The sequence below is a fragment of the Xanthomonas cassavae CFBP 4642 genome, from assembly GCF_000454545.1.
Taxonomy (GTDB): Bacteria; Pseudomonadota; Gammaproteobacteria; order Xanthomonadales; family Xanthomonadaceae; genus Xanthomonas; species Xanthomonas cassavae.
The window spans coordinates 3780478-3835048 of sequence record NZ_CM002139.1 but is presented as its reverse complement, the minus strand read 5'-3'; the positions used below and the strand labels follow the sequence as shown (position 1 = coordinate 3835048).

Sequence of the window (54571 nt, the reverse complement as noted above, 5' to 3'; positions counted from 1 at the left end):
TTGATACTCATCACGCCACCTCGTTGGCTTCAGGTGACAGCAGCATCCACCCAGCGCGGCGCAGATCCTGCGACAGGCGGCTGATGGTCAGGGCTAATCAGGTTACTTTATTCCCGTGGTCATCTGAAAAATTGAGATTGGGGCGCGCCAGAGCGGGTTGCCGCAGCACCCGCTACTACCGGTTCCCCCGCAATGTCGCTGCCCCACGCTGCCCTGGAGACGAACCTCGATCCCGTCGACTCAGCGGCCGGGAAGTGCTGGCGTGTGATGGACCAAGCCATGGTCATGCTCAAGTGCGGCAGCCAGTTGACCAACAAGCACGGTGGCCAGCAGCGCACCTTTTATATGGTGGTCACCACCGCATGAGCGCGATCGTTGCCTGCGACGAGCCTGTGCTGCCGCCTGGCTTCCGCTGGGACAGGCCTTGGCAGGGCGCGATGGGGCCACCGACAGCGCTTTTCTTCGAGGGTGAAGAGGTGGCCCGGTTGGTCCAGAAGCTCACAGGCGAGTGGTTCGTGCTGCTCGAGCGCCAACGGCCGGTGCCACCTGGCCAGCCCTTCGCGCCCTTTGTCGAGCGCGCCTGCAGCAGCTTCGATCAAGGGCGACGTTGCACCGTCATGTGGGCAGTGCGCCATGAGGCCAGGATCCGAGCTGAGGTGACAGCCCGGAGGGCGCGTTCCTACGCCATCCAGGGAGAGGTCGCTGGCCGGAAGGGCCGGGAAAATTGGCAGGACCTTTGAGCGCGCGCTAGGCCTCCGGCGCTGGCTGCCGGGAAAAATAAGCTATGCAAGCTACTGATTTTTAAGCTCAGTAATGCTAACTTTTAATCTTTTGGTCGATGGTTCGAATCCATCACGGCCCACCAATTCAATCCGCAGTGCAGCTGGCGCCGATGGCGCTTTTTTTGTGCGGTTGCAGTTTGCGCGCTGCGTTGGCGATGTCCATCTCTACCGTGCGGCCAATACGAAAACCTCCGTCCTGGGGTTGCGGGTGACCTGGACACTGGCGAGGGCTAATGCGGGCAAAGACGATCCAGCTCAGCCCTCCCGTCGAGCGCTGGACGCGAGCCGAGTGCCGAGGCCGTGACGACTTGGGCGAACCATGTCGTGGTGCCTTCTGGCTTTTTACGCGATGGCGCGTGCCGCCCATGGCATCGGCACGCCGCCTGCGTTGATCCTGCTACAGCCGGATGTCCGTCGTGCACCCCACGGTCTCGTCAAAGCCCTAGCGCTTTGCGACCGGATCGCCCGCGCGACGACGGCAAGGGCGCCATCTGTCGACCATTGCAGCGCTTGGCGTACGGGATTGGACCAATCAGCCGCGGCAGATCCACTTGCCGGTGACCTTGAAGGTCTTCGCGTTGATCGCACGCGTGTTGACCTGCCCGAGCTGCACGCTCCTGGTCTGCGGAAATGCGTCCCGGCACTGCGCGGCGCCATCGGCCCACTGGTGATTGAAGACTTCGATCCTGCTCGGGCCGCCGTTATTGAACGAGGTCATCTGCTCGGTACGGGAGACGACGTGAAGTGTCTTTGCCGAGGCTGCGGTGGCGAGCGTGGAAAACACGATGGTTCCAAACAGTAAAATGCTGCGCTGAAGGGTTTTTTCAAACGAGCAAGTCGGCGTTTTCATCAGAGTCGATCCGGGTGAGGGAAGGGTGCTGGTGTGAAATCGTCGCGAGGCTACGACGCGGATAAGACGCCGGCGTGACCGTGGGTTTGCGTCACGGATGGGTTATTGCTGCGTTCAGCGGTACTGATCGTCGTGGTGGTGTGGACGCCACAACTCTCGGCAAAAGAGCAGGTTGTGCGATGTTCTGATTGATCAGCAGGCGCGCCATTGCGACTCCATCACGTAGGCGGCCATGCAGCTCTTCACTGTTCAACACATTGCGTGTGCGTGTGCGGGGGGGGGGGGGGGGGGGGATCCGGGGGGGAGGCCNCCCCATTCCCGCCGCAGTGCCGCATGTTCCATTATCGGTGAACGCTCTTTGCAAGAGGACGAATCAGGAAGCCTGCGGACATTCAAGACGTGCCGACCTGAACCCGAGTCGCAAAAATTCTGAGAGATATGCCTTCTCAGGCAATCCTTGCGTCCGCGGCGGCATGATCGTGCGTTCACGGCTACCGCTCTATTGTCTGCACCAACTTCAGGGCTACGACGTGAATGGCTGCGCATCAGGAAGACGCCGCAAGGTCGCGGATTTACGAGGCCTTGTTACAGGCGACGCCGGACCTTTTATATGTGTTCGACACCCAGCACCGCTTCGTTTACGCCAACCAGGCACTACTGACGATGTGGGGTATGTGCTGGGACGACGCAGCCGGAAAGACGTGTCTTGAGCTGGGGTACGAGCCCTGGCACGCGGCGATGCACGACGAGGAGATCGAACGGGTGATCGCAACCGGTGAGCCGATACGCGGCGAGGTGCCGTTTCCGCATACGGTCAAGGGCCTGCGCATCTATGACTACATCTTTACGCCAGTGTTCGGACCCGATGGCGATGTCGAGGCGATTGCCGGTGCAACGCGCGATATCACCGAGCACAAGCAGCACGCGCAACATCTGCAGTTGCTGATCAACGAGCTCAACCATCGGGTCAAGAATTCGCTGGTGATGGTGCAGTCGTTGGCGCGTCAGTCGTTCAACAACGCCGACAACCTCGCCGATGCACAGGAGAAGATCGATGCGCGCCTGCTTGCGCTGTCGCGTGCGCACGACACCTTGACCCGGGAGAACTGGGTCAGCGCCGATATCCTGGAGCTGACGCGCGATGCTGCAGCGCTTTACGAGTCGCGCGACAGCCGGCGATTCATCCTGCAAGGTGAGTCCTGTCGTCTGGATCCACGACGCGCGCTGGCGCTGTCGATGGCGCTGCACGAGCTGTGCACCAATGCGCTCAAACACGGGGCACTGTCCTCGTCTGAAGGCAATGTGCAGATCGTCTGGGAGCGCTGCACGCGCGATGGCCAGGCGATGCTGGAACTCACCTGGCAGGAGCTCGGAGGCCCCACCGTGCTGCCTCCTGCACGCAAGGGGTTCGGGTCGCGGCTGCTGGAGCGCGGCTTGAAGCACGACCTCAAGGGCGAGGTGGAGCTTGCCTTCGACCCCACCGGTGTACGGTACCGGGTTTCCATCCCGTTACCGGTTCTTCCCGCCGAGGTGCAGCCGTGAGCATGCGGGTGTTGCTGGTCGAAGACGAATCCTTGGTGGCGATGCTGCTCGAGGATTGCCTGGTCGAACTGGGCTATGACATCGCCGCGACCGTTGGCGATGTCGATGCCGCGCTCAAGGTGGTGCAGCAAGGCAATCTGGATCTGGCGGTGCTGGATGTCAATCTGGGAGGCACGCTCTCGTTTCCGATCGCAGAAGCGTTGGACGCGCGCGGCGTGCCCTACCTGTTTGTCACCGGTTATGCGCAGAGCGGGATTCCGGAGAAGTTTCGCCATCGGCATGGGTTGCAGAAACCGTTTCAGTTTCGCGACCTGCAAAACGCCTTGTCGGCGCTGGAGCGCAGGGCCAGCGCCGACTGACGCTGTCGTCAGCAAGGCCGTAGTGGTAGTCCGTGCGGATGCTGCCGACGATCTGCGCCAGCTGGCTGGCGGTGGCACTGGCATCGTCGCGCATTTACGCGAACACGCCGCGGAATTCGCCGCTCATGCGCGCGGTGAGATCATCGGCAGCGTCACCTGCACAACGCGTGGCGTGCTGCACATGACACGCTGGTACGCGCGTCCGATTGCTTCTTGCCCAGGCCTGACATGTGACACGCGTAGCGTCATCGGGACCAGCGGTGGCGCTGTCAACCTGCAAGGGCAACGGCGCGCCAGTGCCGCGCCGCACAGAGCGGTGCGCGCGTCAAGCAATCTTGGCCGCGCGCACTGCATCTGGTGGCCTAGAGACCCTCGGCAGCGGAGCGCGCGTCGCGCTGTGGACGGACATCAGCCTTCCAGCGCAGCCAGCACGTCGGCGTGCAGCTGTTGTGCGCCGGATTCGCTGTTGAAACGCGCAAAGACCTCTTCGCCGGAGAGCAGGCCGACCCGCACGGAGTGGCAGTACGAGCCGAAGCTTTCGCCAGCGTTGAACGGATCGCTGATGACCGAGATATGGGTGAGGCGGACCCGGGTGGTGCCGAACTTGATGAACATCTGCGAGCTCCTGTGTGAGCGCTGAGTTTCCCACTTTGCGGTGCAGGGCAGAAGCGGGGGCGATGCAGCCGCCGCGGTGGCGCAGGGTTGGGCCACAACGTGCTGCGGATCTGGTGGCTTGGCCCTGCCGTGCAGCATGCGATGGGAGAAGCGCCGCCTCGCGCATGCGGCGAGCCAGCACGTACACTGCCAGGCCCTGATGCTGAGCTTGCCTGATGTCCGATCCCATCCGTCTCGATAAATGCGTTGCCGCGCAGTTCGGTTGTTCGCGTGGCGAGGCGCAGCAGTACATCGAGGGTGGCTGGGTCAGCGTGGACGGGGCGGTTGTCGAAGAGCCGCAGGCCCTGGCAACCGCTGCGCAGGTAACGCTGGCGCCGGATGCGGTACTGGAACCCGCCGAGCCAGCGACCTTGTTGTTGCACAAGCTGGCAGGAATGACCGCCGACGCCGCAGTGGCACTGGCCAACCTGGCAAGCCGCAGCGAGCTGGACAACGCCGAGGTACGCGTTCTCAAGCGGCATTTTCTGCGTCTCAATGCGCCGCTGCCACTGGAGGACGACGCCACCGGCCTGCTGGTGCTGAGCCAGGATGGCCGGGTACTGCGCAGGCTGAGGGCCGATGCCTGCTCGATCGAGCAGGAGTTTCTGGTGGAGGTGCGGGGCCAGGTGCACCCGTATGGCATGGCGCGCCTGGCGCAGGGCCTGGTCTATCAACGGCGCAGCCTGCCGCCGTGCAAGGTGAGCTGGCAGAACGAAGAACGGCTGCGCTTTGCGATCAAGCATGTACAGCCGGGCCAGCTCCGCTACATGTGCGGCGAAGTGGGGCTGGACGTGGTCAGCATCCGCCGGCTGCGCGTGGGCCGTGTGTCGCTGGGCAAACTGGCCATCGGCCAGTGGCGCTATCTGCCGACAGGCGAGCGCTTCTGAGATGCAGCTTGATACGTGTGCGCACAGCTTCCTCATGCAGCGCACTTGAGGTATCGGCTGCATCGACGCGGCTGTGTGCTTGGAAAGACGCGGCGTTAGCTGACGCTGCGGGTTGCTCTTTTCGAGGCTCCGCGATTCGCCACGTGAATCGTCGATCGTGAATCAAGCAAGGGCCGACGGAAGTCGACCGGTACCTATGCCGTCGACCGGTACCTACGCCGCTGCATCGCACGGTCGCGTGCAACGCGTCTTGTTGCGGGCGATCGCCCGGCCTGCTTACTTCTTGTTGCGCTTTTTCTTGGCGCGTGTCACCAGCCAGAACACCACGGCGATGATCCCGATGACCAAGATGGCGAATGCCGGTGTCAGAAACGTGTTGTCGCCCATGAAAGTCTCCTGGAAGTCATCTGCAGCGAAGCGCTGTACTGACGTTAGCCTAGCGAGCGGCCTGCTTGATCGCGTGAAATGCGCTGCGTTCTTGCATCAACGTGCTTTCGCATCGCTTGAAGGCCAGCAGCACCAGCGCGCAGCTCAGCGCTTCAATGCAGTACGAGCCGCCTGCTTTGCGGCGTTTGATGCGAATAGAGCGGATATGGTGCGTGCCGTCAGCGCCACTACGCCAATGCACGTCGCCCGATGTACGGCAACTACCGCGATGTTGCATCAAGTGACAGTCAGGCAGCGCAAGACGCATGCGGGCAAATACGCGCTTGGCCACCGCGTGACACGCTGAAGTCAGCCTGTAGAAGAGATCGATTGCATGGGCAACAGATCGACAATGGTCGCCAAACGCGGTGGCTGTCGCCGTGGATATCGCTCGCATCGCCCGGCGAACTTCGCAACATTCTGGCAACGTGCGCGTTTCGATCAGCAGGTGCGGTTGCTCTCGCACGGAAAAGAACACGTGCGGCAATCAGATAGACCCAGCCGAGCGGGTCGTCGCGTTGCGGCGGTCCGATCAACGCATCGGCCAGCCCGCACAGCACGAGGCCTCACAGGTCTGCGTCGGCAGTGTCCCGGCAGGGGCGTGCTCAGCGCCCCGCGAGTTGAGCGGCCCAACAGGCCTCGCGTCCGGTGGCTGCAGTTTAGGTGAGACGTGCATCACGTAAATCGGGGGCGCGCTGACAGGTTATCGGGATACTCCCGACAAGCGCGCCGTCCTCGACTGCGCGTGTCGCCGAGCGTAGCTGCGGGAGACTACTGAATGCTGGACGTACAGCGCAAGCCGGCGCAGTCGATCCGTACCGTGCTGCCGCTCTGGCAGGTCGCGGCGATGCGGGTAGGGCCGGCCGCCTGCGCCGTGCCGCAGTGCAAGCCGCTGCTGATGCTTTGGGCGCGTTCCATCGATGATTTGCTAGACATCGCCGGGCCTGCAGGCGCTGTCGGAGCCGCAGCGGCGGTGGGTACTGACGATGGCGCCGCCGATCAGGATGTTGCCCCAGATGCCCATGTTGGCGCGCGAGATGGAGCGGCCTGCCGCACCGCGCTGACCGGGCAGCGCGCAGGCGAGATCCAGATCGCGTGCGGACCGGCGCACCTGGGCGGTCTGGCCGGACTCCAGGGTGACGCGCCCCTTCTCGTTGCGGATGGCGCAATCGGCGCCGGTGATGGTTTGGCCGTCGGCGGTCTTGGTATCGACGCGAATCGGCTGGGTCGCGTCGTTCATCACCGTTGCGCACCCGCTCAACGCAGCCATGGCAATAGCTGCGGTCACTAACTAGTTCATGCTGTCCCCTGGCGTAAGGCACAGCGGCACCAGGCGGGCATTGCGCCGCGGCCATGGCACAGCTGTGTCGTGATCAATCCCCGTTGCCGCCACATCGCGCGACGGGGTGGCATTTCATGCCGGGAGTGTGGGCCGCCATCCAGTTGCGGTCGTGCGCGTCAGACGCCCGGCGCGGCGAGCACGCGGCGTTTCGCCATCACGCTGCGGATGGCGGTGAGCAGTTGCTCGGGAGTGTAGGGCTTTTCCAGGAAGGCCACGCCGTCGGGCAGGATTTCTTCGACGTATTCGACCGCCAGCCCGGAGGTCAGCAATACCGGCAGGTTGTACGGCGCGTGTGCGGTCTTCAAAGCAAGGTCCACGCCGGTCAACCCGCCGGGAAAGTGGATATCGGAAAACAGCACATCCACGCGCGGGTCGCTTTCGATCAATGTCAGCGCTTCTTCGACCGAACCGGCGCTGCGACAGGTAAAGCCGTAACTTTCCAGCACAAGGCAGCTGAGTTGTCGGGTGCCGTCGCCGTCTTCGACAACGAATACAACCGGCCGTTCCTTGTTCTGTGACATGAGCACGTCTCGTAAGGCAGGCCACATTCTGGGCGATGCAGCAGTGAACCCTTCGTCAATGCAGGACGCAGCCGTATGGTCACCAACCGAAGGGGCCGGGACCATAGCCGCCAGGCGCGTAGCGCGGGCCGAATACCGGGCCTTCGCCGCGACCGACGCTGATGCTGACGCCGATCTGGTGTGCCTTGCCGTCGTCGTCGTAATAGGTCTTGCAGGAATTCAGGTTGGCGGCCTGCCAGTTGCTGTTGCCGCCGCGACTGGAATAGCCCATGCCGGTCTCGACGGCGCCGTGCAGCTTGCCCTGGCATTGTTCGGCGCGCTCGGCAGCGATCGACGCCGCGCTCGGGCGTGCCAGCGCAGGCCGGGGGCCGCTCTTGTCGCCGTAGAACGTGCCCGGCGGATCGGTGCTGTATTCCGGGTCCGAACGGTACTGCACCGGTGCCTGCGGGACGCTGAGGTCCAGTGCACGGGCGGATGCCGGCTCGGCACTACCGTCGCCGTTCTGGGCGAGTGCGCCACCGGCGGCGAATAGAGTGGCCAGGAGAAGCAGGCTGCGTTTCATCGGTTCGACTCTACTCAAGTGACTGGCAGCGCGTGCCAGCTCGCCCTGTGAAACTAGCAACGGCTGATTGAATGCCCGCTGTCGATTCAGGCGAATGGTGTGCCGGCGCGTGGCGTCCGCTGGCACAGGCTGTTGCATCAGCCTTGCTTGCGCACGATGTCGATCAGCTGCGCGCCATAACGGGCCAGCTTGCCGCCACCGATGCCGCCCACGCGCGACAGCGCATCGATACTGGTGGGGCGCTGCTCGGCGATATTGCGCAGCGTGCTGTCGTGGAAGATGACGAAGGCCGGCACGTTCTGCTCCTTGGCCAGCTCCGCGCGCAATCCGCGCAAGGCGTTGAACAGCATCAGATCCTGCGGCTGTACCGGCAGGCCGGTGCGCTGGGTGCTGCGATCGCGCTCGCGGCCGGCGGACGGGTTTTCCCGTCGCATCATCACCTGGCGCTCGCCCTTGAGCACCTGGCGGCTGGCATCGGTCAGGCGCAGACCGCCGTGGCCCTCGCTGTCGACTTCCAGCAGGCTGGCGGCAACCAACTGGCGAAACACGCTGCGCCAGGTGCGCTCATCCAGATCGCGGCCGATGCCGTAGGTGCTCAGCTGGTCGTGGCCCAGCTGCTTGATGCGCTCGTTCTCGCTGCCACGCAGGATGTCGATCAGGTGGCCCACGCCGAAGCGCTGGCCGCTGCGGTACACGCAGCTGAGCGCCTTCTGCGCCGCCACGGTGGCGTCCCAGGCGGCGGCCGGGGTCAGGCAGTTGTCGCAATTGCCGCAGGGCTTGGGATAGGTCTCGCCGAAGCCGGCCAGCAGCACCTGGCGGCGGCATTGCATGGATTCGCAGTAGCCCAGCAGGTGGTCGAGCTTGGCGCGCTCCAGGCGCTTGCGCTCCTCGGCCGCCTCGCCCTGTTCGATCATCTGCTTGAGCAACACCACATCGCCAAGACCGTAGCAAAGCCAGGCCTCGGCGGCCTCGCCGTCGCGGCCGGCGCGGCCGGTCTCCTGGTAGTAGCCCTCCAGCGATTTGGGCAGGTCCACATGTGCCACGAAGCGCACGTCGGGCTTGTCGATGCCCATGCCGAAGGCAATGGTGGCGGCCATGATGATGCCGTCCTCGCGCAGGAAGCGGCGCTGGTTTTCGGCGCGCACCTCCGCCGGCAGGCCAGCGTGATAGGGCAGGGCATTGAAGCCCTGCGCGCACAGCTGCTGGGCGGTTTCTTCCACCTTGCGCCGCGACATCGCATAGACGATGCCGGCACAGCCGCGATGGCGGCCCAGGAACTCCTGCAGCTGCTTGCGCGCGTTGTCCTTCTGCACCACGGTGTAGCGGATGTTGGGGCGGTCGAAGGAGCTGACGAAGTGGCGCGCGTCCACCAGGTCCAGGCGCTCGGCGATCTCGCGCTGCGTGGGTGGGTCGGCGGTGGCGGTCAGCGCCATGCGCGGGATGTGCGGCCAGCGTTCGTGCAGCACGGTGAGCTGGCGGTATTCCGGGCGGAAGTCGTGCCCCCATTGCGAGACGCAGTGGGCCTCGTCGATGGCAAACAGGGCGATGCGGCTGCGCTCCAGCAGCGACAGGAAGCGCTGGGTCAGCAGCCGTTCCGGCGCCACGTACAGCAGGTCCAGATCGCCGGCGAGCAGGGCGCGCTCCACCCGCTGCGCGTTCTCCGCATCCAGGGTGGAATTGAGGAATTCGGCGCGCACCCCAAGCTGGCGCAGCGCCTCGACCTGATCCTGCATCAATGCGATCAGCGGCGAGACCACGATGCCGATGCCGTCGCGCAGCAGCGCCGGGACTTGGTAGCACAGCGACTTGCCGCCGCCGGTGGGCATCAGCACCAGCGCGTCGTTGCCGGCAGCGACGTGTTCGACAATGGCCTGCTGCGGGCCGCGGAAGGCATCGTAACCGAAGACGCGGCTGAGCAATTCGTGTGCGGGAGAAGACATCGACCTAGGATACCGCGCGGGTCAAGCCCTGGCTGGTCTGCAGCGTAGCGATAGTGCGCGTGGAGGCCTGAGGAATTGCCGTGAGGCAGTTGGTGGATTGGCCAGCGGTGCGTGAGATGCCGGCAGGGGCGAGTTGCACAAGGCGTCGCCCCGGGGCCCTCACCCCAACCCCTCCCCCGGCGGGAGAGGGGCTTTGATAAAGAGGCTTTGATCCCTTCTCCCACCGGGACATTGTCCTCCTTTATGGAGGAGAAGGTGGCGCGCAGCGCCGGATGAGGGTACGCGGCCACACGCAGGTACGGCAGGAGACCGAGCAGGAACCTATGGTTTCGCCTCAGCGAACCATGGGCAGCCCCGAAGGAGCGAATCCCTTGGGGTTTACTGCAGCAGCGAGCGCAGCATCCAGGCGTACTTTTCGTGGGTCTGCAGGCGCTGGGTCAGCAGGTCCACGGTCGGGTCGTCGCCGGCGTCGTCGGCGGTGCCCAGCACCTTGCGCGCGGTGCGGCAGACCGCTTCGTTGCCGCTGACCAGCTGGCGCACCATCTCGCGCCAGTCGGCGCTGTCGCTCAGACCCGGCTCTTCCGGGATCGAGGTCAGTGCGACGAATTCGCGGTACGAGCCCGGTGCGTTGTAGCCCAGGGCGCGGATGCGCTCGGCCACTTCGTCCAGCGCCGCCCACTGCTCGGTGTACTGGGTTTCGAACATGGTGTGCAGCGAGTTGAACATCGACCCGGTGACATTCCAATGGAAGTTGTGGGTCTTCAGATACAGGGTGAAGGCGTCAGCCATGTAGCGAGCCAGGCCGTCGGAGATCTGCTTGCGATCGGCGTCCTTGATCCCGATATCGATATGCGGCGCGGAGGCGGCAGCGACCGGCAGGGCATCGTTGACGACGACAGGCTTGTTGGCGTTCTTTTTCTTGGACATGGGATGGTCCTTACCGAGGGATGGATGTCTGATGGAATGGATATGGCGTCACAATGGACAGGCTAAAGGATCAAACGTCATTCAATCTTTCACACTCCTCAATCAATGAGCGCTATCGACACCGAGCTTGCCAACACCTTGCGCGAGCGCCGCCGCGCGGTCGATGGCGCGATGAGCCGCGACCGCGGCCGCTTGCTGGGCCTGTGGTCGCGCTGGCAGGGCAAGCCGGGTAATGTGCAGGCGCGCGAGGCATTCGAGCAAGCACTGGCGACATCGCAGGGGCAGCGCCAGGCGCGTGCCGAGCAGCAGCCTGCTATCACCCTGGACGAGCAGTTGCCGATCGCGCGCGAAGCCGAGCGCATCATCGCGCTGATCCGCGAGCAGCAGGTCGTGGTCATCGCCGGCGAGACCGGTTCGGGCAAGACCACCCAGCTGCCCAAGCTATGCCTGGCTGCCGGGCGCGGCGCCGCCGGCATGATCGGCTGCACCCAGCCGCGCCGGATTGCCGCGCGCGCGGTGGCCGCACGCGTGGCCGACGAACTGAAGAGCCCGCTCGGCACCACGGTGGGCTTCCAGGTGCGCTTCACCGACCGGGTGGGCGAGCAATCGCGCATCAAGTTCATGACCGACGGCATCCTGCTGGCCGAGATCGCCAGCGACCGCTGGTTGTCGGCGTACGACACCATCATCGTGGACGAGGCGCACGAACGCAGCCTCAACATCGATTTCCTGCTGGGCTATCTCAAGCAGCTGCTGAAAAAGCGCCCCGACCTGAAGTTGATCGTGACCTCGGCCACCATCGATACCGAGCGCTTCGCGCAGCATTTCGACAATGCGCCGGTGATCAGCGTGGAAGGCCGCACCTTTCCGGTGGAAGTGCGTTACCGGCCGCTCGAAGGCGAGGCAGGCGGCGATGACGACGATGGTGGCCGCGACGGCGAACGTACCGTCAACGACGCCATCGTGGCGGCGATCGACGACATCACCCGCCTCGATCCACGCGGCGATGTGCTGATGTTCCTGCCCGGCGAGCGCGAGATTCGCGATGCGCACCATGCGTTGGAGCGCCGCAAGTACCGCGATACCGAAGTGGTGCCGCTGTATGCGCGGCTCTCTGCCGCCGACCAGGACCGGGTGTTCAACCCCGGCCCGCGTCGGCGCCTGGTGCTGGCCACCAACGTGGCGGAGACCTCACTGACGGTGCCGCGCATCCGCTACGTGGTGGACCCGGGGTTTGCGCGGATCAAGCGCTACAGCCCGCGCCAGAAGCTGGACCGCCTGCATATCGAGCCGATCTCGCAGGCCAGCGCCAACCAGCGCATGGGCCGTTGCGGGCGGATTGCCGAGGGCATCTGCTACCGGCTGTATGCGGAAGCGGACTTTGCCGTGCGCCCGGCATTCACCGACCCGGAGATCCGGCGTTCGTCGCTGTCGGGCGTGATCCTGCGCATGCTGCAACTCGGGCTGGGGCGGATCGAGGACTTCCCGTTCCTGGAAGCGCCGGACGAGCGCGCGGTGGCCGATGGCTGGCAGCAATTGCTGGAGCTGGGCGCGATCGACGGCAACCGCCGCCTGACCGCGACCGGCCGGCAGATGGCGCGCCTGCCGGTGGACGTCAAGCTGGCCCGCATGCTGGTGGCCGCGCAGCAGCATGGCTGCCTGCGCGAGATGATCATCATTGCATCGTTCCTGGGCATCCAGGACCCGCGCGAGCGTCCGCCCGAGGCGCGCGAAGCCGCGGACAACGCGCATGCGCTGTTTGCCGATGCGCGCTCGGAATTCGTCGGCATCCTGCGGCTGTGGGAGGCGTACCGGCAGGTGCATGAAGACCTCACCCAGTCCAAGTTGCGCGACTGGTGTGGCCGGCATTTCCTGGGCTTTTTGCGCATGCGCGAGTGGCGCGAACTGCATCGGCAGTTGCGTCTGCTGTGCGAGGAACTGGGCTGGAGCGAGGAGCCGGCCACGGCAATGCTGGCGCCGCTGCTTGCCGGCGCCAGCGCACCGCCGCGGGCCGATGGCCACAACGCCAACCGGCCCACGCGCGGACAGCTGCACCGGGCCGCGCGGCTGGCACGCGAAGGCAAGGCCGATCCGGCCGCGCCATCCGTGCAGCCTGCAGCGGTTGCGCCCAATCGGCAGGCCGAGGCCACCGATGCGTCGGCACGCACCAGTGAGCGTGAACGTGCTGCTGCGTATCAGGCGCTGCACCGCGCGCTGCTGGCCGGCCTGCCGACGCAGATCGGCCATCGCACTGAAAAGGGCGACTATCTGGCCGCGCGGCAACGCCGTTTCGTGCCGTTTCCGGGCTCTGCGTTGGCACGCAAGCCGCCGCCGTGGATCCTGGCGGCCACGCTGCTGGACACACAAAAAGTCTGGGGCATGACCAATGCGGCGATCGAGCCGGACTGGGCCATCGCCGAATTGGGGCATCTGCTGGCGCGCAAGCATTTCGATGCGCATTGGTCGCGTGCGCAGGGGCAGGTGGTGGCGTCCGAGCAGATCAGTCTGTTCGGGCTGGTGCTGGCGCCGAAGAAGCCGGTGCACTTCGGTAAGATCGATCCAGTGGCCTCGCATGACCTGTTCGTGCGCCAGGGCCTGGTGAGCGGCGAGATCACCACGCGTGCGGCGTTCGTGGCCGACAACCTGCGGGTGCTGGAACAGGCGCGCGAGGAAGAAGCCAAGCTGCGTCGCGCCGGTATCGTGGCCGACGAGGACTGGCAGGCGCGCTGGTATCTCGACCGCATTCCGGCCGAGCTGCATTCGGCCAGCGGGCTGGACGCCTGGTGGAAGACGCTGCCGGCCGACAAGCGCCGCAGCCTGCACTGGAGCTTGAACGATCTACTGCCGGGCGAAGGCAGCGAGGCCGATCGTTTCCCGAAGTATTTCGCGCTGGGCGATGCGCGGTTGCCGCTGCATTACCGCTTCGAGCCGGGCGCCATCGACGACGGCGTGACGCTGGAGGTGCCGCTGCACCTGCTCAACGCGCTGGATCCGGCGCGGCTGTCGTGGCTGGCGCCGGGCTTCGTTGCCGACAAGGCATCGGCGCTGATCCGCAGCCTGCCCAAGGCGCAACGGCGCAACTTCGTGCCGGCGCCGGATTTCGGCCGGGCGTTCTACGAGGCCTATAGCCTGCCGTCGGCCGACGACATGCGTGGCGAACTGGCGCGCTTCCTGTCCAAGGCTACCGGCGTGCAGGTGTCGGCGCTGGATTTCGATGAGCACGCGCTGGATTCGCACCTGTTGATGAACCTGCGGCTGCGCGATGACGACGGCAAGGTCCTGGCCGAATCGCGCGATCTGGACGCGCTGCGTGCGCGTTTCGGCGATCGTGCCGGCCAGGCGTTCGCTGCGCGTGCGGGGCGTGCGCTGGCCGCCGAAGGCCTGCGCGAGTTTCCGGCTGCGCCGATTCCCGAACAGGTGGCTGGGGAAGCCGGTGTGCCGGCGTATCCGGCGCTGGTGGAGCAGGGCGAGGATGCAGCGCTACGCATCTTTGCCGACCGCAACGAAGCAGCGCAGGCGCATCCGCGCGGCGTGCGGCGGCTGCTGGAAATCGCCCTGGCCGACAAGATCAAGCAGGCGCGCAAGCAGCTGCCGGTGTCGCCCAAGACCGGCCTGCTGTATGCGGCGATCGAATCGCAGGAGCGCCTGCGCGGCGATCTGGCCGATGCCGCGCTCAATGCGGTGCTGGCCGAGGGCATGGGCGCAATCCGCGACCCGGGCGCGTTCGCGCATCGGCGCGACGATGCCGGCAAGCGTCTGTTCGGCGAGGCGATGGAACGCCTGAAACTGGCCGAAAGCATCCTGGCTGCGGTGGCCGAACTCAAGCCACTGCTGGAGGCGCCGCTGATGGGCTGGGCGCGCGGCAATCTGGACGATATGGAACAACAGTTGCGCGGTCTGGTGCATGCCGGCTTCCTGCGCCAGACCCCGGCCGAGGCACTGGCCAACTACCCGCGCTATCTCAAGGCGATGATCCTTCGGACCGAACGCGCCAAGCGCGACCCGGCGCGCGACCAGGCACGCATGCTGGAGCTCAAGCCCTTTGTGGACGCACTGGACGATGCGGCCGCGCGTGGGTTGCAGCAGCGCACTGACTGGCAGGCGTTGCGCTGGGATCTGGAAGAACTGCGGGTGTCGGTGTTCGCGCAGGAGCTGGGCGCCAGATCCGGCGTCTCGGCGAAGAAACTGGCGCAGCGGGTTGCCGCATTGCGCGGCTGATGCCGCGGACCGTCTGCGCCCCCGGCATGCGCCGCTGCGCAGGCGTGTCGGGCATCGGCCATCCAGGCGGATGGCGCGATGCGGTCGTCGCAGACGTGTATCAGAACTTCAGATGCAAGGTGGCCATGTAGCGTCGCCCGCTCTTGTAGCGGCCGGCCAGGTGGTCCTTGTCGCCAAGATACTGCAGGTACTCTTCGTCCAGCAGGTTCTGTGCATCCAGCTGCAGCGACCAGTTCGGGCTGAACGCAAACCCGATACTGGCACCGAGCTCGGCATAGTCGTCCACGCTGGCCGGGGCAGCGCCGGCCACGTAACCGCCGGCCAGATAGCTGTCGCGCCAGTTGTAGGTCAGCCGTGCGTTGAGCGGGCCTTTCTCGAAGTACGGGCTGAACGCCACGCTGTTGCGCGACTGGTAGGGCAGGGCATCGCCGGTGTTGTTCTCGCCGTTGGCGTAGGTGTAGTTGCCGGTCAGGCCGAAACCGCTGTCGCCGAAGGGTTGCTGGAACGAGAGATTGAAGCCCTTGACCTTGCCCTGGCCGGCGTTGCGCGGCCGCTGGATGCTGTAGTCGCAATAGCCGTCTGCGGTGCAGCCATTGCTGCCCACCAACTGCGCCCAGCTCTGCGGCGCGGTATCGCGCAGTGCGTTGTACTGGCGCTCCACGCTGGCACTGGTGTCGATGTAGTTCTCGATCTTCTTGTAGAACACCGACCAGGCCACCACCGATTGCTGGGCGAAGTAGTACTCGGCCGAGAGGTTGAAATTCCACGACTCGTATGGCGACAACTCCGCGTTACCGCCACTGCCGGTCAGCGTGGTGTCGTTGAGGAAGGTGTTGTTGACCATCTGGTTGTACGGCGCCCAGGCGATCACCTTGGCCGCGGCGAAGCGGAACACCCAATCGGCGTTGGTGTCATACGACAGGGTCAGCGAGGGCAGTAGGAAATCCTCCTTGCGGGTGCGGGTCTGCCACAGGCTGTCGGCGTTGGCCAGCGAGGGCGTGCCGCTGTAGACGAAGCCGCTGCCCTCGGTCTTGGAATCGACATAGCGCACGCCAAGATTGCCGCGTAGACCGCCGCCGGAAAAATTCAACTGCGCGTAGGCGGCATTGTTGGTCTGCTGCAGCGCCCAGGTGTTGTTGAGATAGCTGGCCGGATCGGGTGCGGCGTAATCCACCGGACTGTTGCCGATCCAGTTCAGTACATTGTTGCGGCCCGCCTGCACATGCCGGCCATGGTCGGGATAGAAACCGTCCAGATCGGTCAGGCCGATGGTGCCCACGTCGGCCAGCGTGCCGGGTGTGACGCCGCCATAGACATTGAGTTCGAAGCGCTCGTCGTGTTTGCCGTGGCGCACGCCCAGCAGCAGTTGATTGAATACGCTGTCGAACTGCAGGTTGAGATCCAGCTGGCCGTAGGTGTCCTTGCTTTCGGTGGAGAAGATGCCGTTGTTGCCGAACCAGCCGCCGGCCGAGCCCCAGTTGGCCGGGTCGCGTGCCCCGGCCGCGTCGTCGAAGCGGATACCGCGGCGCGTGTCCCAGCTGAAACCGCCGTTGTAGAACGGCTCGATGAAGTATTGCGACAGGTCGGTGTTCTCGGACTTGCTTTGGCCGATCTGTCCATTCAGGCCCCAGCCCTCGCCGCGAAATGCGCCGCGCAGGTCCAGGCCCTTGGTGGCGACTTCCGACTCGCGCACGTTGTTGTCGTAGATCACCGTGCCGCCGAGCGGGTCGGCATTGGCGCTGGAATGGCCGCTGGTCACCACGCCATTGCGCACATCGCCCAAGCGATCCACCGCGGCAACGGTGCCGGGATTCCAGGTCAGAAAGCTGTACATCGACTGGTTGTAGTTGTCGAACCTCTCGTTGATGTACAGGCCGCTCAGATTGAACTCCAGCGCCTCGCTGGGCTTGAGCTGCAGGTTGACCACGGCGCTGTCGCGCTCGCGGTCCTGCTGGAACCAGGCGGCATTGATCGAGTTGGGCACATCGGCATCGGGCGGCACCGTGCCTGTGGCATTGGCGAAACTGCTGGCCGGTGCGTAGCCGAACACTTCCATGCCGCGGCGGTCCACGCGCTCTTCGTAATGCTGCGCCGACACCGCGATACCGAAGGTCTGCGCGCGGTTCTTCCAGCTGTAGAGCAATGCCGCGTTGGGCTTGCCCTGGCTGGCCTGGTCGCTGTAGCTGTAGCCGATCGAGGCGGCCGCCTCGTGGACCTCCAGATCCAGCGGCTGACGGGTATGCATCAGTACGGTGCCGCCCAGGCTGCCTTCGGTCAGCCGCGCCTCGGAGGATTTGAGGATTTCCGCACGGCCCAGGATCTGCGGCGCCAGCAAGGTGTAGTCGAAGCCGCGGTTGGGTTGTTCGCCGTACAGCCAGATCGCCTGCGCCACTGGGTGGCCGTCCAGGAACGACAGGCTCAGGCTGGGGTCGGTGCCGTCGATGCTGACCCGCTCGCCCTGGCCGAAGCGCCTGTCCAGCGTGACGCCGGGAATCTGCGACAACGCTTCGGCCACGTTGGTGCTGGGGAATTTGCCGATGTCCTCGGCGGTGATCGCCTCGGAGATGCCTGCGTTGTTGCGTTTGGTGTCGAGCGATCTTTCCAGGCTGGCACGGATGCCGACCACCTGGACAGCATCCAGGTCGGTGGCTTGCTGGCCTGCAGCGTCCTGGGCTTGCACGGTGAATGCCAACGACAACGCAATCGCGCTGGACAGCAGGGTGGTGCTGTATTTCATGATGTCTCTCCTCATCACGCACAGGGATGGACGGCGGGCCGCTGCTCGCCGGATGCGGGGTCTTGCCGCCACGCGTTCGGGAAACGCCCGGCCAATCGCTTACGACACGTCAGCGTGGTGCTGCAGATACCAATTGGCTGCGCCGAACACGCCCAATTGCCCGTGCTCGACCAATTTGACCGGGATGCGTTCGAGCACCTCGCGCATGCCGCCCTTGTCGAGGAAGCGCGCACGAAACGCGCTGGCTGCCAGGAAGCTGCCGATGGTCGGCAGGATGCCGCCCGCCAGATAGATGCCGCCGGCCGCGCCGTAAGCCAGGGCCATGTCGCCCACGGCATGGCCGAGCAGGGCGCAGAACACCTGCAGCGTTTCGCGTGCCAGCGCATCGTCTTCATGCAGGGCGGCGTGGGTGATCGCCGCGGGCAATACGAGCCGCGGTGCGGTGCCATGCAATTGGCAGGCGGCGGTGTAGAGCCGCAGCAGGCCGGGGCCGGACAGGACATGTTCGAGTGGCAGGTAGTGCCGATCGCGCAGCAGGATGTGCAGCAGCTGCGCTTCGTGCGCGTGCGTGCTGGCCAGCGCGACCTGGCCGGCTTCGGTGGCCAGCACGATCGGGCGCGGCCTGGCATCGATCCACACCGCTGCCCCGAGCCCGGTGCCCGGCCCGACCACCAGGATGGGACCGGCGGCGCGTGCATGCCGCGGTGTGGGCCCGCTCAGCTGCAGCACCGCACGCGGCTTCATGAGCGGTGCGGCATAGGCGACCGCTTCGAAATCGTTGACCACTTGCACGCGACGCAGGTCGAGCACGTTGCGCAGGCGCTTGGGCGAAATGCTCCACGGCAGGTTGTTGCTGATGAAGGTGTCTTCGTCCAGTGCAATCCCGGCACTGGCGATGACCACCGCATCCACGCCGCTCACCTGTTGCAGGAAGTCGGCCAGGATGGCGTCCAGGCTGGGGTAGTCGGCACAGCGATAGGTGCGGTAATGCGCCAGCTCGACCGCGCCGCCGTCTGTCTGCAGCGCATGACCAAGACGCACATGCGTGCCACCGACATCGGCGGCGATGAAGCCGGTTGCGGCGGGAATGGCGGGCAAGCCAGACGCCTGAGCAGAGTGCGAGGTCGCAGCCACATGCTGTCCTTTGATCCATCTGATCGGCCCGTGCCGTCAGTGAGTAGGGGCCTGTGTAGGAGTTGGTGACAACGATGTCAATGGTCCAGTCGGGTTGGATCGATCTTGCCGGCGGACTCAAGTGCAAGATCAGCCCTGTTGCCCGGTTGTGTGCGGACTTCGTTGCGCAGGCCGGTCAACATCGTCGAGTTGGTGGATTGCCCATGGGTGCGATGCTGCGCATCGGCGAGTCAGCTGGCTGGCAGACTCAAGCCCGAAGCAGTGGTGGCCGCGCTGTCGTCGGGGCTATGTCCGCAGGCGGGCGGTAGTGCTCGATGACCAAGGTGTAGACATGCCCTACATACTAGGGACAACGATCGCGCTTACGCGCCGGAAGGCGCGGCGCGTCTGTCGTCGCGTCAGCGCACGGCGCGTTCCGCTTTTCAGCCTGCTGCGGCACGGCTGGCAACGCCCGGTAGCGTGCTGCAGGCGGCGTTGTCGGGGGGCGGTGCCTGGGTCGGGTAATGCTGCTGACCAAGCACATAGGTCTGGCTGGTGGCGACGAAGCCATCGGCGTAGGTGGCTTCGACGAAGTACGCGCTCCAGCCAGCTGCCGGAACCTGTACCGGCACCGCCACCTTTCGGCCGCGTGGTAGCGGCAGCGGGGTCGCGCTGTAACGGATGCCGCAGGCATAGCGGAAATCGCGCGCCTGGGGATTGCTGGCACTCCAGAGCCGCAGTTGGGTAGGGCGCTCGGAGGAGCGCAGGCGGATCCTTGGCGCCGTTCCTGCCTGCAGTGCATCGCTGAGCTGCGGGAGCGCGCGCCGCTGCTGCAAGCGCGTGACAAAGGGCACCAGGCTGTCGACCACCGATGCGCGGATGCCGTTATGCGCGCTGTTGGGCACCATGCGCAGGGCCTTGCTGCCAGGCAATGCGTCGTAAAAGAACCGCGTGTTATCTGGCAGGAAGAAATCGTCGCCACTGGCGTTGACGATGTACTTGGGCACCGACAGGCGCTTGCGGTACGGCGTGCGCAGGTAGCTGAGCGGATCCTGCACCTGCACCAGCTGCGCGAACTCCGGCGTCTGCAGCTGCGCGGTGATTCCCTGCCTGGCGTAGGGGGCGAATGCGATCGGCCAATTGCCGCCATAGGTCCGGTACATATGGTTCAGCACGGCCGGCATGTTGAGGATGTCGATCACCAACGGCACCACCGCCTCCACGCGTCGGTCGGCGATGGTGGCATGCCAGCTCGCCCAGCCGCGCTTGGAGGCACCGGTGAGAATGAAACGATGGATCCGCAGCGGCGCCAGCTCGCGCTCGGCCAGCGACATGGTGCGTGCGATCGCCGCCGCCATCGGTACATGCAGCAGCAGGGTCTTGCGCTGCTGCGGCGCTTGCAGGAACTGCGACCAGGTATAGGCAACACTGTCATCCTCGCGGCGTGGCGTGTCGTCTCCTCGATAGGTCAGCGCCTGATTGGGAATGTCGCTCAGCGCGATCACCACGGTGCGGCTGCGCTGCGCCAGGGCAGCCAGCGCGTCGGGTTGCAGCTCGCTGGCCGGTTGCGCCGCGCTGCCCGCAGCCGCATTGCGGAGGCCATTGGTGGACAGCAGCACGGCGCGGGTGGGTAGCGCATCGGCAGGCACGTAGATCGCCACAGCGTGCTGCCACACGGCCGGGGTGACCAGCGATTCGGGCGACCAGGTCTGCGAGGTCAACAGATAGTCGCGCCGCTCCACCCCGTTCAACGTGCTGGTGGCAACGCGGGCATACACCAGCGGCTGTCGCTCCACTGCGTCGTGATAGCAGACCAGCGCCTGGTCGAATCCGACCTCCGGTCGCGTGCATTGCTCGGCAGCGGTGTCGGCCAGCGCCGATCCGGTAGTGAACAGCAGCAGTGCGAGGGCACAACGTGTCGTCAGGGGCATCGGCGTTCTCCGAATACAGCGTAGGGCGCTGCGATTGTCAGCAGGCAGGCAGCCACCAGAGGTGTGCGGCAGGGCAACGGACGGCTGTGCTGAAGTCTGGCAGAGGCGTGCATGCCCCGGTGATCGAGGGCTGCATGGTGGCGGCGCACGCGAAGCCACCACCAATCAAATGCACAGAGTGCGACCGCGATGGCGCATCCGATGTGCGCAGGCGCCGGTTATGCCGTCTGCCGGTGGTCTTGATCTTTCGGTTGATAGTGCACGCCAGCAGCACCGGCGCGCATATCGCGGTGGCGATGGCTGGCGTGGTCGTGACCGAGGTCGGCGCGCTGGCGCGCCAAGCCTCCTGTATGGCCAGCGGGCGGCGGCGTCACCATGCGCCTGAGAGCGGCCAACGGAACCTAGCGAGCAATCGTCAGGTGGTATGGAGGGTACACTTAGAACCGGAGTGTACGAGTGCGGTACACGCCGATTCCGGGCGGCCGCCGCGCCTGCCTGACGGCCGCGCAGTCGTATGGTCAGCGGCGCTTACTTGATCCGCCGCACCTTGGCTGGGGTGTTATAGCCCTCGATCTGCAGATACCACACGCCGACCAGGCCGGGTTTGATCTTCACCTTCGGCGCGTCCTTGCGCACGCCCGACAGGCTGGCCGCATCGGTCTGTTCCCACTCCTGACCGTTGGCCAGGGTATAAATACGGCCCTTGGAGAACCCCTTGAACTCGCCCACGAGATTGCTTTCGATCGGCTCCTTGCTGCCGAAGTCCAAGAAGCCGCGGTTCTTGACGATGACCTCCTGACGACCGGCTTCCTTGGCCTGTTCGACCACCACCGCGGCTTCCTTGGCAACCTTGCCCTGCAACCAGTCGTTGAGCGCGGTCAGTTCGCTGGCGGTGAGCTTGTCCAGGCCGGCGGCCTTGAACTGCTCGGCGCTCATCTGCGACTGCAGGTCGCCCTGCACGGCGCGCTGGGCCAGCGCCGGTGTGGCGGTCAATGCAAGGGTCAGGCAGACCAGCAGTGGAATGCGGCGCGCGAGCGACATGGGAGCCATCCGTCAATGAGAGGCCGCTAGTGTAGACGCTGGGCGGGCAGGCGGCTGCGGATGCCCGGCGGCTGGCAGACCATCTGGCGGCTGCCGGGTCCTGCCCAGCGCAGCCGCTTGACGAGCAGGCACGGTGAGTGGTCAGCAGGATGGTCATGCCGAGCCAGATAGTGACCGTGTCGCTGTCTGCTGCGCAGAATCCGAGTGCGGTACCAACGCGCAGGCGCGGTTGTGTAGCGGCTAGTCCGGCATGACGTTGGCGGTGGAAGGCGCGCGTTCGGCACGCGCCGGGCGGCGGTAGACGAATTCCGGTGCAGGCGCGGCAGCTTCGTGTTCGGCAGTGGCGCGCATCTGCGCATGCGCCGGCGAGCGCTCGCACACCGGGTCCAGCGTGGCGGCATCGCCACTGAGCGCCAGCGCCTGGCAGCGGCAGCCGCCCCAGTCGATCTCGCGTTTGGGGCAGCCCTGGCACACCTCGGGCATCCATGCGGTGCCCCGGAAACGCGCGAATGCGTCGCCGTGGTTCCAGATCTGCGCCAGCGTGCGATCGCGCAGATTGTCGAAGCGCATGCCCTCGATGGTTTCGGCAGCATGGCAGGGCAGCACGTCGCCGCGCGGAGAGATATTGACGAAGCGCTGTCCCCAGCCGCCCATGCAGGGCTTGGGCTGGCGTGCGTAATAGTCGGGGGTCACGAAGTCGATCGCCAGGCGGTCGCCAAGTTCGCGGCGTGCCGTTTCTACCGCATCAATCGTGCCCATCAATTGTTCACGGCTGGGCATCAGTGCAGCACGGTTGCGCAGCCCCCAGCCGTAGTACTGGGTATGGGCCACTTCGATGCGTTCGGCCTGCCATTCCAGCGCCAGCGCAATCATCTGCGGCACCCGTTCGGCGTTATGCCGGTGCAGCACCGCGTTGAGCGTCAGTGGCAGGCCGCGCGCACGCACGGCGGCTGCGAATTCGCGCTTCTTGGACAGGCTGTTGCGATACCCGGCAATGCGATCGGCACCGGCCGGGTCCACGTCCTGCACGCTCAACTGCACGTGCTCCAGCCCGGCGGCCTGCAACTGGTCCAGCATCGGCTCGCCGCCGGCCACGCCGGAGGTGATCAGGTTGCTGTACAGGCCAAGTGCGCGCGCGTGCGCCACCAGCTCGGGCAGATCTTTGCGCAGCATCGGCTCGCCACCGGAAAAGTGCGCTTGCAGCACGCCCATGTCGGCGGCCTGCTGCAGCAGCGAACGCCAACCCTCGGTATCCATCTCTTCGCGCAGCGCCGCCAGCGCAATCGGGTTGGAGCAGTACGGGCACGCCAATGGGCAGCGGTGGGTCAGCTCCAGCAGCACGGACAGCGGCGGTGGCGGCACGGCATTGCTCATAGTCGCAGCAAACGCTTTTGATGCAGGGTGCCGGTGAGTTCGATCACATCCGCCTCGATCTGCGCAGGGTCGGCATCGAATTCCGCCGCCAGCTCCAGCGCAATCTGCGCCAGCGAGCGCATCCCGTCGAAACGTTGCGCCACCACGACGGCGATCTCGTCCAGTTCGACCACGCGCTCGGGTGCGAGCAGCACCCATTGGTCACGTGCACGGTCGTATTGCAGGCGCACGCCTGCGCGCAGGGCCGGCTGGCTGTCGCGGCCGATGTTGCTCACGCGGCGACCCGGCTGCCAGCGCGGTCGGGTACGAAGGCGTCCGGCCAGACGATCCCCGGTGAGACATAGGCCACGTGCAAGGCGTCCAGTTGCGCCCACAGCACCGAGCACTTGAAGTGCAGCGCAGCCTTGACCAGCGCCTGCTTCTCTGCGGTGTTGGCATGTTGCTTGACGTAATCCAGCGCAAAATCCGAATCGCGCGGCGCCTCGGTCAGGCGATGCTCGAAGTAGGCCAGCGCCTCGGGCGAGACGAAGTCGTAGTGCTTCAGCATGCCGGCCACGCGCCGGCCGATGATGTTGGGGGCGAACAACTCGGTGAGCGACGAGGCAATCGCTTCGAGCAGGCTCTTTTCGCGCACGAACTGCAGATACGCCTGCACCGCGAAGCGCGTGCCCGGCAGCAATGCACGTCCGGATTCCACCAGGTGGCGGTCCAGGCCCAGTGCGTCGGTCAGATGCAGCCAGCGCGCGATGCCGCCGTCGGCGGCGCTGTTGCCGTCATGGTCGAGGATGCGCTGGCGCCAGATGCGGCGCAGCGCGGGGTCTTCCATGCGCGCCAGGATCGCCGCGTCCTTCAAGGGAATGCAGCGTTGATATTCGAAGCGGTTGAGCGCCCAGGCCTGCACCTGGCCGCGATCGAGCTTGCCATCGTGCAGCAGCGCATGGAACGGGTGCCGGTCGTGATACAGACGTGCGCCGATGGTGCGCAGGTCCGCTTCCAGTTGGTCCGGGGTGAGCAGGGCGGTCACAGGGTGATCTCCAGGCCGTCGTGTGCAATCTCCCAGCCGTTGGCGCGCGCGCTGGCGTATTCGGGCGAATGGAGATCGAGCACGGGATTGGTGGTGTTGATGTGGATGAAGATCTTGCGCGCCACATCGAGCGGGGCGAATGCGGCCATGGTGCCTTCCGGGCCATCGATGCTGAGATGGCCCATGCGCTGGCCGGTTTTCTGGCTGACGCCCAGCTGCACCATCTCGTCGTCGCGCCACAGCGTGCCGTCGAAGAACACCAGCTCGGCGCCGCGCAGGCGCTCGCGCAGTGCGTCGGTCATGGCCGCGCAGCCGGGAATGTAGTGCACGCGGTGGCGGCCATCGTCGATGGTCAGGCCCAACGTCTCTTCATTGGAGCCGGCCAGGTCGCCGCCACTGCGCGATTCCATGAACAGCGGGACCTTGCCCGGCACCGAAAATGGCGTCAGTTGCAGTCCCAGTAGTGACAACGGCGTGTCCAGCGTGAATGGCTGCCGCGACACGTAGTGCGGATTGAGGGCGTCGAAGATCGGGTTCTGCGCAAGCAGGTCCAGCACGCGGCTGCTGGCATGCAACGAGAACGCCTGGCTCTCGCGCATCGACAGCAGCCCGGCGATATGGTCGATCTCGCCGCTGGTCAGCAGCACCGCCTCGATCGGCGAATGCCGCAGGCCATGCTGCGGCCAGAGCGCAGGCGTCGCAAGTAGCTGTTGCCGAACATCGGGTGAGGCATTGATCAGGACCCATCGCTGGCCATCCGCACTGACGGCGATGCTGGCCTGGGTACGACGCTGGGCACCGTCTGCTTGTTGCCACGCCCGCTGGCTTGCGGGGGTATGGCAATTCCACTGCGGGTGCCCACCGCCGGCCGCCGATCCCAAGACGATGATGCGCATGGAGAGCTGTTACCTAATCTGCCGGCCGCGGCCGGTCATGCACCAAGGGGAAGGGCAGCAGGTGAGCCAAGAAACGGCCGGATCAAAACTCGCCGGAGACGTAGCAGTTGATTTCGGCGCCACAATTCACTTCACGAACGACAGGCTTCTTCCAGGTCTTCATCGGCTACCTCGCAGTGGGTGGAAAGCAGTGGGTGGAAAACGCCGTCGCTGCGCACTGCGGCGATGACGTGCAGGGAGCATAGGCAGCCGGTCTGGCCGAGTTGTAAAGAGCACGTAAAAAGTCCACTCCGTGCACCGCTGCGTGTGCGCTATCGCACGCGTCATGGCGCGCAGCGGTTGCGAATCAAGCCTTTGGCGGGTGAATCGACCATAAGTGCGCCCAGATAAGCTGCCAACGCCAGGCTGGAAATTGCGCGTTGTGGAGATGGTGACGCGCACGTTACCGTAGCTGCAGACCCCAGTCATCGCCTGCCGCCGTGTCCACCGTTGTGACCAGTTCCTCATTTGATCGCCTGCAGGCAGTGCTGCAGCGCCCCGCGCTGGCATCGGTTGCCCCCGTGTTGCGCGAAGCGCTGGCGCGCGCCTGGCAGGACGCGCCGCCTGCGCTAGCCGACAGCGTGGCGTGGTCGCTGCTTGGCGACACGCTGGATGCGCTGGCACTGCTGGCTGCCGACGAGGCCACGTTGATCGCGGCATTGCTGTTCGACCTGCCGACACTACGCGCTGCGATGGCCGGCCTGCCCTGGCAGCCGGCCGAACGCCGGGTGGCAGTGGAAGGGCTGCTCGACGGACTGGACGCGGCCGATCAGGTGTGGGCGCTGCATGCCGGGCGCGAGGCCGGGCGCAACAGCGAAGGGCTGCGGCGGCTGCTGCTGTCCATCATCCACGACCTGCGCGTGGTGCCGATCCTGCTGGCACGGCAACTGGCGCGGATGCGCGTGGCCGACCGCCTCAGCGAAGAGCAGCGCCGTGCGCTGGCCCAGCTCACCCGCGACATCCATGCGCCGCTGGCCAACCGGCTGGGCATCTGGCAGGTGAAGTGGGAGCTGGAAGACCTGGCGTTCCGGCATCTGGAGCCGGACACCTACCGCCGCATCGCCCGCGAAGTGGACGAGACCCGCATCGCCCGCGAACGCTATATCGAGGCGGTCAAGCGCACCCTCTCGAGCGCGCTGGCCGATCAGGGCCTGCGCGCCGAGGTGAGCGGGCGGCCGAAGCACATCTACAGCATCTGGCGGAAGATGCAGAAAAAACGCCTGTCGTTCGACCAGTTGTACGACGTGCGCGCGGTGCGGGTGATGGTGGACGACGTGGCGGCCTGCTATGCAGCGCTGGGTGCGGTGCATTCGCTGTGGACGCCGGTGCCCAGCGAGTTCGACGATTACATCGCCCGGCCCAAGGCCAACGACTATCGCTCGCTGCACACCGCGGTGGTCGGCCCGGAAGGGCGCACCATCGAAATCCAGATCCGCACCTTTGAGATGCATGCCCAGGCCGAGCTCGGCGTGGCCGCGCACTGGAAGTACAAGGAAGGCGGCAAGGGCGCCGAAAAGGCCTTCGACCGCAAGATCCTGTGGATGCGCCAGCTGCTGGAGCAGGTGCAGGAGGGCGACCATGGCGAACTGGCCGGCGCGCTGGATGCCGAGCTGATCGAGGACCGCGTGTATGCGTTGACCCCCAAGGGCGAGGTCATCGATCTGCCGCAGGGTGCCACCCCGCTGGATTTTGCCTACCACGTGCACACCATGGTGGGGCACCGCTGCCGCGGCGCGCGGGTCAACGACCGCATCGTGCCGCTGACCTACCGGCTGCGCAGTGGCGACCGCGTGGAGATCATGACCGCCAAGGAAGCGGACCCGCGCCGCGACTGGCTGCTGGCCGCCAACGGCTTCTTGGCCAGCGGGCGTTCGCGCGACAAGGTGCGCGCCTGGTTCCACAAGCTCGACCGCGCACGCAATGTGCAGGCCGGCAAGGAGTTGCTGGACCGCGAACTCAAGCGGCTGGGCCTGCAGCACGCCGACCTGGGCGTGGCGACGCGCAAGTTTCACGCCGACAGCGTGGACGATCTCTACATCCAGGTGGCGCTGGGCGATACCGGGCCGAACCAGATCAGCCGTGCGCTGCTGGAGGCCGAGCGCGCCGCCTCGCAGCCGGCGGTGCCTGCGCCGCCGCGTCCGACCGCGCGCCGCGAGGGCCTGGGCAAGTCCAAGTTCACCGTACAGGGCGTGGGCAACCTGCTGGTGCAACTGGCGCGGTGCTGCCAGCCGGTGGCCGGCGAGCCGATTGCCGGCTACCTCACCCGCGGCCGCGGCATCACCGTGCACCGCACCGACTGCGTGGCCCTGGCGCGGCTGGCCGCCGCCCACCCGCAGCGCGTGTTGCCGGTGGAGTGGGGCAAGGCGGGCAGCGGCTACGAGGTGGATGTGCAGGTGCGTGCGGTGGACCGGCGCTGGCTGCTCAAGGACATCACCAACCTGATCGCGCAGGAAGACGCCCACGTGCTGGAGATCAACAGCGACAACGTGCGCGACACCGGCAGGGCGCAGCTGCGACTGCGGCTGAAGGTCAGCGACTACGACCAGTTGTCTGCGCTGCTGGGCAAGCTGGATGCCTTGCCCGGCGTCAGCGAAGTGCGGCGACTGGGCTGAGCGGCCGGCAAGACCGCAGCGTTCTGCGTCAAGGTGCCCCTTCCTGCCGATGCTGCCAATACGTGCGCAGCTCCCACCGCTCATCCGTCCGGCTTGCTCGCGATACGGGCAGCCTCTCACGCTGCCGATGCGCCTGCCCCCACTGCAGGCGCCTTGAAAACTCGCCTACGGAGTTCGAGTCGCCTCCAGCCGTTCGCACGTGCTCGCCTCAACGATTCCCGATTCCCGATTCCCGATTCCCAAACAACCCACGCCACCTTCGCGCCACCCCGCTACCATGGCGGGGTGAACGCGTCCCCGTCAGGTCGCGCCAAGGATGGACGCAACCGCATGTTTCCGCTGCCGCGCTGGGCCAGGTCGCCCCGCCTCTGGGCGCCGTTGCGCAGCCGCGCGCTCTGGCGCGTGGTGCTGGCGCTATCGCTCTGCCTGCTGATGGGTGTGATCGTGTTGCGCCAGCCGCTCGCCGACTGGCTGTGGCCGGACACCCGGATCCAGCAACTGCTGCAGCGTGGCAATGCCGCATTGGCACGCGGCAAGCTCAGTGCTGCCGACGGCAACGGGGCACGCGAACTGTTTGCCGCCGCACTTGCGCTGGATGGCGACCGCAGCGAGGCCCGCGCCGGGCTGGCGCGTACCGGTGCGGCTGCGGTGGTGCAGGCGCGTGCAGCGATCGCGGCCGGCGATGCGGCTGATGCGCAACGTGCGCTGGCGCTGGCAACCGCGTTGGAGGTGCCGCAGGCGCAGATCGCCCCGGTCGCCCTGCGTCTGCGCGACCTGCAGGCGCGCCGCGCCGGCCTGGATGCCCTGGTCGCCCAAGCAGTCGCCGCCCAGCAACAGGGCCGCCTGGATGGCACGCCCGACAGTGCATTGCCGCTGTACCAACGCGTCCTCAGCCTGGCACCGGACCGTACCGACGCGCTGGAAGGGCGCGAAGATGCCCTGACCGATCTGCTGGCGCAGGCGCGCCACGCCTTGGCGCGCGATGCGCTTGGCGAGACCGCCGCGCTGTTGGTGGCGGCCAAGCGCTACGACGCCGGCCACGCCGATGTGCCGTCGACCGAAGGCCATTACCACCGTGCGCTCGAACAGCGGCGGCAGCGTGCCGACACCTTGCTGCGACGTGGTCGCCTGGCACCGGCGGCGCGTGATTTCATGGCGGTGCTGGCAGCCGAGCCGGAAGATGCCGGCGCACGTCGCGGGCTCGAGCAGGTGGCCAGCGAATATGCTGCCCAGGCGGGGCGCCAGGCCGCGGATTTCCATTTTGACGACGCCATACAGTCGCTGCAGCAGGCGCGGGTGCTGGTGCCGGGCGCCGCCTCCATCGCCCAGGCCGAGCAGGCGATCGCGCGCGCGCGCGATGCCCAGCGTGGGCCCGACACCGGCTTGTCGCGCGGCGTACGCGAACGCCGGTTGCGCGTGCTGCTGCAACGCGTAACCGATGCCGAGGCGCGACAGCAATGGATGACCCCGCCGGGCGCCAGCGCCTACGACGCCGTGCGCGCCGCACAGGCGCTGGCGGCGCGCGATGCGCGCGTGCTGCAGGCTGCTGCGCGCGTGGCGCCGGCCAGTCGACGCTGTTTCGAAGACGAGCTTCGCGATAACCGCTTGCGCGCGGCACGTGGCTGCCTGGATGCCTGGCAGGCATTGACGCCGACGGACGAGGCGCTGGCCGCCGCACGCCGGCGCCTGGCGCAGCGCTGGATTGCTGTTGGCAGCGAACGCCTGGGCCAGGAAGATGCCGCGTTCGCGCGGCGTGCGCAGGACGAGGCACACCAGCTGGATCCGGGACTGCCGGAACTGGCCGAGTTCACGCGGCGGGTCAGGGCAGTGACCGAGCAGCGCTGATGGGAGCGAGCGTGGCAGCGCAGTGCCCGGCCTGCGTTCGTCCCTTTTCTCTCAGCCCCTTTCCCGCAGCAGAGGGGGCCAAGCGGGTTGTTACTCCACCAGATGAACGGAGATGGCAACCGCGCGCTGTTGCCAGCGGGTGCGCGCCAAGATGCGCGCTGTTCGCTCGCGATTGCACTCAGAATCGCGTTGCGAGTCAGCGGCGACGTGCCACAGCCGCCGCATGCCGTTTCATCCGGCGATGCACCGATTCAGCAGTGCCGACTCAATCGTCGATGAACAATGCACGCACTGTCCTGCGCGCGGCATCCAGCGAGAAATGCTCGGCCACGTTGCGCAGGCCGTTGTCGGCCAGGCGCTGCCACTGCGTCGCATCCTGGTACAGGTGCACGATCGCGCTGGCGAAGGCATCGGCGTCGTCGGCCACGCACACATCCTGACCATCGCGCAGGTGCATGCCTTCCACCGCACAGGTGGTGCCGACCACCGGTTGCCCGTGTGCCATGCTGAGATTGATCTTGCCCTTGACGCCGGCACCGAAGCGCAGCGGCGCCACCGCGATGCGGACGTTGTCCATGAACGGCAGCAGATCCGGCACATGGCCATGCAACTGCACGCCGGGACATTCCTCGGCCAGCAGTGTCAGCGCATCGGGCAGATCCGCGCCGATGCAGTGGAATACCACCTCCGGCAACTGGGCACGCACCTGCGGGAAGATCGCACTGATGAACCACTGCACCGCATCCACATTGGGCGGGTGACGAAAGCCACCGACGAAGACCAGATCGCGACGTTGCGCGAAGGTGGGGCCGTTGCCGGCCACCTCGTGCAGGTTGGAAAGCAGGGCGGTGCGGATCTGCGGCGCGTCCGCGTGCAACTGCGCCTGTTCCGCGTCGGACACCAGCACGGTGACGTCGGTGGCGGCCATGATCTCCAGTTCGCGCAGCCGGGTACGTTCTGCGCTGCGCAGCAGATTGGCATCGCCGGCCAGTTCGGCGCCGCGCCGCTCGCGCAGGTAATGCAGGTCGACGGTGTCGAACAGCGTGCGCGCTTGCGGAGCGTAGTGTCTCAGCAGCGGCAGGCAGGCGTGCGCGACGTGGTGGCGCACCAGGAGTACCACCGCAAAGCGCGGGCCATGCGTGCGCAACCAGCTGCCGATGCCGTCCAGAAACGGTGCGTACCAGACCTCCACGCCCAACTGCTGCAGCGCCTGGGTGTGGCGCCCGGCGTGCTCGCGGCGGGTTGGCACGAACACGACATGCGTGCCCTCCTCGCAGAGCAACCGGATCAGATTGAATTGCCGCAGCGACCCCGAGTCGCGGTCCGGCTGCGGCACGCATTCGTCCAGGATCAACACCTGGGATTGCCCGCGGTGCAGCTGCGCAGGTCCGGGGACGGTGCCGACCGGCAAGTGCGCCGCCAGGGTGGGCTGCCATTTGTCAGCGAACACACGCTGGTTGCGCACCTGATACGCCTTGACCCCGGTGCGGATGTCGGTGCCGTTGCTGGTGCCCTCGTCGTGCACCACCGCGCTGGCCGGCTGGACCAGGACCTGGCGGCCGGCGGCGCGTACCGCAAACGCCAGGTCGGTATCTTCGTAGTAGGCGGGCATGTAGCGGCGATCCAGCCCGCCCAGCGTCTGCAGTAGCGCATGTGGCAGGGCAATCGCCGCGCCCGAGCAGTAATCCATTGCACGCACATACGCATAGCGCGGGTCGTCGGCTGATTCGAAGCGGCCGTAACTCCAGGCGCTGCCATCGGCAAACACCACGCCGCCCGATTCCTGCAACCGCCCGTCCGGATAGACCAGCTGTGCGCCGACCAGGCCGGCATCCGGATGCTGATCGAAGGTGGCGATCAGCCGATCCAGCCAGCCGGGCTGGGGGATGGTGTCGTTGTTGAGCAGCACCACGTAATCGCCGCGCGCCAGCGCGATGCCGTCGTTGCAGGCCGCGATGAAGCCGCCATTGCTGGCGCGCAGATGATAGTGCAGGCCGGAGATTTGCGGCAGCTGCACTGCGGTGGCATCGCTGCTGCCATCGTCCACCACGATGATCTCCATCGCCAGCAGTGGCGGATGCGCCGCCAGTGCGCGCAGACAGGCCAGGGTGTGGGCAATGTGGTTGTAGACCGGAATCACCACCGTCACGCGTGGCGTGGCGCTATGCGGCACCGCGAAGGGGGCGAACGGTGTTGCTTCGGGCAACCACAGCAGGGTGCCCAGTGCGGCCGGAGGTGGCTGCGTGTGTACGCGAATGCGCTGCCAGGTGGCGCGCCACCCGCGCGTGCGCATGCTGGCCACAGAGCGGTGGATCAGGCCGAGCACGCGATTGAACAGATAGCGCGCATCGGCCAGGGACATCGACATTGCGTTGTAACTCCGGCGTAGAGGGCAGGTGGAACGTGGTGGCGATGACCCACCGGGCGCAGCGGCATGGCACGGCAGTGTACCGGGGGAGATCCCGCCGCCTTGCCCGGCCCATGCCGGCCCGAGGTCCAGCGCCGGCACTTTGTTAGCCGCGCTTAAGTCGGAACGGGCAGGCAGACCGCAACCATGACACCGCTGCGCTAGACTCGCCGCACCCTACATTCTCGCATCCCCGTGCCCCGACGCTACGACAACGACGATTCGGACGATTTCCAGGACGACACCGACGAGCAAGGCTCCCGCTGGCAGCGCAGACTGTTTGTCTGGGGATTTGCCGCCATTGCGCTGGCGCTCGGTTTCCTGATCCCGTACACGGTGTATCTGAACAAGCAGGTCAGCCAGCGCTTCGGTGAACTGCGCTGGCAGATTCCTACCCGCGTGTACGGGCGTCCGTTGGTGCTGGCGCCCGGCAACGCGCTGGATGCGGCCACCCTCAAGACCGAACTGGACGCGGCGTCCTACCGCGACGACGGACAGGCCACGCTGGCCGGCACCTACCAGCAGGATGGCAGCCGCTTCATCATCGCCAGCCGGGGCTATATCGATGTGGACGGGCGCGTGCCTGCACGGCGGATCGAGCTTGCCCTGTCGGGCGGGCGCGTGGCCAGTCTGCGCGATGCCGGCAGCCGCAAGGCGCTGAAGAGCGCGCGGCTGGATCCGGCGCGGATCGCCACGCTGTACGGGCAGAAGCAGGAAGAGCGCCGCCTGGTGCGGATGGAGGAAGTGCCGGAGCTGCTGGTCACCGGCCTGCAGGCGGTGGAAGACCGCGACTTCAACAGCCACCACGGTATCGACCTGAGCGGCATGGTGCGTGCGGCCTGGATCATGCTGCGCTCGGGCGGCCAGGTGCGCCAGGGCGCCAGCACGCTGACCCAGCAGCTGGCCCGCAGCGGCCTGCTCGGCATCGGCAAGGAGCAGACCGTCACCCGCAAGTTCAACGAAATCCTGTACGCGGTGATCATGGAGGCGCGCTACGACAAGCGCACCATCCTGGAGGCCTATCTCAACCAGGTCTACCTGGGCCAGCGGGGCGGGCAGGCGATCCACGGCGTGTCGTCGGGTGCCGAGCTGTGGTTCGGCCGCGAGCTCAACTCGATGACCACCGAGCAGATCGCGTTGTTGATCGGGCTGGTCAAGGGGCCGTCGTACTACGACCCGCGGCGCAACCCGGAGCGCGCGCTGGACCGGCGTAACTTCGTGCTGGGCAAGCTGCACGAAAACAAGCTGATCGACGCCGCCGAGTACAAGCGCGCACTCGCCGCCCCGCTGGGCGTACCGCAGGAGCCTGGCCTGGTCGCGGCCAACCGCTTCCCCGCTTACGTGGACCTGGTGCGGCGACAGCTGGCGCACGATTACCCCGAAGGCGTGCTGCAGGGTGCCGGCATGAGCGTGCTCACCGGCATGTCGCCGTCCGCGCAAGCGTATGCCGAGGGCGCCATCACCGGCACCATCAAGCGGCTGGACAACAAGAAGCGCCCGCCGCTGCAGGCCGGGCTGGTGCTCACCGACGTGCATGATGGCGATGTGCTGGCCGTGGTCGGCAGCCGCGATGTGGCCAAGCCGGGCTTCAATCGCGCCGTGGAAGCGCAGCGTCCGGTGGGCTCGCTGCTCAAGCCCTTCGTGTACATGCTGGCGCTGGCTTCGCCGGACCGCTGGGCACTGTCCAGCTGGGTCGACGATTCGCCGGTCACGGTGCAGCTCGGCCGCGGCAAGACCTGGTCGCCTGGCAATTCCGACAACCGCAGCCACGGCACGGTGCGGCTGGTGGATGCGCTGGCGCATTCCTACAACCAGGCCACGGTGCGGGTGGGCATGCAGGTCGGCGCCGACCGTATCGCCCAGTTGATCCAGGTGCTGGCCGGCATCAAGGCCGACCCGAATCCGTCGCTGATCCTGGGCGCGACCGACCAGAGCCCGTACGGCATGGCGCAGCTCTACCAGTTCCTGGCGGCCGGCGGCGAGATCCAGCCGCTGCATGCGGTGCGCGGTGTGCTCGATCCGCAGGGCAAGCTGCTCAAGCGCTACGACAAGACCCCGGCACCGGCGCAGGAGGGCGATTCGGTGGCTGCCAACCTGATCAGCATCGGTCTGCAGCAGGTAGTCAGTAACGGAACCGCGCGACAGCTGCTGGGTGATGGCCTGGGTCGTCTGTCGCCGGCCGGCAAGACCGGTACCTCCAACGATGGTCGCGACAGTTGGTATGCCGGCTATACCGGCGACCATCTGGCAGTGATCTGGATGGGCAACGACCAGAACGCCGAGACCGGCCTGTATGGCGCCACCGGCGCGATGCGGGTGTGGTCGAGCATCTTCGCCCGCCTGCCGAGTGCGCCGCTGAAGGTCAGCGGCAAGGGACTGGACTGGCAATCGGTGGATGCAGCCGGTACCGGCGTGACCGATGCCGGCTGCCCTGGTGCGCGCCAGTTCCCGTTCGTGGTCGGTTTCACGCCTGCCTATGCCCCCTGCGCGGGCAATGCGCCGTCGATCGAAGGCGCGCCTGTCGATGCGTCCTCCGCGCCTGCCGAGCAATCCAGCGGCGGCGGCTGGCGGCGTTTCTTCGGCCTGGAGAAGACGCCGGAAGAACCTGCGCCGGCGCCCGCGCCGGTGCCCCCTGCACGTTGATGGGAGTGATGAAATGAACCGATTGCACCGTGGTCTTGCCCTGATCGGTGTGCTTGCCGCAGTCACTGCCTGCGTCAGCGCGCCGCCCACGCCGCCGCCTACTCCGGTGGATCCGACCACGCCGACGCAGCGGTTGCTGCTGATCGAGCGTGAGGCCGGCGCCGACGACACCGAGCTGTCGGTGCAGCCGCTGCGCGACCCGCAGGTGGACGACCTGCGCGACACCGCCAAGAGCAGGCGCCAGGCCGGCGATCTGACCGGTGCGACCGCGGCGCTGGATCAGGCGTTGGGGCTGGTGTCCGGCGACCCGGCGATCCTGCAGGAGCGCGCTGAAGTGGCGGTGCTGCAGGCCGATTGGCCGGCCGCCGAACGCTTTGCCAAGCAGGCGATCGACCTGGGTTCCAAGACCGGCCCGCTGTGCCGCCGTCATTGGGCCACCATCGAACAGTCGCGCCTGGCACGCGGCGAAAAAGAAAATGCCGCCTCGGCCAGGGCGCAGATCGCCGGCTGCACCGTACCGGGCATGAAGCGCTACTGAGGGGATCGCCGGGTGCATGGCGCGCGGGTGCGTCACGCGGGCACAGCTCGCGTCTTGCTGGGTCGGTATTGGCCTGGACTCCAGGCCAGGCATCAGCGCGGCAGTGCGGTTGGACCGTGGTGCGTTGGCGTGGTCGCGTCATGGCTGTAGCGGGCCCCGGCAAGACGCCCGCTGTGATCAGGCAGCATCACCGCGCACGCGCTAGGCTGTCGTGCTTTCCAGCCTGCATCCGTTCGATCCCATGTCCCAACTTGCCACTGCCAGCATCGAGGCGCTCAGCGAAGGCGGGGCGCTTGCGCGCCAGCTCGATGCATTTGCGCCGCGCGCCGCGCAGCTGCGCCTGACCGGCGCCATTGCCGAGGCGTTCGAGCAACGCGACGTGCTGCTCGCCGAGGCCGGTACCGGCACTGGCAAGACCTATGCGTATCTGGTGCCGGCGCTGCTATCTGGCTTGAAGACCATCGTCTCCACCGGCACGCGCGCGTTGCAGGACCAGCTGTTCCACCGCGATCTGCCGCGTGTGCGCGCCGCGCTCGGCGCGGGCCTGCGCAGCGCGCTGCTGAAGGGCCGCGCCAATTACCTATGCAAGTACCGCACTCAGCAGGCACGCGGCGAGCCGCGCCTGGCCACGCCCGAGCAGGTCACCCAGTTCCAGCGCATCGTGGCCTGGAGCGGACGGACCCAGTACGGCGACATGGCCGAGCTGGATGCCCTGCCGGACGATTCGCCGCTGCTGCCGATGGTGACCTCCACCGTCGACAACTGCCTGGGCACCGAATGCCCGTTCTACAGCGAGTGCTTCGTGGTGCAGGCACGCCAGCGTGCGCAGGCCGCCGACCTGGTGGTGGTCAATCACCATCTGTTGCTGGCCGATCTGGCGCTCAAGCAAGAAGGCTTCGGCGAGATCCTGCCGGGCGCGCAGGCATTCGTCATCGACGAAGCGCATCAGTTGCCGGAGCTGGCGGCCAACTTCTTCGGCGAAAGTTTCGGCATGCGCCCTTGGCAGGAACTGGCGCGCGACTGCATGGTGGAAGCGCGCCTGGTCGCCGGCGCGCAGGCCAGCCTGCAGGCGCCGATCCTGGCGCTGGACGACGCGCTGCGCAGCCTGCGTGCCGGCATGGAAGGACTGCCGCTGCGTGGCACGCAGTGGCGCGCATTGGCCAGGCCGCAAGTGCGCGAAGGCTTCGATGCGGTGCTGTCGGCGTTGGCGCGGCTGGGCGAGGCCTTGCTGCCGTTGCGCGAGGCCTCGCCGGGGTTCGATGGCTGCACCGCGCGTGCGCAGGAAGCCCTGAATCGGCTGTCGCGCTGGCTGGGCGAAGACCTGCCGGTGGCGGATTTTGCGCAGGATCCGCCGGAAGAGGTGGTCGACAACGACGTGCTCTGGTACGAACTGAGCCCGCGCGGATTCCGCTGCCAGCGCACGCCGCTGGATGTGTCCGGGCCGTTGCGCGAGCACCGCGAAAAGTCGCAGGCGGCCTGGGTGTTCACCTCCGCCACGCTGGCGGTGGGCGGCGAGTTCGATCACATTGCGCTGCGGCTGGGCTTGAGCGACCCGGTGACCTTGCTGCAGCCCAGCCCGTTCGACTGGGCACGTCAGGCGCTGTGCTATCTGCCGCCGAACCTGCCCGACCCGGCCGCGCGCGGCTTCGGCACCGCCTTGATCGCAGCGCTGACGCCGGTGCTGGAGGCCTCCAATGGCCGCGCATTCCTGCTGTTCGCCTCGCACCGCGCGCTGCGCGAGGCCGCCGACGCGCTGCGCGGTGCGCCGTGGCCGTTGTTCGTGCAGGGCGAGGCGCCGCGCGCGACCCTGCTGCAGCGCTTTCGCGATTCCGGCAATGGCGTGCTGCTGGGGTCTGCCAGTTTCCGCGAGGGCGTGGACGTGGTCGGCGACGCGCTGAGCGTGGTGGTGATCGACAAGTTGCCGTTCGCCGCGCCCGACGACCCGGTATTCGAAGCGCGGCTGGATGCGATCCGCCGCGAGGGCGGCAACCCGTTCCGCGACGAGCAGTTGCCGCAGGCCGTGATCGCACTGAAGCAGGGCGTGGGCCGGCTGATCCGCAGCGAAACCGATCGTGGCGTGCTGGTGCTGTGCGATCCGCGGCTGATCACCAAGAGCTACGGGCGCACCTTCATGAAGTCGCTTCCGCCGTTTGCGCGCACGCGGGAGCTTGCCGACGTACAGGCGTTTTTTGAGGAGCCGGGACTGGGGGCCGGGGAGTCGGAACCCGGGTAAGCGCAGAGCGAAGTTCTCATGGCGGTCGCGTATCGCGCTCCTGTGCAACAGCAACGGCAACGGCGCAGATGGCACATCCCGGATACTGCCTCGGCCCCTCGAATTGCTCAGTTGAACTGCGTCTTTCCGGGTCTCCGGTCCCGTCTATTTGCCGTCTCGGCCTCTCGAATCGATCCGTTAAACTTTGCGCCTTCCCGGGTCCCCAGTCCCGGGTCCCCGGTCCCGGCTCTCTCCCATGAATATCCTCGCCTTCGAAACCTCCACCGAAGCCTGTTCCGTTGCACTGCACGTGGATGGGCGCGTGATCGAGCGCTTCGAACTGGCGCCGCGTCGGCACGCCGAACTGGCCTTGCCCTGGGCCGACGCGCTGTTGGCCGACGCCGGCATCACCCGGCGTCAGCTCGATGCGATCGCGGTCGGCTGCGGGCCTGGGGCCTTCACCGGCGTGCGGCTGGCGATCGGTATTGCGCAGGGCATCGCGCTGGCCCTGGATCTGCCGGTGCTGGCGATCTCCACGCTGCAGGTACTGGCCTTGCGTGCGCCGGCCGAGGCGAGGCAGGTGCTGGCCTGCATCGATGCGCGCATGGGCGAGGTCTATGCCGGTGTGTTCGCGCGCAACGAGCAAGGGCTGCTGGAACTTGCCCCGGAGCGCGTGTGCACGCCCAATGCGGTGGTCGTGCCCGAGACGGCGCAGCGCGTGGCCGGGGTGGGAACCGGATTTGCGGCCGCCGACGGACTGCTGCAGCAGCGCCTTGCCGCGCAGCTGAGCAGCGTCGATGCCGGCGCCTTGCCGCATGCCGCCGACCTGCTCACCCTCGCCGTGCCCGCGCTGCAGCGGGGCGAAGGGCTGGCGCCGGAGCGCGTGGAACCGGCGTACTTGCGCGACAACGTCGCGCTGACGCTGGTCGAGCAACAGGCCGCACGCGCAGCGAAGGCGGCCGCCGCCGCGCCATGACACACGGCGATCCGGAACGCGCGCGGTTTCGCGGCTGCCTGCTCGGCCTGGCGGTCGGCGATGCGCTGGGCACCACGCTGGAATTCCAGGTGCCCGGCAGCTTCACGCCGATCGACGACATGCACGGCGGTGGTCCGTTCGCCCTGCGTGCAGGGCAGTGGACCGACGGCACCTCGATGGCGCTGTGCCTGGCGCACAGCCTGCTGCACCGGCAAGGCTTCGACCCGTTCGACCAGATGAATCGCTATTGCAACTGGTATCAGCACGGCTACCTCAGCAGCACCGGCGGCTGTTTCGATATCGGCAACACCGTGCGCCAGGCGCTGGAGCGCTATCTCGATGGCGGCCCCGCCTTCAGCGGCAGCGCCGATCCGCGCGCGGCCAGCAACGGCTCGCTGATGCGGTTGGCGCCGGTGGCGATGTATTACGCGCATCGCCCCGACGAGCTGGGCGACCGCGCCGCCGACAGCTCGCGCACCACCCATGCCGCCGCCGAAGCGCTGGACGCCTGCCGGTTGTTCGCGGCCCAGGTGCGGGCGGCTCTGCTCGGTGCAACGCGCGCGCAGGTGCTGCGCACGTTTTGCGAAGGAATGGTCTCCCCGGCAGTGCGCGCCCTGGCCGCGCGCGACCATGCAGCGGTGCCGGCAGCGCAGATTCGCGGCACCGGCTACGTGGTCGACGCGCTGTCGGCTGCACTGTGGTGCTTCGCCACCACCGAAACATTCGCCGATGCGGTGTTGCGCGCGGCCAACCTGGGCGACGACGCCGACACCACCGCGGCGATCTGCGGCCAGCTCGCTGGCGCGTTCTACGGCGTCGAGGGCATTCCCGTCGCCTGGCGCGAACGCGTGCAGGACGCCGCCGAGATCATGGCGGTGGCCGACCGGTTGCATGCCGCGGCGCAGGTGGCCTGAGACACCGGCCACCGCGGATGTGTCGCGCCATCTGCTGCACGCGGCAGGTGACGCGCGGCCATGCCGTCGCGCGGTCTACGTGGGTGTGCCAGCCGATCGCAAGACGTCATTGCCGGCCTGCTGCATGTGTGTGCAGCTATGGCAAGTTGCTGTCACGCGGGCATACAAGGCGGTAGCCAAGCCACGCAGGATTGCCCGCCTGGCGTCCACGCTCGGGCCGGCGGCATCACGGTGCGAGGAGCGTGCGCCGCAGCGCCGTTGATCCTGCGCTTCTGTCTTCTTTCAGGCCGGTGCCGCTCGGCTGTGGTGCCTTGCATCGGGCGGTGAACGCCCGCGGGGGCTCAGCGGTCGTCGTGCAACTGGCCATCGGGCAGGAACAGCCAGGTGCGCGTGACCTCAAGGATGTCCACGTCGTCCTTGGTCCTGGGCAGGGGCGGGAACGGCTGTGCCAGCTGCACCACCCGCAACGCGGCAGCGTCCAGCGTCGGGACCCCGCTGGAGACCAGCACGCGGCTGCTTTCCACGCTGCCGTCGCGGCGCACGCCCACGCTGATGACCACCTTGCCGCCCAGCCGGCGGCGGCGTGCGTCGTCCGGATAATTCAGGTTGCCCACGCGCTCGGCGCGGTCCACCCAGGCGCGCAGGTAGTTGGCGTAGGCGTATTCGCGGGTGCTGGCGGAGACGAACTTGCGGTTCGGGCGCTTGGCGTACTGTTCCGAGCGCAGGTGGACCTCGGCCGCCAGCCGGGCCATCTCCGCATCGCGCTGGATGCGTTGCGCATCGGCCGGGGTGAGCGGGTCGGTCTGCGGGTTCGGTTGCGGCATCGGCATGCGCTGCTCGCCGCGACGGCTGCTCACCACCCGGGTCTGGGTGGGGGCCGGGGCCTGCACGCTGGTGGCGCGCTGCGCCTGCGGCGCCAGGCCGGTGCGGTCCTGTGGCACCACGCCGGGCTGGCTGTCGCGCGGGCGCTGGGCGGTGTCGTGGTTGCCGCCGCCCTGCTGGTTGGCCTGGGCCAGGAAGTCGGCCTGCTTGGGCGTCAGCGGGGTGCTGGTCTGGCTGAAGATCACGTCCAGGGTCGGGACCAGCGGCGCATCCTCGCTGACCGCAAAGCCCACGCCCAGGATCAGCGCACCGTGCAGCAACAGCGAGATCACCAGCGTGGTGGTCAGCCGCCGGCGTTCGTCCATCGGTGCCGGCAGGGCCGCGGCCGTGCTCATTGCGCGGCGCCGCCCTCGATCGCATCGAACAGCAGCCCGGCGATGTTCAGGCCGAACTGCGCATCCAGCTCGCGCACGCAGGTCGGGCTGGTGACGTTGACCTCGGTCAGGTAGTCGCCGATCACGTCCAGGCCGACGAAGCGCATGCCGCGCCGGCGCATTTCCGGGCCCACCTGCGCGGCGATCCAGCGGTCGCGCTCGGACAGCGGGCGGCCTTCGCCGCGGCCGCCGGCGGCCAGGTTGCCGCGGAATTCGTCGCCCTGCGGGATGCGCGCCAGGCAATAGTCCACCGGCTCGCCGTCCACCAGCAGGATGCGCTTGTCGCCGGCGGTGATGTCGGGGATGAAGCGCTGCGCCAGGGTCAGCGTGCGGTTGCCGTCGGTCAGCGTTTCCAGGATCACGTTCAGATTGGGGTCGCCGGTGCCGCTGCGGAAGATCGAGCGCCCGCCCATGCCGTCCAGCGGCTTGAGCACCGCCTGGCCATGCTCCAGCACGAACGCCTTGAGCGAGGCAGCGTCGCGGCTGACCAGGGTGGGCGGGCAGCACTGCGGAAACAGCAGCGCGGCCAGCTTCTCGTTGTAGTCGCGCAGGCCCTGCGGGTCGTTGACGATCTGCGCGCCGGCGCGCTGCGCCACGCTCAGCACCTGGGTGTCGTAGATGAACTCCGCGTCCACCGGCGGGTCCTTGCGCATCAGCACCACCTGGCCGGGTCCGAACGCCAGTTCGGCGAACTCGCCCAGCGTGAACCAGCTGGTCTTGTCCTCGCGCACGCTCAGCGGCGCGACCTGCGCCATCGCGCGGCCTTCGCGCAGGCTCAGCCCGCCCGGGCGCACGTAATGCAGGCGGTGGTCACGGCGCTGGGCTTCCAGCAGCATGGCGAAGGTGGTGTCTTTGGCGATCTTGATGGAGGCGATGGGATCCATCACCACAACGACGTCGAGCGACATGGGGCTAAACCTTTCGAACAGGCTGCCGATGGTAACTTCAAGCGGCGGGCGATGGCGCGCCCGGCCGGTTGCGCATGCGCGACTTGCCGGCCGAAACGCACCCGGACGCGGTCGGAACGTCCGCCTGGCGGGGCCCCGGCAACGCGCCCTTGACAGTCGATGCGGGTCTTGGGATATACATGCAGTTTCGTAGCGACGTCGGAAGGGATGAAGCGTTGCGCGCCCGGGGATATTTGCATGAGTGAAAACATTGCTGCGGGTGGGGAACTCGCAGGACTGAAGGTGATGGTGATCGATGATTCGAAAACCATTCGCCGCACCGCCGAAACGCTGCTGAAGCGCGAAGGGTGTGAAGTAGTGACAGCGACGGATGGTTTCGAGGCACTGGCCAAAATTGCGGACCAGCAACCTCAGATCATCTTTGTGGACATCATGATGCCGCGTCTGGATGGGTACCAGACCTGCGCGTTGATCAAGGGCAACCAGCTCTTCAAGTCGACGCCGGTGATCATGTTGTCGTCCAAGGATGGCCTGTTCGACAAGGCACGCGGCCGCATCGTCGGCTCCGAGCAATATCTGACCAAGCCATTCACACGTGAAGAACTACTGAGCGCGATCCGCACGTACGTCCACGCCTGACCAGGGGGAAAGGCAACATGGCTCGAATTATATTGATCGAGGACTCGCCCACCGATCGGGCAGTCTTCAGTCAATGGCTGGAAAAAGCTGGCCATACGGTCGTCGCCACCGACAACGCCGAAGAGGGACTTGAGCTGGTTCGCAGCCAGGCGCCCGATCTGGTGCTGATGGATGTGGTGCTGCCCGGCATGAGCGGCTTCCAGGCAACGCGTGCACTCGCACGCGACCAGGCCACCAAGGACATCCCGGTGCTGCTGGTCAGCACCAAGGGCATGGAAACCGACAAGGCCTGGGGTTTGCGACAAGGTGCCAGCGATTACATCGTCAAGCCGCCGCGCGAAGACGATCTGATTGCACGCATCAAACAACTGGTGCGTTGATGCGCTCTCCATTCGACATTCTCGAAGACTACGAGCGTCGTAGTCTTGCGCACGCCACGCCGCTGCCGGAACGCCAGTTCTCCGCAGACATCTGGCGTGGCGTCGGCTATCGCGTCGGTACCCGGCGACTGGTCTCGGACTTCCGCGAAGTGGCGGAAATCGTGCCGATGCCGCCGGTGACGCCGGTGCCGGGCGCCCAACCCTGGTTGCTGGGCGTGGGCAACCTGCGCGGCAACCTGTTCCCGGTGATCGATCTGAAGCAGTTCCTGGAGGGCCGGCGCACGGTGCTGCAGGAAGGCCAGCGGGTGCTGATCATGCGCCAGAGCGGCGGCGACGTTGCGCTGACCATCGACGAGCTCTACGGCCAGCGCAGCTTCGAACAGGTGCAGGCGGTCGAGCCTGGCGAGCTGGCCCAGGGCCGCTACGCACACTTCATCGACCGTGCCTTCCGCAACGAGACGCAGGACTGGGGCGTGTTCTCCCTGGCGTTGCTGTCGCGCACTCCTGAATTCCGGCAGGCCGCGGCCTAAGCCGCGACCCCGCCACGTCATACAGATCGAGGTCGAACCATGAGTACCGCCCCGGACGCCCGCAAGACCAACAAGCTCGGCAGCGTCAGCACCAGCTTCTGGCTTGGTTTGCTGGTGTTGTCGATGATCGTGTTCGGCGCCAATACCGGCGTCGCGACCTGGCAGGGCAGTCGCCTGGCCGGTGCCGGCACCGGCGCGGCTGACCTGCAGGTGCTGTCGCAGCAGCTGGCCAACCAGGGCCGCGAAGCGGTGTCCGGTGACGCCAAGGCCTTTGCCGCGTTCAAGGAGACCAAGGCCCGCATCGACAGCACGGTGAGCGAACTCGATGGCCGTTACGGCCAGGAAGGCTCGGTGGCCAGCGCGATGGCCCAGCTCAAGGCCACCTGGGTGCCGCTGAGCAAGAACGCCGACCAGGTCATCGCCAGCGAACCGGCAGTGCTCGGCCTTTCCGGCAACGCCGAACGCTTCTCCGGCAGCGTGCCGCAGCTGCAGGCGCAGTTGAACGAAGTGGTGCGCGCGATGACGGTCAGCGGCGCGCCCGCGGCGCAGATCTACAACACCCTGCAGCAGGTCGTGGTGGCCGGCACCATGGCGCGCCGGGTGACCGAAATGCGCGCCGGCGGCGCCAATGCGGCGGCCTCGGGCGACGCGCTGGCACGCGACTCGGTGGTGTTCACCCAGATGCTGGAAGGCCTGCGCGCAGGCAACGAAGAACTCGGCATCGCCGCGGTGCGCAATCCGGCTGCCCTGGCGGCGCTGGAACAGTCGCAGACGCAGTGGGCGACGATGAAGAAGGACGTTGACGCCATCCTCGCCAGCTCGCGCAACCTGTTCGCGGCGCAGTCCTCGGCCGCGGCGCTGACCGCCGGCTCGGGCAAGATGCTCGACGACAGCAAGAAGCTGTTCGACGCGTTCTCCGCATTCGGTTCGGTACGCGACACCCGCCTGTTTCCCAACTTCTGGCTGGGCGTGGTGTCCGGCCTGGTCGCCTTGCTGGCCATCATCGGCTTCGTCTGGAGCTCGGTGCGGGTCCGGTCTCGCGAGCAGGACGTGCGCTACCAGGCACAGGTGGAATTCAACAGCCGCAACCAGCAGGCGATCATGCGGTTGCTGGACGAAATCAGCTCGCTCGGTGAGGGCGACCTGACCGTCAAGGCTTCGGTGACCGAGGACATGACCGGCGCGATTGCAGACGCGATCAACTACGCCGTGGACGAACTGCGCCACCTGGTGACCACCATCAACGACACCTCGGCCAAGGTGGCCGTGTCGACCCAGGAAACCCAGGCCACGGCGATGCAGCTGGCCGAAGCCGCCGGCCAGCAGGCCAACCAGATCACCACCGCGTCCGAGCGCATCAGCGAAATCGCTGCCAGCATCGAACAGGTGTCGCGCAACTCCACCGAGTCGGCCGAAGTGGCGCAGCGCTCGGTGGTCATCGCCGCCGAGGGTGCCGGCGTGGTGCGCGAAACGATTCAGGGCATGGACCAGATTCGCGACCAGATCCAGGAAACCTCCAAGCGCATCAAGCGGCTGGGCGAATCCTCGCAGGAGATCGGCTCGATCGTGGAACTGATCAACGACATTTCCGAGCAGACCAACATCCTGGCGCTCAACGCCGCGGTGCAGGCTGCCTCGGCGGGCGAGGCAGGTCGTGGTTTCGCGGTCGTGGCCGACGAAGTGCAGCGCCTGGCAGAACGCACCTCCAGTGCGACCCGACGCATCGAAGGCCTGGTGCAGACCATTCAGGCCGATACCAACGAAGCGGTCAGCTCGATGGAGCAGACTACCTCCGAAGTGGTATCCGGTGCGCGCCTGGCCGAAGACGCCGGTACCGCGCTGACCGAAATCGAGCGCGTGTCCAACGCCTTGAACAACCTGATCAAGAACATCTCCATCGCCGCGCACCAGCAGTCGGCCGCAGCGACGGATATCACACAGACCATGGGCGTGATCCGTCAGATCACCAGCCAGACATCGCAGGGTGCGGAGCAGACGGCCGAGTCGATCGGCAACCTGGCTCAGCTCGCTGCCGATCTGCGCCGTTCGGTCGCCGACTTCAAGCTGCCGGCGTGACCACGACGCGGAACGGGAAGGGATCAGCAGATGGCGCGTAGTCGCATTACGTCGAAGCAGGAAGTGACCGGTGGCCGCGCAAGCGGTGTGCCGGCCGTAGTCAGGGGGCTGCAATGAGTGCGCTTCGCGATGCGATGAGCCACGCCGCGCTTGGCTGGGTCAAGCCGGAGCTGGACGAGACCTTGCGCCAGGCGCGCAACGAGATCGAGTACTTCGCCGAAGAACCGTCCGACACCAGTCGGATGCGTTTCTGCGCCGGCTACCTGCACCAGGTGCAGGGCACCTTGCGCATGGTCGAGCTGTACGCGCCGGCAATGGTCGCCGAGGAGCTGGAACTGCTGGCCCAGGCCGTGCAGGCCGGCGAGGTGGCCGACCGCGACGAAGCCTGCGCCATGCTGATGCGCGGCACCGTGCTGCTGCCCGATTATCTGGAGCGCCTGCAGAACGGCCATCGCGACATTCCGATCGTGCTGCTGCCGCTGCTCAACGAGATTCGCGCCACGCGTGGCCAGCCGGGCCTGAATGAAAGCGTGTTGTTCGCGTTCGATCCGCAGGCCGGTGTCGCCACCGAAGCCGAGCTGGATCACGCCCGCGGCAGCCTGAGCGGGCGCAATCGCGAACTGCTCGACACGGTCGGCAGCGCGGTCAAGGAAGAATTGCTGCGGGTCAAGGACGCGCTGGATCTGCATCTTCGCACCGGCGGCGAGATCGCCGAGCTGCAGACCCAGGTCAACGACCTGGGCAGCGTGGCCGACACCCTGGGCATGATGGGCCTGGGCGTGGCACGCAATGTCGTCGTGCAACAGCGCGATGCGCTGGCGCGGGTGGTCGACGGCCAGGTGCAGATGGACGAAGGCGTGCTGCTGGATATCGCCGGCGCGCTGCTGTACGTGGATGCCTCGCTGGATGACCAGGTCGCCAGTCTTGGCGCCGACATCGGCGATGGCAACGAAGCCAGCAACAGCGCCACCTCGTCGGAGGTGCGCCGCACCGTGGACGTGCTGGCGCAGGAGGCGATCGCCAATTTCGGCGCGGCGCGCGAACACTTCGTCGCCTTCATCGAAACCAATTGGGACCACGCCCGTCTGGCCGACGTGCCGCATCTGCTCGGCGAAGTCGGCGGTGCCTTGCGCATCCTCGAACTGCCGCAGGCGGCCGATTATCTGGAAGGCGTGCGCCGGTATGTCGACCTGGAATTGATCGGCAAGCAACGCGTGCCCAGTGGCCGCCAGCTGGACACCCTGGCCGATGCGATGGCCAGCCTGGAGTACTACCTGGAAGCCCTGCGCGAGCGCCGTCCCGGCCGCGAGGAGATCCTGGACATCACCCGCAACAGCCTGGAAACGCTGCGTTATTGGCCGCTGCCGTCCGGGCAGCCGTCAGAATTGCCGGTGGGTACCGACCAGCCGGGCAGCGTTATCGAGCCGCAACAGGTCGCCGTTGGCGGACTGCAGCTTGCCGAAAGCCCAGATGCGGCGGCCAACGATGCCGCGCCGGCCGCAGCGCTGGAGTGGGCCAACGAGACCGTGGTGGAATCGCCGTTCGCGGCCAGTGCGGTGCACGACATCGGTGCGGCAGCGACCGACACGGTGTTTTCGTTCGACCCGGTTGCCGCCGAGGAAACCGTGTCCGGTCAGGCGCACGTGCCGTTTACGGTGGCGCCGCTGGAGCTGTCCGACGCTGGCGCGCAGGCGCCCGGCGGTTGGCAGCTGGAAACCACCGAGCAGGTGGCACCGATCGCACCTTCCGCGTTCGACCCGGTGTCGGCCGAACAGGATGGCCATCTTGCAAGCGAGGCCGCGCAGGTCAGCTACACCGTGGACCTGAGCGCCCTGGAACAGGGGCATGCCGCTGCGCCGGTGGTGGCCGATGAGGCGCCGCTGCAGATCGAACAGATCACGTTGCCGGGCGACGCCGATCAGACCGACGCGCCGCTGGATTTCATTGCCGAAAACGAAACGCGCCGTGCGCAGGTCAGCATCGAAGATGCGTTCTCGCCGCCGCCAGCTCCGCCTGCGCTGCCGCAGGAGCCGGACGGCCCGTTCGTGGATACCGTGCCCGCCGCACCGGACGCACCCGCCGAGGCCACTGCCGAGCAGGCCACTCCGCGTGTGCAGCAGGCCGTGGTCAGCGAGTTCGAGCTGGATGCGGCATCGGCAGCGTTTCTGGCCGATCTCGATGCAGCTGCCGCGCAGTTCGACACCGAGCGGCCGCAGGTCTCGCCGAGCAGTACCGATACCGCAGCCGACACCGCGCCGGTGCAGGCGCCTGCCGAACCGGTGCCGGTGGCGGCCGATGCCGGCATCTTCGGCGGCTTCGGCGACAGCGATATCGATGACGACATCCGCGAGGTGTTCCTCGAGGAATTCGACGAGGAACTGGTCAACCTGGGGCAATTGCTGCCGGTCTGGCGCGCTGCGCCGAACAGCCCGGACAACCTGCGTCCGATCCGCCGCGTCTTCCACACCCTGAAGGGCAGCGGCCGCCTGGTCGGCGCCAGCATGCTTGGCGAGTTCAGCTGGAAGATCGAGAGCATGCTCAACCGCGTGCTCGACAACTCGCGCCCGCCCAGTCCGGCGGTGGTGGCGATGGTCGAGCTGGCCTACGAGGTGCTGCCGCAATTCAACGCGGCGCTGCGCGACCAGGGCCGCATCCAGGCGGATCTGCCGGAAATCCAGGCGATTGCCGAGCGCGTGGCTGCCGGTGAAGAGGTCTATTACGTGCCTGCGGCGGCAACGCCGGTAAGCACCGAGGTGTCCGCGGTTGCGGCCGTGGCCGGCGCATCTGCCGCCAGCGGCGGAACCCCGGCATCGGTGGACAGCGTGCTGCGCGAAATCCTCGAAGCCGAAGTCGCGACCCATCTGGAAACCGTCAACGCCTGGCTGCAGGCCACCCAGGCGGCGCCGCAGTTGGCGACCGAAGAACTGTTGCGTGCCGTGCACACCATGAGTGGCGCGTTCGCAATGACCGACGTGCCGGAAATCACCCTGGTGACGACTCCGGCCGAGAGCTATGTGAAGCGTCTGCTCGCGGCATCGGCAACGCCGTCGCCCGACGGGATCGACGCGATTGCGGCCATGGCCGCGGTGATCGCCATCACGGTCACCGCATTGCGTGCCGAGGCGCCATTGATTCCGTCGTTCGCGCCGTTGAGCGAGCGCCTGCGCGCCCTGGTGGACACCCTGCCGGAAGCGCAGTGGCCGCCACAGGCGTTCCTGGAAGAGCTGGACGACGTCGACGGGGCAGGCGAACAGGCTGCTGCCGGCGACGCGACGGTCGAACTGACCGGCGTGGAAGACCTGTCGCAGTACCTGGATGCCAGCGCACTGCCGTCCGACTCCGCCTCGCCGACGCAGATGGCCGACCACACGCCCGGCACCGAGGTCTCTGCCGAGGCTCCGATTGCGGTGGACGAACTGGCCGACGCCGAGGCCGACCAGGACGTCACCTATGCGCTGCAGGCACCGGCGCCGGACGATCACGACGCACTGTCGCAGGATCAACACGCCGCGCATGCCGACACTGCGGAGATGGCAGTGGACGACACAGCAGCCGTGCAGGGCGACGCCGTGGGCGCCGACCACCACGCAGCTGCGGCGCAGGCCGACGACGCACACGACACGCTGGCCGATGAGCCGGCAGTCGACGCCGATGCCTGGGACGCCACCGAATCGCAGCCTGCCGCCGCCGCCGACGCGGCGCTGGCGCACGATGCAGCGCAGATGCCGGCCGATTCGGCTGACACGCAGGCGCATGCCGTGTCCGATGCGGATGCGTCGTTCGCTGCGCACGACGCGGCAGCGGGCGATCCGGCTGCAGACGGCACGGATACCCGCGTTTCCACGCAGGACGCCGTGGTGGTGGACGAGCTGGCCGACGCGGAAGCCGCGCTTGGTCAGACGCAGACGCTTGCCAGCGCGGACGACGCCCAGGCCGTGGCCGACGACGCAACGGTCGAGAGCATCGACGCGCTGGAAGCGGTGCACACCGATGCTCAGGTGGGCGAGGAGGCACCTGCCGCGATCGCCGAAGACTGGACGCCGGAAACCACGGCGCTGGACAGCGTGTCGACCGATCACGCCCTGCCGCTGACCGATCAAGGCGAGGCGGAATACACCACCGCACCGTCCGATGCCGATGCCGGCGCGCCGGTCCACTCCGAGGATGTCGCCGAGCAGGCAAGCGACGACGAAGCCGCACCGTCGCACGACGTCGACGCACAGCATGCTGCGCAGTCGCAGTCGCAGTCGCACGCGGACGCCGAGGCACAGGCGGAGCAGTCGCAGTTGGAGCAGCCCGCTGCCTGGGACATGCCGTCCGAGACACACGCAGAGTCCGGCGAGCACGCCGAGACGGCCGAGCACGCGGCAGTCGAGGATGCGACGCACGGCGAGCACGTTGCCGAGATCGAGGCCGAACACGCCGATGCGGCGCAGTCCGCTCAGCATGACGACGCCGTGCATGCCGATGCGGCGCTGCCCGAGCACACCATCGAATCGATGCAGGCGTTCGAAATGGCGCATGCGGCCGATCAGGTGGAACAGGCGGGCGATCCGCAATCGGACATCGCGCCCGACGTGCACGCCGAGCCGGTCGCCGAGACCGACGCGCAGCACGATGGCGAGCCTGCATCCATCGATGCGAGGGCCACGACAGACCAGGTCGAGTACATGGAGCAGGCCGAGCACGCCGATGCTGCCGAACATGACGCCTCTGCCAGCGAACATGCGGCCGAGCCGGCCGACACTGCCGCCTTCAGTGCGCCGGTGGAAGACGCCGCGCGTACCGACACCGTCAGCAATGACGTCGGTGCCGCGTTCGATGTGGGCCCGCTCAACTTCGATCAACTCGACGGCGAACTGGTCGACATCTTCGTCGAGGAAGGCCGCGACCTGCTGGACCACTGCGATGGCCTGATCGCGCGCATGCGCGAAGTGCCGGAAGACCGCGACGTCCTCAACGGACTGCAGCGCGATCTGCACACGCTCAAGGGCGGTGCGCGCATGGCCGGCATCAACGCCATCGGCGATCTCGGTCACGCGATCGAATCGCTGCTCGAAGCCGTGGCGGCCAACCGCACCGACATCGATCGCGACGACGTGCGTCTGTTCGAGCGCGGCTTTGACCGCCTGCATCAGCTGTTGACCCGCACCGGCATGCACCGCGCCGTGGCGATGCCGACCGACCTGGTGGAAGCCTTTGAAACCCGTACCCGTGGCCGCAATGCCGCACCGCCCAGCGACGCCGATATCCGCGCGATCGCCAAGGCGTCGGTGGAACCGGCGCCGCTGTCCGCCCCGGTTCCGGTGGAAGGCCAGGCCGAAGAAGACTTCCTGCCCCGCGTGCAGCAGGAGCAGGTGCGCGTGCGCGCCGATCTGCTCGATCGCCTGGTCAACCACGCCGGCGAAGTGGCGATCTACCGCTCGCGCCTGGAGCAGCAGCTGGGCGCGTTCCGTGGCGCCATGGGCGAACTGGATCGCACCAACGCCCGTCTGCGCGATCAGTTGCGACGTCTGGATCTGGAAACCGAAGCGCAGATCGTGGCGCGGTATCAGCGCGAACAGGACCAGGGCGATCGCACCTTCGATCCGCTGGAACTGGACCGCTTCTCCACCCTGCAGCAGCTCAGCCGCGCCTTGAACGAATCGGCGGCCGACTTGGGCGGTTTGCAGGGCGTGCTGGAAGATCTTTCGCGCCAGTACGACGGCCTGCTGCAACAGCAGTCGCGCGTCAGCTCCGAGCTGCAGGACGGCCTGATGCGCGCGCGCATGGTGCCGTTCGATGGCCTGGTGCCGCGGTTGCGCCGTGTGGTGCGTCAGGCGGCCAGCGACACCGGCAAGCAGGTACACCTGGTGCTGGAAGGCACCCAGGGCGAACTGGATCGCAACGTGCTCGATCGCATGGTCGCGCCGCTGGAACACATGCTGCGCAACTCGGTCGCGCATGGGCTGGAAACGCCCGAGCAACGTCGCGATGCAGGCAAGGCAGAAGAAGGCAGCATCGTGATCCGTCTGCGCCGCGAAGGCTCGGAAATCGTGCTGGAAGTGGCCGACGACGGTGCCGGGCTGGACCGGGACGCGATCCGTCGCCGTGGCGAACAGCGCGGCCTGATCGAACCGGGCCAGGAACTGAGCGAGGCCGAACTCGATGGCCTGATCTTCGCGTCCGGCTTCAGCACCTCCGAGCAGGTCAGCCAGCTGGCTGGCCGTGGCGTGGGCATGGACGTGGTGCGCAACGAGGTGCGCCAGCTCGGCGGCTCGGTGGACATCCACTCTGTGCGTGGCCAGGGCGTCACTTTCACCTTGCGCCTGCCGCAGACGCTGGCGGTCACCCAGGCGGTGTTCGTGCGGATCGGCGACACCACCTTTGCGGTGCCGGTGGCGTCGGTCAGCGGTATCGGTCGCATCTCGCGCAGCCGTTACGAATCGGGCGAGGGCGGTTACCACTACGCCGGCGAAGAGTACGTGCTGCACGACCTGGGCTCGCTGGTCGGCCAGGCCGCCGCGCGTGCCGATGGCCAGGCACAGGTGCCGTTGCTGCTGGTGCGTGCGGGCGACCTGCGCGCTGCGGTGGCGATCGATCAGGTGCTGGGCAACCGCGAAATCGTGGTCAAACCGGTCGGCCTGCAGATCGCCTCGGTGCCGGGCATCTACGGCGCCACCATCACCGGCGATGGCCGCGTGGTGGTGATCCTGGACGTGGCGCCGTTGGTACGTCGTTACCTCAGCCAGCCGGCGCGTCCGGCGCTGGACACCCCCGCCGAGGCACAGCGTCAGGTGCCGTTGGTGATGGTGGTGGACGACTCGCTGACCATGCGCAAGGTCACCAGCCGCGTGCTGGAACGCCACAACCTGGACGTCACCACCGCCCGCGACGGTGTCGAGGCACTGGAACTGCTCGAAGAGCGCGTGCCCGACCTGATGCTGCTGGACATCGAAATGCCGCGTATGGACGGCTACGAGCTGGCCACCGCGATGCGTGCCGACCCGCGCTTCAAGGCGGTGCCGATCGTGATGATCACTTCGCGCAGTGGCGAGAAGCATCGCCAGCGCGCCTTCGAGATTGGCGTGCAGCGCTACCTGGGCAAGCCTTACCAAGAGTTGGATCTGATGCGAAACGTGTATGACCTGCTGGGGATCGCCCGTGTCCGAGACTAATGGCGCGATGGGAACTCCGGTCGCCTTGCTAGGCCGGCCCGGACAGGCGCGCGAGCGCCTGCGCGAAGCGCTTGGCCTGGCCGGCGCGCAGGTGGTGCTGGAAGACGAGCCCGCGGCGGTGGACGTGCAGATGCTGCGCGATGCCGAGCCGGTGGCGGTGCTGGTCGCGCTGGAACCGGCGATCGAAGACGCACTTGAAGCGCTGGAGCCGGCCTTCAACATGCCCGGCGTGACGGTGATCTTCGACGAGGCCGAACTCACGGTGCGCCGCGAGGGCTGGGAGGCGCAGCGCTGGGTGCGCCATCTGGCCGCCAAGCTGCATGGCCATGCCGACGTATTGCCGCCGGGCACCGAAAGCGAGCCCTCGCTGCAGCCCGAGCCCGGCCTGACGCTGGCACCGCAGCAGCATTCGGACCTGCAGCTGGACCAGCACCTGGAAGCGGCCGCGCATGCCTTCGAAAGCGTGCCGGGCGATGCCTTGTTCACCCATGCCCTCAAGCACGCCGAGACATCGGCCGGCCAGACGCTGGGCGATTCCAGCACCTGGGGCCTGGTGGATGAGGTCGCCGTGGTGGTGCGTCCGCGCACCGAACCGGATGTGGCCGCGTTGTCCACCGGCGGCTTGTCGCTGGTGGAGCTGGAGCACAACGGCGAGGTCACAGGCGCGGTGCTGGTGATGGCCGGGATCGGCGGGCCGGATGCGATCCGTCGCCTGCTGGCCGCATTGCCGCCGGAATTTCCGCGTGCCGTCCTGGTGCGCATGACGCTCGAGGGTGGCCAGTACGGCAACCTGGTGCGGCAGATGGGGCGTGTGTCCGCGCTGCCGGTGGACCTGGGCGAAGCCGGGCAGGCCGTCGCGCCGGGCAAGGTCTATGTGCTGTCCGACGAGATCGGCCTGCGGCAGCACGCCGGCGCACTGGCCTTCGTGGCGCAGAGCGATCCGGCCGGGTTGATCGCCGCATTGCCGCCGGCCGACAGCGCCGTGCTGATGCTCAGCGGTGCCAACGAAGCGTTGGTGGAGGCCTCGCTGGCGCTGGCCGAGCAGGGCGCCTGGCTGGCGGGTCAGTCCGCCGATGGCTGCTACGACCCAGCTGCGGCAGCGCGGCTGGCGCGAAAAGGTATGTTGACCGGCGACCCCGCGCAGTTGGCGCAGGCGTTGGCACAGCGTTGGCCGGCGTAAGCCGGGCGCTCCCTCTCAGATCGGAACAGTGCGATGAGCTACGCCAATAACGACGAAATCCGCGGCGTCCTGATTCAGGCGGGCAACGAGCGCGTGCTGCTGCCCAATGCGACGGTGGCCGAGGTGATGTCGCGCGTGGCGGTCGAAGCGCTGCCGGACATGCCGCGCTGGGTGGTCGGGCGCATCGACTGGTACGGCTGGAAGGTGCCGCTGTTGTCGTTCGCACGCCTCAGCGGCCTGGGCGACGAGCCCACCGCGCTCAACAACAAGGTCATCGTGCTGAAGGCGCTGGGCAGCAATCCCGCACTGCCGTACTTCGCCCTGCTGACGGCCTCGTTCCCGCAGCTGATTTCGGTGCCGCGCGACGGACTGCTGGCCGACGCGTCGGAAGACGCGCTGCCGGAAGGCGTGCACATGCGCGTGCTGCTCGGCGAGCAGAGTGCGCTGTTGCCGAACCTGGATGCCATCGAGTGGCAGGTGGCGCAGGCGCTTGCAGCGGCCGACGCCGCCTGATGGCGGCGAACCACCTTTCTGTCGATTCCTCCGTCAGGCGCTGACGGTGGTTGAAAGCGGTGCCGCCTTCATCCGGTTCGATGCCGAGCGGCTGGCGAGTGCCGGCTGCTTGATCGGGAAGCCCCGGATCACCGCTGGTCTATCGCAGTGTGGTTGCGCCATGCGCATGTGGCCGATGACGTCTTACCGTGGCGTAGCCGCCGGTTCCCGGCGCAGCGGCTACCGGTGCAACGCTCTCAGATGACCTGGCGCCGCCGAGTCTTGCATCGCCTGGCACGGCACTGCCGCCTGGGCGTTGCAGGGCGATGGCATTGCGGCAATGGAGGTGAGCGATGAGCCTGCCGGCGTTTTTGCCGCGGCGGCATGCCGACGGCGTGCTGCTGTGCGATCTAGCAAGCGTCGATCCGGCGGCGGTTGCCGAGTATCACGCGCGCAATCGTGCGCACCTGGCAGATGCGATGCCGTTGCGGCCGGATGCGTTCTACACCGCAGAAGGCTGGCGGCGGTTGTGCATCGCCTATCGCAATTGAGGGTTGGCAGGGATTCGTGTAAAACACAGCCAAAAGTGGGCTAACTTGCTGTCAGTAAAGGTTTCTTACACGAATCCCTGCCAACCCTCA

At 67.0% G+C, this 54571-nt stretch carries 39 protein-coding genes, 1 other RNA gene and 3 pseudogenes; 22 read left to right on the top strand and 21 right to left on the bottom strand.

The features are described 5' to 3' along the window. Nucleotides 1–192 precede the first annotated feature (192 nt). Entirely contained in the window at nt 193–366 is a 174-nt protein-coding gene (locus XCSCFBP4642_RS29495; protein WP_167331393.1) for a hypothetical protein, read from the top strand. Next, the gene (locus XCSCFBP4642_RS0116810) at nt 363–740 is read left to right on the top strand and encodes a hypothetical protein (RefSeq protein ID WP_029220813.1); all 378 of its coding nucleotides are present in this window, start codon (nt 363–365) and stop codon (nt 738–740) included. Before XCSCFBP4642_RS29495 ends, XCSCFBP4642_RS0116810 begins: the two co-directional genes overlap by 4 nt. Before the next feature lie 574 nt (nt 741–1314). Here the strand turns inward: XCSCFBP4642_RS0116810 and XCSCFBP4642_RS30095 are convergent. Further along, nucleotides 1315–1632 (bottom strand): hypothetical protein, encoded by a 318-nt coding sequence (locus XCSCFBP4642_RS30095; RefSeq protein ID WP_228325731.1) that lies wholly within the window; start codon nt 1630–1632, stop codon nt 1315–1317. Nucleotides 1633–2166: 534 nt separating this feature from the next. Between XCSCFBP4642_RS30095 and XCSCFBP4642_RS0116800 the strand changes: the two genes are divergently transcribed. Next, nucleotides 2167–3174 (top strand): sensor histidine kinase, encoded by a 1008-nt coding sequence (locus XCSCFBP4642_RS0116800; protein ID WP_029220811.1) that lies wholly within the window; start codon nt 2167–2169, stop codon nt 3172–3174. Continuing rightward, nucleotides 3171–3533 carry a response regulator gene (locus XCSCFBP4642_RS0116795; protein ID WP_029220810.1) on the top strand — a complete coding sequence of 121 codons (363 nt, stop codon included), beginning with the start codon at nt 3171–3173 and terminating at the stop codon, nt 3531–3533. Before XCSCFBP4642_RS0116800 ends, XCSCFBP4642_RS0116795 begins: the two co-directional genes overlap by 4 nt. Before the next feature lie 408 nt (nt 3534–3941). Here XCSCFBP4642_RS0116795 and XCSCFBP4642_RS0116790 read toward each other — a convergent pair whose 3' ends face one another. After that, nucleotides 3942–4148: a hypothetical protein gene (locus tag XCSCFBP4642_RS0116790; RefSeq protein WP_029220809.1), complete on the bottom strand. Its 207-nt coding sequence runs from the start codon at nt 4146–4148 to the stop codon at nt 3942–3944. A gap of 215 nt (nt 4149–4363) precedes the next feature. On the opposite strand from XCSCFBP4642_RS0116790, the gene XCSCFBP4642_RS0116785 reads away from it, so the two are divergent. Further along, nucleotides 4364–5074: an rRNA pseudouridine synthase gene (locus XCSCFBP4642_RS0116785; protein WP_029220808.1), complete on the top strand. Its 711-nt coding sequence runs from the start codon at nt 4364–4366 to the stop codon at nt 5072–5074. A gap of 436 nt (nt 5075–5510) precedes the next feature. Here XCSCFBP4642_RS0116785 and XCSCFBP4642_RS28770 read toward each other — a convergent pair whose 3' ends face one another. From XCSCFBP4642_RS28770 to XCSCFBP4642_RS0116745, 6 genes are all read right to left on the bottom strand, one after another. Further along, a complete protein-coding gene (locus XCSCFBP4642_RS28770; RefSeq protein WP_152527293.1) occupies nt 5511–5978 on the bottom strand; it encodes a hypothetical protein in 468 nt (155 codons plus the stop codon). Between the two features lie 450 nt (nt 5979–6428). Next, entirely contained in the window at nt 6429–6740 is a 312-nt protein-coding gene (locus XCSCFBP4642_RS25925; protein ID WP_228325730.1) for a hypothetical protein, read from the bottom strand. Nucleotides 6741–6958: 218 nt separating this feature from the next. Next, a complete protein-coding gene (locus tag XCSCFBP4642_RS0116760; RefSeq protein WP_029220805.1) occupies nt 6959–7363 on the bottom strand; it encodes a response regulator in 405 nt (134 codons plus the stop codon). 79 nt (nt 7364–7442) lie between these two features. Next, nucleotides 7443–7925: a hypothetical protein gene (locus XCSCFBP4642_RS0116755; RefSeq protein ID WP_029220804.1), complete on the bottom strand. Its 483-nt coding sequence runs from the start codon at nt 7923–7925 to the stop codon at nt 7443–7445. A 137-nt stretch (nt 7926–8062) separates the two neighbouring features. Next, the gene (recQ, locus tag XCSCFBP4642_RS0116750; RefSeq protein WP_029220803.1) at nt 8063–9865 is read right to left on the bottom strand and encodes a DNA helicase RecQ; all 1803 of its coding nucleotides are present in this window, start codon (nt 9863–9865) and stop codon (nt 8063–8065) included. Between the two features lie 378 nt (nt 9866–10243). Beyond that, entirely contained in the window at nt 10244–10792 is a 549-nt protein-coding gene (locus XCSCFBP4642_RS0116745) for a Dps family protein (protein ID WP_029220802.1), read from the bottom strand. 105 nt (nt 10793–10897) lie between these two features. Between XCSCFBP4642_RS0116745 and hrpA the strand changes: the two genes are divergently transcribed. Beyond that, nucleotides 10898–15010, top strand: a complete 4113-nt coding sequence (hrpA, locus tag XCSCFBP4642_RS0116740; protein WP_029220801.1) for an ATP-dependent RNA helicase HrpA — start codon at nt 10898–10900, stop codon at nt 15008–15010. A gap of 100 nt (nt 15011–15110) precedes the next feature. On the opposite strand, the gene XCSCFBP4642_RS0116735 is transcribed toward hrpA, so the two are convergent. The 10 genes from XCSCFBP4642_RS0116735 to pqqA form a co-directional block, all read right to left on the bottom strand. Next, nucleotides 15111–17747: a TonB-dependent receptor gene (locus XCSCFBP4642_RS0116735; RefSeq protein ID WP_029220800.1), complete on the bottom strand. Its 2637-nt coding sequence runs from the start codon at nt 17745–17747 to the stop codon at nt 15111–15113. Between the two features lie 99 nt (nt 17748–17846). Beyond that, nucleotides 17847–18881 (bottom strand): glucokinase family protein, encoded by a 1035-nt coding sequence (locus XCSCFBP4642_RS0116730; RefSeq protein ID WP_029220799.1) that lies wholly within the window; start codon nt 18879–18881, stop codon nt 17847–17849. Nucleotides 18882–19303: 422 nt separating this feature from the next. Beyond that, nucleotides 19304–20791 (bottom strand): PhoPQ-activated pathogenicity-related family protein, encoded by a 1488-nt coding sequence (locus tag XCSCFBP4642_RS0116725; RefSeq protein WP_029220798.1) that lies wholly within the window; start codon nt 20789–20791, stop codon nt 19304–19306. A gap of 389 nt (nt 20792–21180) precedes the next feature. Next, nucleotides 21181–21258, bottom strand: a non-coding RNA gene (locus XCSCFBP4642_RS27405) — sX9 sRNA. A gap of 61 nt (nt 21259–21319) precedes the next feature. Further along, nucleotides 21320–21832 carry a hypothetical protein gene (locus XCSCFBP4642_RS0116720; protein WP_029220797.1) on the bottom strand — a complete coding sequence of 171 codons (513 nt, stop codon included), beginning with the start codon at nt 21830–21832 and terminating at the stop codon, nt 21320–21322. 240 nt (nt 21833–22072) lie between these two features. Continuing rightward, a complete protein-coding gene (pqqE, locus tag XCSCFBP4642_RS0116715; protein WP_029220796.1) occupies nt 22073–23206 on the bottom strand; it encodes a pyrroloquinoline quinone biosynthesis protein PqqE in 1134 nt (377 codons plus the stop codon). Further along, complete coding sequence (gene pqqD / locus XCSCFBP4642_RS0116710) at nt 23203–23481, bottom strand: pyrroloquinoline quinone biosynthesis peptide chaperone PqqD (RefSeq protein WP_029220795.1); 279 nt, start codon at nt 23479–23481, stop codon at nt 23203–23205. Before pqqD ends, pqqE begins: the two co-directional genes overlap by 4 nt. Then, nucleotides 23478–24230, bottom strand: coding sequence for a pyrroloquinoline-quinone synthase PqqC (gene pqqC, locus XCSCFBP4642_RS0116705; protein WP_029220794.1), 753 nt, complete (start codon nt 24228–24230; stop codon nt 23478–23480). Before pqqC ends, pqqD begins: the two co-directional genes overlap by 4 nt. Next, nucleotides 24227–25126: a pyrroloquinoline quinone biosynthesis protein PqqB gene (gene pqqB / locus XCSCFBP4642_RS0116700; protein ID WP_029220793.1), complete on the bottom strand. Its 900-nt coding sequence runs from the start codon at nt 25124–25126 to the stop codon at nt 24227–24229. Before pqqB ends, pqqC begins: the two co-directional genes overlap by 4 nt. Before the next feature lie 82 nt (nt 25127–25208). Continuing rightward, nucleotides 25209–25289: a pyrroloquinoline quinone precursor peptide PqqA gene (pqqA, locus tag XCSCFBP4642_RS27400; protein ID WP_002812057.1), complete on the bottom strand. Its 81-nt coding sequence runs from the start codon at nt 25287–25289 to the stop codon at nt 25209–25211. Nucleotides 25290–25605: 316 nt separating this feature from the next. Here pqqA and XCSCFBP4642_RS0116695 point away from each other — a divergent pair, with 316 nt between their 5' ends. Then, nucleotides 25606–27777 (top strand): RelA/SpoT family protein, encoded by a 2172-nt coding sequence (locus XCSCFBP4642_RS0116695; protein WP_084624560.1) that lies wholly within the window; start codon nt 25606–25608, stop codon nt 27775–27777. A 330-nt stretch (nt 27778–28107) separates the two neighbouring features. Then, a complete protein-coding gene (locus XCSCFBP4642_RS29490) occupies nt 28108–29622 on the top strand; it encodes a hypothetical protein (protein WP_029220791.1) in 1515 nt (504 codons plus the stop codon). 265 nt (nt 29623–29887) lie between these two features. Here XCSCFBP4642_RS29490 and XCSCFBP4642_RS0116685 read toward each other — a convergent pair whose 3' ends face one another. Further along, the gene (locus tag XCSCFBP4642_RS0116685; protein ID WP_029220790.1) at nt 29888–31990 is read right to left on the bottom strand and encodes a glycosyltransferase; all 2103 of its coding nucleotides are present in this window, start codon (nt 31988–31990) and stop codon (nt 29888–29890) included. 234 nt (nt 31991–32224) lie between these two features. Here XCSCFBP4642_RS0116685 and mrcB point away from each other — a divergent pair, with 234 nt between their 5' ends. The 5 genes from mrcB (at nt 32225) to XCSCFBP4642_RS0116660 (ending at nt 39312) form a co-directional block, all read left to right on the top strand. Continuing rightward, complete coding sequence (mrcB, locus tag XCSCFBP4642_RS0116680; RefSeq protein WP_029220789.1) at nt 32225–34672, top strand: penicillin-binding protein 1B; 2448 nt, start codon at nt 32225–32227, stop codon at nt 34670–34672. Nucleotides 34673–34685: 13 nt separating this feature from the next. After that, nucleotides 34686–35210 carry a tetratricopeptide repeat protein gene (locus XCSCFBP4642_RS0116675; protein WP_029220788.1) on the top strand — a complete coding sequence of 175 codons (525 nt, stop codon included), beginning with the start codon at nt 34686–34688 and terminating at the stop codon, nt 35208–35210. Nucleotides 35211–35451: 241 nt separating this feature from the next. After that, complete coding sequence (gene yoaA / locus XCSCFBP4642_RS0116670; RefSeq protein ID WP_029220787.1) at nt 35452–37443, top strand: DNA repair helicase YoaA; 1992 nt, start codon at nt 35452–35454, stop codon at nt 37441–37443. A 235-nt stretch (nt 37444–37678) separates the two neighbouring features. Beyond that, on the top strand, nt 37679–38398 hold the full coding sequence (gene tsaB / locus XCSCFBP4642_RS0116665) for a tRNA (adenosine(37)-N6)-threonylcarbamoyltransferase complex dimerization subunit type 1 TsaB (protein ID WP_029220786.1): 720 nt from the start codon (nt 37679–37681) through the stop codon (nt 38396–38398). After that, nucleotides 38395–39312 (top strand): ADP-ribosylglycohydrolase family protein, encoded by a 918-nt coding sequence (locus XCSCFBP4642_RS0116660; RefSeq protein ID WP_029220785.1) that lies wholly within the window; start codon nt 38395–38397, stop codon nt 39310–39312. Before tsaB ends, XCSCFBP4642_RS0116660 begins: the two co-directional genes overlap by 4 nt. Before the next feature lie 341 nt (nt 39313–39653). Here the strand turns inward: XCSCFBP4642_RS0116660 and XCSCFBP4642_RS0116655 are convergent, their stop codons facing one another. Both XCSCFBP4642_RS0116655 and gshB read right to left on the bottom strand, forming a co-directional pair. Next, nucleotides 39654–40529 (bottom strand): energy transducer TonB, encoded by an 876-nt coding sequence (locus XCSCFBP4642_RS0116655; RefSeq protein ID WP_029220784.1) that lies wholly within the window; start codon nt 40527–40529, stop codon nt 39654–39656. Then, on the bottom strand, nt 40526–41476 hold the full coding sequence (gene gshB, locus XCSCFBP4642_RS0116650; protein WP_029220783.1) for a glutathione synthase: 951 nt from the start codon (nt 41474–41476) through the stop codon (nt 40526–40528). The genes XCSCFBP4642_RS0116655 and gshB overlap by 4 nt, the downstream gene beginning before the upstream one ends. Before the next feature lie 237 nt (nt 41477–41713). Between gshB and pilG the strand changes: the two genes are divergently transcribed. From pilG to XCSCFBP4642_RS0116610, 9 genes and pseudogenes are all read left to right on the top strand, one after another. Continuing rightward, nucleotides 41714–42115, top strand: a complete 402-nt coding sequence (gene pilG, locus XCSCFBP4642_RS0116645; RefSeq protein ID WP_005913706.1) for a twitching motility response regulator PilG — start codon at nt 41714–41716, stop codon at nt 42113–42115. Between the two features lie 17 nt (nt 42116–42132). After that, nucleotides 42133–42495, top strand: coding sequence for a response regulator (locus tag XCSCFBP4642_RS0116640; protein WP_029220782.1), 363 nt, complete (start codon nt 42133–42135; stop codon nt 42493–42495). Beyond that, nucleotides 42495–43025 (top strand): chemotaxis protein CheW, encoded by a 531-nt coding sequence (locus XCSCFBP4642_RS0116635; protein ID WP_003482487.1) that lies wholly within the window; start codon nt 42495–42497, stop codon nt 43023–43025. The genes XCSCFBP4642_RS0116640 and XCSCFBP4642_RS0116635 overlap by 1 nt, the downstream gene beginning before the upstream one ends. A 39-nt stretch (nt 43026–43064) precedes the next feature. Beyond that, nucleotides 43065–45101 (top strand): methyl-accepting chemotaxis protein, encoded by a 2037-nt coding sequence (locus XCSCFBP4642_RS0116630; protein WP_029220781.1) that lies wholly within the window; start codon nt 43065–43067, stop codon nt 45099–45101. Between the two features lie 113 nt (nt 45102–45214). Beyond that, nucleotides 45215–48124, top strand: a pseudogene (locus XCSCFBP4642_RS30850) (Hpt domain-containing protein); the annotation flags it as partial. A 1476-nt stretch (nt 48125–49600) separates the two neighbouring features. Further along, nucleotides 49601–52258 (top strand): annotated as a pseudogene (locus XCSCFBP4642_RS30845) (hybrid sensor histidine kinase/response regulator); the annotation flags it as partial. Between the two features lie 7 nt (nt 52259–52265). Then, nucleotides 52266–53438 (top strand): chemotaxis protein CheB, encoded by a 1173-nt coding sequence (locus XCSCFBP4642_RS0116620; protein ID WP_029220779.1) that lies wholly within the window; start codon nt 52266–52268, stop codon nt 53436–53438. 33 nt (nt 53439–53471) lie between these two features. After that, nucleotides 53472–53951 carry a chemotaxis protein CheW gene (locus XCSCFBP4642_RS0116615; protein ID WP_029220778.1) on the top strand — a complete coding sequence of 160 codons (480 nt, stop codon included), beginning with the start codon at nt 53472–53474 and terminating at the stop codon, nt 53949–53951. A gap of 332 nt (nt 53952–54283) precedes the next feature. After that, nucleotides 54284–54478 (top strand): annotated as a pseudogene (locus tag XCSCFBP4642_RS0116610) (GNAT family N-acetyltransferase); the annotation flags it as partial. Between the last annotated feature and the right edge of the window lie 93 nt (nt 54479–54571).

What these genes read in the sequence shown, in the direction of transcription:
- XCSCFBP4642_RS29495 (WP_167331393.1), top strand. Translation starts at nt 193, where the DNA reads ATGTCGCTGCCCCACGCTGCCCTGGAGACGAACCTCGATCCCGTCGAC.
- XCSCFBP4642_RS0116810 (WP_029220813.1), top strand. Translation starts at nt 363, where the DNA reads ATGAGCGCGATCGTTGCCTGCGACGAGCCTGTGCTGCCGCCTGGCTTC.
- XCSCFBP4642_RS30095 (WP_228325731.1), bottom strand. Translation starts at nt 1,632, where the DNA reads ATGAAAACGCCGACTTGCTCGTTTGAAAAAACCCTTCAGCGCAGCATT.
- XCSCFBP4642_RS0116800 (WP_029220811.1), top strand. Translation starts at nt 2,167, where the DNA reads ATGGCTGCGCATCAGGAAGACGCCGCAAGGTCGCGGATTTACGAGGCC.
- XCSCFBP4642_RS0116790 (WP_029220809.1), bottom strand. Translation starts at nt 4,148, where the DNA reads ATGTTCATCAAGTTCGGCACCACCCGGGTCCGCCTCACCCATATCTCG.
- XCSCFBP4642_RS0116785 (WP_029220808.1), top strand. Translation starts at nt 4,364, where the DNA reads ATGTCCGATCCCATCCGTCTCGATAAATGCGTTGCCGCGCAGTTCGGT.
- XCSCFBP4642_RS25925 (WP_228325730.1), bottom strand. Translation starts at nt 6,740, where the DNA reads ATGAACGACGCGACCCAGCCGATTCGCGTCGATACCAAGACCGCCGAC.
- XCSCFBP4642_RS0116760 (WP_029220805.1), bottom strand. Translation starts at nt 7,363, where the DNA reads ATGTCACAGAACAAGGAACGGCCGGTTGTATTCGTTGTCGAAGACGGC.
- XCSCFBP4642_RS0116755 (WP_029220804.1), bottom strand. Translation starts at nt 7,925, where the DNA reads ATGAAACGCAGCCTGCTTCTCCTGGCCACTCTATTCGCCGCCGGTGGC.
- recQ (WP_029220803.1), bottom strand. Translation starts at nt 9,865, where the DNA reads ATGTCTTCTCCCGCACACGAATTGCTCAGCCGCGTCTTCGGTTACGAT.
- XCSCFBP4642_RS0116745 (WP_029220802.1), bottom strand. Translation starts at nt 10,792, where the DNA reads ATGTCCAAGAAAAAGAACGCCAACAAGCCTGTCGTCGTCAACGATGCC.
- hrpA (WP_029220801.1), top strand. Translation starts at nt 10,898, where the DNA reads ATGAGCGCTATCGACACCGAGCTTGCCAACACCTTGCGCGAGCGCCGC.
- XCSCFBP4642_RS0116735 (WP_029220800.1), bottom strand. Translation starts at nt 17,747, where the DNA reads ATGAAATACAGCACCACCCTGCTGTCCAGCGCGATTGCGTTGTCGTTG.
- XCSCFBP4642_RS0116725 (WP_029220798.1), bottom strand. Translation starts at nt 20,791, where the DNA reads ATGCCCCTGACGACACGTTGTGCCCTCGCACTGCTGCTGTTCACTACC.
- XCSCFBP4642_RS0116720 (WP_029220797.1), bottom strand. Translation starts at nt 21,832, where the DNA reads ATGTCGCTCGCGCGCCGCATTCCACTGCTGGTCTGCCTGACCCTTGCA.
- pqqE (WP_029220796.1), bottom strand. Translation starts at nt 23,206, where the DNA reads ATGAGCAATGCCGTGCCGCCACCGCCGCTGTCCGTGCTGCTGGAGCTG.
- pqqB (WP_029220793.1), bottom strand. Translation starts at nt 25,126, where the DNA reads ATGCGCATCATCGTCTTGGGATCGGCGGCCGGCGGTGGGCACCCGCAG.
- pqqA (WP_002812057.1), bottom strand. Translation starts at nt 25,289, where the DNA reads ATGAAGACCTGGAAGAAGCCTGTCGTTCGTGAAGTGAATTGTGGCGCC.
- XCSCFBP4642_RS29490 (WP_029220791.1), top strand. Translation starts at nt 28,108, where the DNA reads ATGTTTCCGCTGCCGCGCTGGGCCAGGTCGCCCCGCCTCTGGGCGCCG.
- XCSCFBP4642_RS0116685 (WP_029220790.1), bottom strand. Translation starts at nt 31,990, where the DNA reads ATGTCGATGTCCCTGGCCGATGCGCGCTATCTGTTCAATCGCGTGCTC.
- XCSCFBP4642_RS0116675 (WP_029220788.1), top strand. Translation starts at nt 34,686, where the DNA reads ATGAACCGATTGCACCGTGGTCTTGCCCTGATCGGTGTGCTTGCCGCA.
- yoaA (WP_029220787.1), top strand. Translation starts at nt 35,452, where the DNA reads ATGTCCCAACTTGCCACTGCCAGCATCGAGGCGCTCAGCGAAGGCGGG.
- tsaB (WP_029220786.1), top strand. Translation starts at nt 37,679, where the DNA reads ATGAATATCCTCGCCTTCGAAACCTCCACCGAAGCCTGTTCCGTTGCA.
- XCSCFBP4642_RS0116660 (WP_029220785.1), top strand. Translation starts at nt 38,395, where the DNA reads ATGACACACGGCGATCCGGAACGCGCGCGGTTTCGCGGCTGCCTGCTC.
- XCSCFBP4642_RS0116655 (WP_029220784.1), bottom strand. Translation starts at nt 40,529, where the DNA reads ATGAGCACGGCCGCGGCCCTGCCGGCACCGATGGACGAACGCCGGCGG.
- gshB (WP_029220783.1), bottom strand. Translation starts at nt 41,476, where the DNA reads ATGTCGCTCGACGTCGTTGTGGTGATGGATCCCATCGCCTCCATCAAG.
- pilG (WP_005913706.1), top strand. Translation starts at nt 41,714, where the DNA reads ATGAGTGAAAACATTGCTGCGGGTGGGGAACTCGCAGGACTGAAGGTG.
- XCSCFBP4642_RS0116640 (WP_029220782.1), top strand. Translation starts at nt 42,133, where the DNA reads ATGGCTCGAATTATATTGATCGAGGACTCGCCCACCGATCGGGCAGTC.
- XCSCFBP4642_RS0116635 (WP_003482487.1), top strand. Translation starts at nt 42,495, where the DNA reads ATGCGCTCTCCATTCGACATTCTCGAAGACTACGAGCGTCGTAGTCTT.
- XCSCFBP4642_RS0116630 (WP_029220781.1), top strand. Translation starts at nt 43,065, where the DNA reads ATGAGTACCGCCCCGGACGCCCGCAAGACCAACAAGCTCGGCAGCGTC.
- XCSCFBP4642_RS0116620 (WP_029220779.1), top strand. Translation starts at nt 52,266, where the DNA reads ATGGGAACTCCGGTCGCCTTGCTAGGCCGGCCCGGACAGGCGCGCGAG.
- XCSCFBP4642_RS0116615 (WP_029220778.1), top strand. Translation starts at nt 53,472, where the DNA reads ATGAGCTACGCCAATAACGACGAAATCCGCGGCGTCCTGATTCAGGCG.